Below are 56,127 nucleotides of genomic sequence, written 5' to 3'. Positions count from 1 at the left end.
GCCGGAGCAGGATGCGCGACTGGCTCTGGTGCGTGACCTGCTCGCGCTCCGCCGCAAGGAGATCATGCCGCGGCTGAAAGGCGCGCGCTTCGGCGACGCCGAGGCGGCCGATAGCGGCTTGCTCCGCGCGCATTGGCGCATGGGCGACGGCACGACGCTGCGCCTCGTCGCCAATCTCTCGGATCACGAGATCATTTCCACCGACAATGCGGGCACGCCGATCTGGGGCGGCGCGGCCGGCGATCGGCTTCCGCCCTGGTCGGTGGTCTGGCGCCTCGGAGGTTGACATGCCTCCGGCCATTCCTCTCGCGACCTACCGGCTTCAGCTCACCGCGGATTTCGACTTCGACAAGGCTGCCGCAGTGGTGCCTTATCTCAAGTCGCTCGGAATCACGCATCTGTATGCCTCGCCGGTGATGAAGGCGCGCAAGGGCTCGACGCACGGCTACGACACCGTCGATCACAGCCAGTTCAATCCGGAGCTCGGCGGCGAGGCCGGCTTTGCGCGGCTGAGCGAGGCACTTGGCAGGAACGACCTCGGCCTCATCATCGACTTCGTGCCGAACCATGTCGGCGTGCACTTTGCCGACAATCCCTGGTGGCTGGACGTGCTGGAATGGGGACCGACTTCGCCGCACGCGGCCGCCTTCGATATCGACTGGGATCTGCTGCCCCACCGCGCCCGCGGCGGCGTGCTGCTGCCGATCCTCGGTTCGTCTTATGGCGAGGCGCTGGAGCGCGGCGACATCGAGCTGCGCTACGATGCCGGCGAAGGCAGTCTTTCCGCCTGGTATTTCGAGCATCGCCTGCCGATCGCCCCGGAGCGCTATGGCGAAATGCTGCGGATGTTCGTGAAGGAAGCCGATGCCGCCGAGACGGAGGCCGGCAAGCGCCTGCTCGCGCTCGCGGCCCGCTACACTGGCCTTCGCCGTCCCAACCGCAAGGAAGCCCCTGGCTTCAAGACGGAGCTGAAGGAGATCGCGGGCGCGGCCGACATCATCGCGAGCGGCCTTTCCGCCTATCGTGCGGCCAAGGATCGTCCGGCGCAGACGCTGGCGCTGCATCATCTGCTGGAGCGCCAGCACTACAAGCTCGGTCATTGGCGGCTCGCCTCCAGCGACATCAACTACCGCCGCTTCTTCGACGTCAACGGGCTCGCCGGCCTGCGCGTCGAGGACCCCGGCACATTCGCTGCCACGCACCGGCTGGTGAAGCAGCTCGTGGCCGACGGCAGGCTGCACGGCATCCGTCTCGATCACATCGACGGCCTGCGCGATCCCGCCCAGTACTGCCAGCGGCTGCGCCGGCTGGTGCGCGACGCGCAAGGCAACACCAAGCCGTTCTACACCGTGATCGAAAAGATCCTGTGCGAGCACGAGCACCTGCCGCATTTCGCCGGCATCAAGGGCACCACCGGCTATGAGTGGATGAACGTCATCACGCAAGTGCTGGTCGACGCCAAGGGGCTGGAGGCGCTGGACGAGACCTGGCGGCAAGTCAGCAATCGCCCACCGCGGCTTGCGCCTTACGTCAAGGAGGCCAAGCGGCGGGTGCTGGAGACGCTGCTCACCAGCGAATTCATCGTGCTGACGCGCCTGCTCGCACGCATTGCCAACGGGCATTACTCGACCCGCGACTTCTCGGCCGACAGCCTGCGGCAGGCGCTCGAGCTCTACGTGCTGCATTTCCCGGTCTATCGCACCTATCTCACGTCCGGCGCGCCTGCCGCGCACGATCGCAAGCTGATCGACGATACCATCGCGCGCGCCCGGGCAGAGTGGTTCGCCGCGGACGAGGGCATTTTCGATTTCCTGCGCGATGCCCTCACCATGGACCTGCTCAAGCCCGGCCGGCCCCCGCACAGTGCCCCACGCGTGCGCCGCTTCGCGCTAAAGGTGCAGCAGTTCACCGGGCCGGTGATGGCGAAGTCGCTGGAGGACACCGCGTTCTACCAATTCCACCGGCTGCTCGCGCTGAACGAGGTCGGCGGCGATCCCGCGAGCACCGGCCTTGCCATTCCCGCCTTCCACGAGGCCATGCGCGCGCGCGCCAAGGAATGGCCGCAAGGGATGACGGCAACCGCCACCCACGACACCAAGCGCGGCGAGGACGCCCGCGCCCGGATCGCAGTGCTCAGCGAAATTCCCGGCGAATGGACCAGCGCAGTTTCGCGCTGGAAGGTGCTGAACGCGCCGCATCTCGCGCTCCATGGCCATCTGCGCGCGCCGTCGGCGACGTTCGAATACATGCTCTACCAGACCCTGCTCGGCGCCTGGCCGCTTCACGGCCCGGTGGATGCCGGCTTCGTCGAGCGCATCCAGGCCTATGCGCTGAAGGCCGCCCGCGAGGGCAAGGAAGAGACGAGCTGGCTCAACCCGCACGAGACCTACGAGACCGGACTACGAGACTTCGTCGCGAAGATCCTCGATCCCGCGCAGTCGCGCGAATTCCTGGAGGCGCTGCAAACCCTGGCGCGCCGCGTCGCGCTGCTCGGCGCGTTGAACTCGCTGAGCCAGCTCACCCTCAAGGCAACGCTGCCGGGCGTTCCTGACTTCTACCAGGGCACCGAATTCTGGGATCTGTCGCTGGTCGATCCCGACAACCGCCGTCCGGTGGATTTTTCCGCGCGGAATACGGCGCTTGGTTCGCTGTCCGGTCCGGATTGGAGCAGCCTTATCAAGACTTGGCCGGATGGCCAGCTCAAGCTGGCCTGGACGCGGCACCTCCTCAAGCTGCGCAACGAGCTCGCCGGCGTTTTTACGCAAGGCGACTACCAGTCGCTGGACGTCCATGGCGCGCACGCCGATCATGTCATCGCTTTCGCCCGTCGCCACGACCGCGCTGCGGCGATTGTCGTGGTCGGGCGATTGTTCGCGCCGTTTTCGCAAGGCGGCCGGGAATGGCCCGCGCTCGAAGGTTTTGACGCCACCATCGACATCACCGGCTACGCTGCGCCGGGACTTGCAGGCAACGAACTGCCGGTCGCGCAGGCTTTTCGTGATTTTCCCGCGGCCGTCATCGAGGCCCGTACAGCGGGCGCCATCAGGCCTGCGCGGCAGCGCGTGCGCGCCTGAAACTCACTTTCCCCCGTCCTTGGTCAGCAGCAACTGCCCGCGCTTGCGGATCGTCGCCTGCGCCATCTCGGCAAAGCGCTGCAACAGCCAGGGCAGCACGACTTGCACCTTGACCTGGTCGTCGGCGACGTCGACCTGGCCGGTGGCAATCTGCCCGAGTGCGCGGATGCGAAAGGTCATGCTGTCGCCGCTCCAGCGCTCCTCCTCCACCTGCATCACGGGAATGCTCGCCGCCGCGCGGCCAAGCCCGGACTTCAGCCGGCGCACCGCTTCCTCGCGGCCGAGACGATGGGGAATTGAAACGACAAGCGGTGCTGACATGGCCGTGCCCTACGCTGATTGAATCTCATTCATCATGCCGGCCCGAGCGGCAAAGGTTCCATGCAACTTGCACCTGTCGCCCCGTTTCAAAACCGGAACTTTAAAACCTGCGGCAAGTTGCCCCCGCACCAAAGGGACAGGTGCAAACGACCCTTTCAACAGAGGGCTGGAGGAGACTAGCATGTCTATCGGTACGATCATTCTGATCATTTTGGTCATCGCCCTGCTCGGCGGCTTCAGCGGCATCGGCGGCGGGCCGTTCTACGGCACCGGCTATTACGGCGGCGGCGGCCTCGGGCTCGTCATCGTCATCCTGCTGATCCTGCTGCTGCTCGGACGGATCTAGCCAAGTCGGTCATTCCGGGGCGCGCGCAAGCGCGAACCCGGAATCTCGCGCCGCAAACCTCTGGATTCCGGGTCTGCGCTTCGCGCAGCCCGGAATGACGTTTACAAGAGCGACTACTTTATCTTCCCCGCAAGCTTCTTCATCGCGGCCTTGATCGACGCGGCCGCATCGTCATAGCCCTCCCACGCCTTGGAACGCGCCAGCAGGCCCAGCACCGTCCGCACCGTATATCGCTTCGGATCGAGATCGCCCTTCACTTGCGCCCAGGTGACAGGCATCGATACGGTCGCGCCGTCGCGGGCGCGGGGCGATAGCGGCGCCACCGCCGTCGCCAGGCGATCGTTGCGCAGATAGTCCAGAAAGATCTTTCCGTTGCGCAGCTTCTTGGACATGTTGAGCAGATAGCGCTCGGGCTCGTCATCCGCCATCCATTGGCAGATTCCTTGCGCGAACGCCTTGGCCTCCTTCCAGCTCACCTTGTCGCGCGCGCCGTGGAGCAGCGGCACCACCACATGCAGGCCCTTGCCGCCGGTGGTCTTGCAGAAGCTCTCCATGCCAACGTCAGCGAGCCGCTGCCGCATCTGCTTGGCCGCCTCGACGACATCGGCGAAACCGACATCCGGCGCGGGGTCGAGATCGAACACCAGCCGGCCCGGCGTATCATAAGCATCAGGCGCGCAATTCCAGGGATGCAGCTCGAGGCCGCCGATCTGCGCGACCGCGGCGAGGCCCTCGACGCGATCGATCTGCAAATACGGCTTGCGATCGCCGGACACCTTGGCGAGCTCGAGCAGGTTCGAGGTGCCCTGCATGGCATGGCGCTGGAAGAATGTCTCGCCGCCGATGCCGTCGGGCGCGCGCAGGATCGAGCAAGGTCGCCCCTTCAGGTGCTCGATCATCCAGCCGCCGACCGCCTCGAAATAGCGCGCGAGATCGAGCTTGGTGACGCCCTCGCCGTCGCCGCCATCCGGCCACAGCTCCTTGTCCGGCTTCGAAATCACGACGCCCATGACCTCGGCAGCGCCGGCATCTTTCTTCTTTCCGGACTTCGCAGGAACGCGCTTTCCAGCAGACGGCCTGGCGAGCTCGGTATCGGCGGGCGTCTCCGCCTCGACCTCCTCGGCCGGCTTGTCCTGCCGCAGCCCCTTGAAGGCGGCCTGGCGAATGTTGCCGTCGGCGGTGAAGCCGGCGAATTCGATTTCGGCGACGAGCTCCGGCTTCAGCCAGTGCACGTCCCGCGTCTTCTTCGGCGCGTTCTTGCCGCTGAACGGGCTGTCCTTGGCCTCCATGGCTTTAAGGGACGGCATGATGCGCTTGACCGTGTCGGCGCCGAAGCCGGTACCGACCATGCCGACGAAGACGAGGTGATCGCCGCGATGCACACCGGCCATCAGCGAGCGGAATTTGCCGTTGGTGGTCTTCCAGCCGCCGATCACGACCTCATGGCCGGCGCGGCATTTGGCCTTGGTCCAGCTCTCCGTCCGTCCCGACCGGTACGGTGCGTCCAGCTTCTTCGACACCACGCCTTCAAGCTCGAGCTTGCAGGCCGATTGCAGCACGGCGTCGCCGCCGCTCTCGAAATGCTCGACATAGCGGATCTGGTTCGATTTCCGCTTTTGTGCCTCCAGCAGCTCCTTGAGCCGCGACTTACGCTCCCTGAGCGGAAGGCGGCGATAGTCGCGGCCTTCGGCGAACAGGAGATCGAAGGCAAAGAAGATGAGGTCCTCGGTCTTGCCATCCGACAGCGCGGCCTGGAGCGAGGAGAAGTTCGGCGCGCCGTTGTGGTCGAGCGCGACAATCTCGCCGTCGATCATGGCCTCCGGCAGCGAATTCGCCTCCTTCGCGATGGAGGCGAACTTGTCGGTCCAGTCGAGACCCTTGCGGGTCTTCAGCGTCGCCTTGCCATCCTCGATGCGAAGCTGCACGCGATAGCCGTCGAACTTGATCTCGTGGCACCAGCCGTCGCCGGCCGGCGGACGCTCGACCGGCGTGCAGAGCTGCGGCGCGACGAAATCCGGCATGTCCGTGACCGTCTTGGCGTTCGTAGCCGCCGTGGCACTCTTCTTTGCGGCCTTGTTTACGGTCTTGCCGGCCTTCAACGCGGCGCGTGGCGCCGGCGCGACGGTCCGCCCCTTCGTCTCCTCGACGCGGTTGGATTGCCACACAGCATCGGCCTTGCCCCTGGCACCCTTCGCCAGCATGAACGGCTTTGGTGCGCGGCCCTTGCCTTCGGCGATCTGCGCCATCGCGCGGCCGGAGGCGACCGACTTGTCCTCGGCAAGGATGTCCGCGCCCTCGCGGGCATATTCGTCGCGATGCTTGATCAGCAGCCAGTTGGTGCGCTTGCCGCCATCGCGATCGTTGCGCATGCGGACCAGCACCCAGCTTCCGTGCAGCTTTTCGCCGTGCAGCGTGAACTTCAGGTCGCCCTTCCTAAAACCACGCTCGGGATCATCGGCCTCCCAGGTGCCGCGGTCCCACAGCATAACCGTGCCGCCGCCATACTGCCCTTCCGGAATCGTTCCTTCGAAATCGCCATAGTCGAGCGGATGGTCCTCGACCTCGACCGCCAGCCGCTTGTCGTGCGGATCGAGCGAGGGCCCCTTCGTTACCGCCCAGGACTTGAAGACGCCGTCGAACTCGAGGCGGAAATCATAGTGCAGCCGGCTGGCGTCATGCTTCTGGATCACGAAGCGTCGCTGTTTCGAAGAGGCTACCGCGGCCTCGCCGGAGGGCTCAGGGGTCTTCTCGAAGTCCCGCTTCTGTCGATAGGTGGAGAGTTTTCGCAGCACGACCGGTCCCGCATCTCTTTCGGCTTCAAGCCTATCACGGCAAAAGTCCCATCCGGAACCAAAACCCGACGCGCCGGTTGGAGTTCCAAAACGCCTTGAAAACGCTGGAGAATGGAATGGCCCCCCGCGCCTATTGGAAGGGAACGTTGAAGCTGTCGCTGGTCAGCTGTCCGGTCGTGCTCTATCCCGCAACGACCGCCGCGGAGAAGACCCGGTTTCACATGATCAACCGCGAAACCGGCAATCGCCTCAAGCAGCAAATGGTCGATTCGGAAACCGGCGACGTCGTCGAGAGCGACCAGAAGGGACGCGGCTACGAGCTGCGCAAGGGCAAATATGTCGAGATCGAACCGGAGGAGCTCGAGGCGGTCCAGATCGAGAGCAACCACACCATCGACATTGAGAGCTTCGTGCCGAGCGACGAGATCGACCAGCGCTACCTGGACCATCCCTATTACATCGCACCAGACGGCAAGGCCGCAATCGACGCCTTTGCCGTGATCCGCGACGCCATGAAGGACCAGGAGCGCGTCGCGCTCGCAAAAATCGTGCTTACCAACCGCGAGCATGTCATGGCGATCGAGCCGCTCGGCAAGGGCCTGCTCGGCACCACGCTGCGCTATCCTTATGAGCTCCGCGACGAGGACCAGTTCTTCGACGACATCAAGAGTCCGAAGATCACCAAGGACATGGTCGAGCTCGCCGGTCACATCCTGCACACCAAGGCTGCGCATTTCGATCCGAGCAAGTTCAAGGACCAGCACGAGACCGCGCTGAAGGCGCTGGTGAAGCGGAAGGCGAGCGGCAAGACGATCAAGCTGCCGGAGCCGGAGGAGCGGCCGAGCAATGTCGTCAGCCTGATGGATGCGCTGAAGCAGAGCCTGAGGGGGCGCGGCGGGGGACGGCCGTCGGCCAAGTCGCATGGAAGACGGACGACAGGACGGGGACGAGCCGCGAAGAAGGTGCACCGGTCGACGGCGCGACAGAGGAAGGCGGGTTAGCTTGTCATTCCGGGGCGCCTCGAAGAGGCGAACTATGGTGCGCAATTGCGCACCTGAGAATCTCGAGGTTCCGGGTTCGATGCTTCGCATCGCCCCGGAACGACGGCTTAGTCAATCCCCCGCCTTCAGCCGGTACCCGATCCCCGTCTCCGTCAGCACATATTGCGGACGTTCCGGATCGGCTTCGATCTTCTGGCGGAGCTGGCGGACATAGACGCGGAGATATTGCGCATCCGTCAGCTCGTCCCAAAGCTCCTTGAGCAGGAATCTGTGGGTCAGCACCTTGCCGGCGTGCTGCACCAGCACGCGCAGGAGGTCGTACTCCTTCGGCGACAGCTTGACCTCGCGCTCGCCGACCTTGACGATGCGGCGGACGAGATCGACGGAGAGATCGCCGGTGCGGAATATCGGTCGCTCGCCCTGGACCTGGAGCTGGTGCCGCAGCGCGGCGCGCAGGCGCGCCAGCAGCTCGTCCATCCCGAACGGCTTGGTCAAATAGTCGTCGGCGCCGAGATCGAGCGCCTGCACCTTGCCGGCCTCGTCGCCCCGGCTCGACAGCACCACGATCGGCACCGCTTCGTTGCGGGCCCGGATGGTGCGGAGCAGCTCGTGGCCCTGGATGTCGGGCAGGCCGAGATCGAGGATGATCAGGGCAGGCTCCTCGGTGAGCTTCTCCAGCGCAATCTTGCCGTTTGACGCTTCCAGGATCTCATAGCCCTGCGTCGTCAGCCCCATCCGCAGCAATTTGCGGATCGGTGGCTCGTCGTCGATGACCAGAACCTTGATCGGGGCGGCACTCATGCGGCGGTATCCAATGCGTGGGTCTGTGCCGGAACGGGCAAACGGATGGTGAGGACCGCGCCGCTCCGGTCGCTGCGGTTGGCGGCCGAGATCGTGCCATGCATTGCCTCGACGAAGCCGCGGGAAATGGCGAGCCCGAGCCCGGTGCCGGGACGAACGTGATCGCCCTTCTGCACGCGATAGAACTTGTCGAACACGCTCTCGACCTCGTCCGGCGGAATACCGCTCCCCTCGTCGGTGATCTGGAGCACCACTTGATCTCGCTCGCGCTGGCTCTTGATGGAGATCGTCGTCTCTGCCGGCGAATACTTCGCGGCGTTGTCGAGCAGGTTGAACAGCACCTGCTCGAACAACACGGCATCCAGCTGGAGCATCGGCAGATCGGCGGCCAGCACCAGCTCCACCTTGTGCGCCGTGAGGATCTTGGCTGCCCGCCGGAGCGCGCTGCCGACGATCTCGCTGAGATCATGCAGCGCCGTGTTGGGCACGATGGCGCCGGATTCGAGTTTCGTCATGTCGAGCAGATTGGCGATGAAACGGTTGAGCCGCTCGGATTCGTCGATCACGGTGGCCAGCAGGTCGCGCTTCTCGGTGTCGGACAAGGCACCCGCCAGATCGCGCATGGTGGAGGCCGCCCCCAACACGGAGGCGAGCGGCGTCTTGAGGTCATGCGAAATCGACGTCAGCAGTGCCGAGCGCAGCCGCTCGGATTCGACGGTGCGCTTGACGCGGTCCATGTCCTCGACCAGCAGCACGCGTTCGATCGCGAGCGCGCCCTGGTCGACCAGCGCATCCAGCAGCCGGCGCTGGTCCGGCGTCAGCAGCGGGCCGGTACGGTCGTTGTCGATGCCGATCACCCCGATCGGGCCGCGGCCGGTGCGCATCGGCAGGAACAGCCGTTTCGCACCCGGCAGCGTGTCCGAGCCGCGACCGGCCGGGCGATCATTGCTCCAGGCCCAGTTGGCGGCGGCAAGGTCCGCCTGGTCGAGCTGGTCCTCCGGCGGATAGCCGGACTTCACCGTGAGCAGGCCATCCTCCGGCAGCAACAGCACCACGCGCACCTTCAGCATCAGCGCGATCTGATAGGCCGTCGCCCACAAAACGTCGTCGAGCGTGGCGGTGCCGGCGAGCTTGCGGCTGAAAGCATAGAGCTGCTCGGTGGTCCTGATGCGGCCAATCGCGGTGTCGGCCTGCGTGCGCACGCGCGCGGCGACATTGGAGACGATCATCGCCACCACCATGAACAGGACAAAGGCGGCGACGTTGGTCGGATCGGTGATCGTGAAGGTGTAGATCGGCGGCAGGAAGAAGAAATTATAGGACAGCGAGGCCGCGACGGTGGCGAGCAGCGACGGCCACAGGCCATAGCGGACCGCGACCGCCACCACGGCCGTGAGCAGCACGAGGTCCACGTTCTCGATGCCGAACCTCGGCTGAATCAGCTCGGCAGCGCCGAGGCCGATCAGCACGATGCCGAGCGCCTTCAGATAGGGCAGCGGATCGAACGGCTCCGTCCGCGCCGCGGTCTGCACCGCGGTCTTGGGCGCCGCCTCGCCCGGCACATCGTCGCCGGCGATGACATGAACCGTGATATTGCCGGCACGGCGCACCAGGTCATGCACGACCGAGCCGCGCGTGATCTCGAACCAGCGCGAGCGCGTCGACTTTCCGATCACGATCTGGGTGACGTTGTTGCCCTGTGCGAAATTGACGACGTCGTCGGCGATGCGGCGGCCGACCGCGGGAATCGTCAGTGCCTCGCCGCCCAAGGCTTCGGCGAGCCGCAGCGTGTCGGCGAGCCGGTCGCGCTCCTCATCGGAAAGCTGGAGGGAGCGCCGCGTCTCGATCGAAATCGCGGTAAACGGCGCATGCAGCCGGTCGGCCAGCCGCTTGGTGTAGCGCACGAGGCCGGCGGCGCGCGGATCCTCGCTGACGCAGACGAGAATACGCTCGCCCGCGGCCCAGGGGCCGGCGATGGCATTCGCCTGCATGTGGGTGAGGAGCTGCTCGTCGACCCGTTCGGCTGTCCGCCGCAAAGCGAGCTCGCGCAGCGCGGTCAGATTGCCCGGCGAGAAATAATGCTCCAGTGCCCGCTCGGCCTGCTTGGGGACGTAGACCTTGCCTTCCCTGAGCCGCTGGATCAGGTCATCGGGCGTGAGGTCGATCAGTTCGATCGCATCCGCGCGGTCGAACACCGAGTCCGGCACCGTCTCACGCACCCGGACATGGGTGATCTGGGCGACGACGTCGTTCAGGCTCTCGATGTGCTGGATGTTGACGGCGGTGTAGACGTCGATGCCGTGGGAGAGCAGCTCCTCGACGTCGAGATAGCGCTTGGGATGGCGGCTGCCGGCCGCGTTGGTGTGGGCGAGCTCGTCGACCAGCGCGATTTGCGGCCGGCGCGCGATCACCGCGTCGAGGTCCATCTCCTCGATCGTCTGGCCGCGGTAGTCGAGCCTCTTGCGCGGGACGACTTCGAGCCCCCGCACCAGCGCCTCGGTCTCGGCGCGGCCATGGGTCTCGACGAAGCCGACCACGACGTCGATGCCGGCCTTGCGCTTGGCATGGGCACTTTGCAGCATCTCGTAGGTCTTGCCGACGCCGGGAGCCGCGCCGACGAAAATCTTCAGCTTGCCGCTCGCGCTTTCCTCCCGGCGCGCGGCTTCCAGCAGTGCCTCGGGAGACGGACGTTGTTCGGAATCGCGGCGCTCTCGGACCATTTTGCCAATATAATCATCTGCGCACCGGGAGCCTAGACCGCTACTTGGCGGCGGCGCGATCGAGCGCGAGATTCAACGCCAATACGTTAACGCGCGGTTCGCCAAGCAGGCCGAGCAGACGGCCCTGGACGTTGGAAGCCACAAGCTGCTTCACCGCCTCTTCCGGCATATTCCGGGCCTTGGCAACGCGCGGCACCTGGAATTGCGCGGCTTCCGGCGAGATATCCGGATCGAGGCCGCTGGCAGACGTCGTCACTAGGTCGACCGGCACGGCGGCGTTCGGATTCTCCGCCTTCAGCTTGTCCACGTCTTCCTTCAGCCGGTCGGCCAGCGCCTTGCTGGTCGGGCCGAGATTGGAGCCGCCCGAGTTGGCGGCGTTGTAGGGCGCCGAGACGGTCTTGGTCGAATCATTCGGGTCCGGCGCCAGGGTCGCCGAGGGGCGGCCGTGGAAATATTTGTCGTCCTTGAACTCCTGCCCGATCAGGGCGGAGCCGATCACCTTGCCATCCCTCTCGATCAGGCTGCCTTGCGCCTGCGCGGGGAAGAGCATGCCGACGATGCCGGTCATCGCGAGCGGATAAGCAAGGCCCGTGATGGCGGTTAACACCAGCAGGAGGACGATGGCGGGGCGGATTTCTCTGAGCATATCAAATCTCCAGTTATTTCGTCATTGCGAGCGAAGCATCTCTGTCGTCGTTCCGGGGCGATGCAAGGCATCGAACCCGGAACCTCGAGATTCTCAGGTGCGCAATTGCGCACCGTAGTTCGCCTCTTCGAGGCGCCCCGGAATGACAGAGAGAATTTGCTCCTCGCATGACAACGATCAGGCCAGGTGCAAGGCGACGACGACAAGGTCGATCGCCTTGATCCCGATGAAGGGAATGACGATGCCGCCAAGCCCGTAGATCAGCAGGTTACGTCGCAACAGTGCGCCGGCCCCGACGGCGCGGTAGGCGACGCCCTTCAGCGCGAGCGGAATCAGCGCGATGATGACAAGCGCGTTGAAGATGATCGCCGACAGGATGGCGCTCTGCGGGCTCGACAGGTTCATGACGTTGAGCACGTTGAGCTGCGGGTAGAACGCCAAAAACATCGCCGGGATGATCGCAAAGTATTTTGCGACGTCGTTGGCAATCGAGAACGTGGTCAGCGCGCCGCGCGTCATCAGCAGTTGCTTGCCGATCTCGACCACCTCGATCAGCTTGGTCGGGTTGGAATCGAGATCGACCATGTTGCCGGCCTCGCGGGCCGCCTGCGTGCCGGTGTTCATTGCGACGCCGACATCGGCCTGGGCGAGCGCCGGCGCATCATTGGTGCCGTCGCCGCACATCGCCACCAGCTTGCCCTTGGCCTGCTCGTCGCGGATCAGCTTGAGCTTGTCCTCGGGCGTTGCCTGCGCCAGGAAATCGTCGACGCCGGCTTCCGCCGCGATCGCGGCGGCCGTCATCGGGTTGTCGCCGGTGATCATGATGGTGCGGATGCCCATGCGGCGCAGCTCGGCAAAGCGCTCGCGGATGCCGCCCTTGACGATATCCTTGAGCTGGATGACGCCGAGCAGCTTGCCGTCCTTCGCGACGGCCAGCGGCGTGCCGCCGGCTTTCGAGATCTCGTCGGCGATGATCTGGATCTCGCGGCCGACCTCCGAGAGCTCCGCAGGCTGGATCGCCCGTGCGGTGTTGCCGGAAGCCACCGCCAGCGGCGCGCCGCCTCCGACATAGTTCAGCATGGCATCGACCGCGCCCTTGCGCACCGACGCGCCGCCGGCATCGACGCCGCTCATGCGGGTCTGCGCCGTGAACGGGATGAAGGTCGCCCCGAGCTCGGCCATGTCGCGGCCGCGAATGCCGTACTTCTCCTTCGCCAGCACGACGATGGAGCGGCCTTCCGGCGTCTCGTCGGCGAGCGAGGCGAGCTGGGCTGCGTCGGCCAGCTCCTGCTCGGTCACGCCGCGAACGGGGCGGAACGCGGTCGCCTGACGATTGCCGAGCGTGATCGTTCCGGTCTTGTCGAGCAGCAGCGTGTCGACGTCGCCGGCCGCCTCGACGGCGCGGCCCGACATCGCCAGCACGTTGAAGCGCACCAGGCGGTCCATGCCGGCAATGCCGATCGCCGACAGCAGCGCACCGATCGTGGTCGGAATCAGCGTCACGAACAGCGCGACCAGCACGACCACCGAGATCGAGCCGCCGGCATAGGCCGCATAGCTCGGAATCGTGACGGTGGCGAACACGAAGATGATGGTGAGGCCGGCGAGCAGGATGTTGAGCGCGATCTCGTTCGGCGTCTTCTGACGCTCGGCGCCCTCGACCAGCTTGATCATGCGATCGATGAAGGTCGAGCCCTGCGCGGCGGTGATGCGGACGCGGATCCAGTCCGACAGCACCTGCGTGCCGCCCGTCACCGCCGAGCGGTCGCCACCTGACTCGCGGATGACGGGCGCGGATTCGCCGGTGATGGCGGCCTCGTTGACGGAGGCGACGCCCTCGATCACCTCGCCGTCGGAGGGAATGGTGTCCCCCGCTTCGACCAGCACGATGTCGCCGACCTTCAGGCTCGTACCCGGAACCAGCTTGAAGGCCTGGCCGGTGCCGGTGAGCAGCTTGGCCTGGCTCTCGGTGCGGGTCTTGCGCAGCGATTCAGCCTGCGCCTTGCCGCGGCCTTCGGCGACCGCCTCGGCGAAGTTCGCAAACAGCACGGTGAACCAGAGCCAGAGGATGATCTGGAACGTGAAGCCGAGATTCGCGCCGCCGGTGACGAGGTCGCGCAGGAAGATCACGGTGGTGAGCGCGGCCACGATCTCGACCACGAACATCACGGGATTCTTCACCATCAGTCGCGGGTCGAGCTTGGTGAAGGAGGCGCGGATCGCGGGCACTACGATCCTGGGATCGAGCATCGCCGATACGGCAGCACGTTTTTGCAGTTTCATCGTATCCATGGAGGTCACTCCAAACCAATCGGAAGATTGTCGATCAGAAGACTTGTCGATCAGAAGACTTGCGGTCAGAAGACTTGGCCGGCGTTCATCGCGAGGTGCTCGACGATGGGGCCGAGTGCGAGGGCCGGAAAGAACGTCAAGCCGCCGATGATCAGGATGACGCCGACAACAAGGCCGACGAACAGCCCGCCCGTGGTCGGGAAGGTGCCCGCCGACGGAGGGATCGATTTCTTGGCGGCGAGCGAGCCCGCGATCGCCATCGCCGGAACGATCATGAAGAAGCGGCCGACGAACATCGCGCTTGCCAGCGTGAGGTTGTAGAAGAGGGTGTTACCGGTCAGGCCCGCGAAGGCCGAGCCGTTGTTGCCGGTCGCCGACGTGAAGGCATAGAGCACCTCGGTGAAACCGTGCGGACCGGCGTTGGCCATGGAGGCGACCGCCGCCGGATAGACCACACCGACCGCGGTCCAGCCGAGATACATCAGCGGCAGCACCAGGATCGCGAGCATCGCCATCTTGACCTCGCGCGCCTCGATCTTCTTGCCGACATATTCCGGCGTGCGGCCGACCATCAGGCCGGCCACGAAGATCGCGAGCACGACGAACAACAGCATGCCGTAGAGGCCTGCGCCGACGCCGCCGACGATGATCTCGCCGAGCTGCATGTTGATCAGCGGGATCATGCCGCCGAGCGCGGTAAAGCTGTCATGCATGGCGTTGACCGCACCGCAGGAGGCGGCCGTCGTGATCACGGCGAACAGGGAGGACGCGACGAGGCCGAAGCGAACCTCCTTGCCTTCCATGTTGCCGCCGGTCAGGCCCAGCGCATGCATGGTCGAGGTGCCGTTGGCTTCCGCCCAGTAGGTGACCGCGACACCGGCGACGAACAGCACGCCCATCACGGCGAGGATCGCCCAGCCCTGGCGCTGGTTGCCGACCATGCGGCCAAACACGTTGGTGAGCGCAGCCCCGAGCGCGAAGATCGACAGCATCTGCACGAAGTTCGACAGCGCGGTCGGGTTCTCGAAGGGATGCGCGGCGTTGGCGTTGAAGAAGCCGCCGCCATTGGTGCCGAGCATCTTGATCGCGACCTGCGAGGCGACCGGGCCGACCGCGATGGTCTGCTTGGCGCCTTCGAGCGTGGTGGCCTCGACATAGTCGCCGAGCGTCTGCGGAATGCCCTGCCAGACCAGGAACAGCGTGTAGACGACGCAGATCGGCAGCAACACGTAGAGGGTACAGCGCGTCACGTCGACCCAGAAATTGCCGACCGTGCGCACCGGGGCGCGCGAGAAGCCGCGAATCAGGGCCATCGCCAGCGCGATGCCGGTGGCCGCCGACAGGAAGTTCTGGTGCGTCAGGCCGAGCATCTGCACGAGATAGGACAGCGTGCTCTCGCCGCCGTAGTTCTGCCAGTTGGTGTTGGTGATGAAGGAGATCGCGGTATTGAAGGAGAGATCCTGCGCCACCGCCGACTGCCCGGCCGGATTGAAGGGCAGCACGGCCTGGAGCCGCATCACGCCGTAGATGACCAGGAAGCCGCCGACATGGAACAGCAGCATGGCGACCGTGTAGGTCAGCCAATGCTGCTCGCGCCTCTCATCGACGCCGGAGATCCAGTAGATCCCGGCTTCGATCGGACGCAGCACCGGCGACAGGAAGGTCCGCTCGCCGTTGAACACGCGCGTCATGTACCAGCCGAGCGGCTTGGTCAGCGCGACGATAATGACGCAGAAAAGAATGATCTGGAGCCAACCGATCATGGTCATGGCATTAACCCTTCAGGCTTTGTGTCCGGCGCAAGAGCGGCAGGAGCAGCGCAAGCAGGCCCGCGACGAGTGCGACGTCCGCCAGCAGCAATTCGGCAAGCAGCAGCACGGTTCAGAACCGCTCGGGCCGCAGCAGTGCATAAGTGAGGTAGAACAGGAGGCCGAAGGAGACGGCACCGGCGAGCGCATAATCGAAGATCATGGTGTGCTCCATCACAGCCGTTCGCAGGCGTAGGTGTAGCCGATCGCGAGGGCAAAGAAGACGAAGCCCAGCGCCAGCATCAGAATGTCCATCATGGCGATACTCCTCAATGCGAGACGATCTCCGGCATTGCCCGCCGGCGGGCCGCTTGCTGCGAGCGAATGCAACACGTGTCTCTCCCGGCCGGGAAACGTCACCGCGCCGAAGTGCCACCGCGCACATAGGTTTTCGAGATGAGGCCTATGGCGACGTTATAGGAATCTCATAAAGGCCGGCCCGTCGTAGCCGCCGGCCGTGTGACACGGACGACGCATTCCAGGCGATCGTTCCAGGCAGGCCGCGCAGCGACGCGATCCACCAACGCTTTCGCCTCCCGTTGTTACGGCGGGCCGGCGCCGAGGTCTTTTCAAAAAGCCCTGCTTCTATAAGCCTCCACCTACGACCGAGACGGCAGGCGAGGATCTGTCGGTCTTACCCGGAAGAATCCGGGCACTTATGAAATCCCTATATCTCTCGCCCGATCCCCATCTCGTTTTCAAATGCCCTCCCGGCCATCTTGGCAATGCCGGCCGACTGACCGACACCAACTCCGGGAGGCCTGACATGACCGCCGCTCTCCGACGTCTCGACCCACCATCCCTCAGCCAGCGGCTTCACGCGGCGCCGGCGATGACGCGACCGCTGATGCACGACGTCATCGATTATGCTTGCCGGCGTATCCCCTCGCTCGGCCAGAACGAACGCACCACGCGCGTCATGCGCCTGATCGACGCCGAGGCCTGGGCCGATGCGGCGCTGGCGCTGATCGAGCTCGAGCTGCCGCTATGGCAGGTCCGCCGCATCGCCTATGACGAGGGCGAGTGGCACTGCGCGCTCTCGCGCGAGCGTGAGCTGCCGGACTGGCTCGACGCTGCGGTCGAGGCACGCCACGCCGACCTCGCACTGGCCTTGCTGTCGGCATTCGTCGAGGTCCGGGCATTGGCCGTGGACGTATCGCGGCCGAGCGTTCCCTCCGTTCGTCCTGTGCCGGATCCGCTCTACGAGCCGGTCGCCTGCGACAATTTCGGCTAGAGCAGCCTGACGGGTTCACACCTTGTCGCAAGCTCCGGACATGCCGCACAAGCTGAGCCCGGCGCGCGTGATCGCACGCTTCGCCGTCCGCATCGCGCTGCTCGCCGCCTTTGCCGCATTCGGTAGCGTCGGTTTCGGCCGAAGCCTTGCCGTTCTGCTCTGGATGTCGATCATCCTGTGCGCGCTCGCCGGCCTCGTCAGACGCGAAGCGCTGTTCGGCGCTGCCCTCAATCATTGGGACGAAGCTGCTGCATTCGGCGCGCTCTTCGCGCTGGTCCACATTGCCAATGATGTGACCTGAGCGGTCGGCTTTATGACCTTCCTATGAGATCACCGCGCACCCGCCCTCGAAATCATATTCGCGAGACGGGATATTGAGCGCGCAGGCAGGGACGTGCATCCCGCGCCGGCGTCGTTCAGAAGGAATACATCCGTGAAACTCGTCGACCCTCCCTCGTACACCTCCACCTCAACCATCGTCCTCATCGGCCGCAACCGCCGGGGACAATGGGTCGCGCAGGAGCAGAACGGCCTCTATGGCGGCTTGTTCGTCAGCCGCGCCCAGGCCGTCAAATATGCGCTGTTCGAGAACGGACAGCATCCGGAGACCATCGTCGAGCTGCCGCGCGAGATCGAGCTCGACATGGGCAAGAGCCCCAACGCCATCGTCTCGCAGCGCGCCGCCTGAGCCGGCGCCATCCGGCGGAAAAGCCATGTTCACTCCTCCTGCTGCCTGGTTCACAGGCTTCATTCCGGACCTGCCGACGCCGCTCGACGCGGCTGACGCAATCGATCTCAAGGCGTTCGCCGCGCTCTGCGAGCGCCAGGTCGCGGCTGGCGTCCCCGCGATCGTGGTCTGCGAGACGGCCGGCGAGGCGCCGACGCTCTCCCCGGCCGAGCAGGAGCTCGTCATTCGCGCCGCGGCGGACGTCGCCCGCAGCCGGGTGCGGATCATCGCCGGCGCGATGTCGAACGCGACCAGCCAGGCCATCGCGCTCGCGCGGCGTGCGGAGGCCGCCGGCGCCGATGCCGTGATGGCGGTGGTGCCGGCCTACAACAAGCCGATGCAGGAGGGGATGCTCGCGCATTTCCGGGCCATCGCCGGTGCAACCGGCCTGCCCGTGATCCTGCACGATATTCCCTCTCGCACGCTGCGCCCGCTCGCCGACGAGACGCTGGTGCGTCTCGTCGAATCCCGCCAGTTCGTCGGCCTGCGCGATGGAAGCTGCGACATCACCCGCCCGATGCGCCTCGCCCGGTTGCTCCCGGCCGGCTTTCGCGTGCTCTCCGGCGACGACGTCACCGCCTTCGGCTACATCGCAAGCGGCGGCGACGGCGCGATCTCGGAAGTCTCCAACATCGCCCCCGATCTGTGCCGCATGATCTTCTCGCAGGTCAGGCAAGGCCGCTTGCAATCGGCACGGTACCTGCACAGGCGCCTCGTCCCGCTCATCACATGCCTCTCCAAGGACAGCCCGGCGGCGCTCAAGAGCGCGCTGAGCGTGCTGGGCCTGATGTCGCCGGCGACGAGGCTGCCGATCGTGCCGCTGGACGCGGCCGCGCAGCGGGAGGTGGTACGCGCCTTCGCCGCGATCGCCGACGAGGAGTTGATCGACCGCGTCGGCGCCTGACGCCTCGCGCAGTCGTTCGGATCTCGCATGCCGCCATCAGTTGAAGATCATCGGAGGCTGCTCGGCGCCTGGCAGCTGGCGATCCTGCGCTTTGCCGTGACGCTGAGCGACTCCGACAGGCACAATGTCGCCGCACTCGCGGTTGAACTCGATCGTCTCGGCGGCCGGCGCAGCGGCGAGGACTCGCTGCACTTCTTCCGGCGCACCAGCTCCCGTCTCTGCGCGGCCATCGACGGCCGGCAGCAAGACGCGGAGGCGACCCTGGACTGCTTCTGCAAGCAGATCGAGGAGCCGCGGCTGCGGCTCGCCTTCGCCGCCGCCGTCGGGCTGGCGCGTTCGAAGCCTGCGCGATCCAAACCGCAACCGAAACGCGACCAAAACCTCTTCAGAGGACTGCTGGCGCGACCGCCGGCGCCTTTATGACTTTCCTATACGGCAACTGCGGCGGTCACCTCGCAATCATACGCAGCGGTGGCCATCATACGGGACAGATCGGAGCGGCCGTCTCGCCACTCCGGATAAGGACTGAAAAAATGTCGATCCTGACACATGGCCTTGACCGCCCCTTCGTGCCTGGGCGTTCGGCGCGCATCTCCGAGGCACGCAAGGCGCAGCTCAAAGGTTTCGCTCTCGGCACACTGACGCTGCTCTCGATGGGTAGCGTGCTCACCGCGCTGATCGCGCTGAGGACCGCAATCTATGTCTGGCACATGCACGGCTGACCCGCAGGGAGGCCCCTATGACCTTGCAGATGTGCGAGGAAGCCGCCATGGCCGCAATTGCGCTTCAGGCTTCCCGTCGCCGCCCCGACACCAGGCAGGCGGCGGCGCTCAAGCCACTCGATCCGGATGTCGTCAGCGCCGCCATTCCCGCGTTCTTCATTGGACGCAACAGCGCCGGCCTCTGGGTCGCGCGCGAAGCGAACGGACGTGTCGGCGGCCTGTTCCTGTTCAAGAGCTCGGCGGTGGATTTCGCCAACCGTCAGAGCGCGCCGGCGCGGTGCGCGCTGGTGTTTCCCGCCGAGACCTTCGAGCTCGACATCGAGAACCGCGGCAATCCGCTGATTGTGCTCGCGGAGGGAGCGAGGCAGCTTCTTGCACGCGTGACCGCGAGACGGCGGACATGATCGAGCTCAAGATCGCGATCCTGGTTGTGTTGATGGGAGCATTGCTGCTCGGCATGCGCATCGGCGCGGCGCCCGCCCCGGACAAGTAGCGTGCAGCTCCTCAAGGGAAATCTCGAGCACGCAGTCACCACGACGATCCTGACCATGACGCTGAGCCTGGTCTGGGGCGCGGTCCTGACGATCGTGATCACGCTCGTCGCGCGGGGGCTCGGGGTCTAGCCTTTACCTCTTCACGCGCCAGTTCCGCCGCCGTGACCTCGATCGGCCGGCCGCTGCGTTCGACGCGCGCCTGGATCAGCGCGCCCTGGAGCGCCGACGTGCAGAGCACGGCAAGCGCCTGCGCCAGCCGGCCATGGACGCCATGCGGACGGCGATCGAGCGTGAATTGACCATGGCTGCCTACGAGGCGAGCAGCCGTGCCCGCAAGGAGGTCGCGATGCCGGCTTGAGGCCACGTATCCCGCGGAAAATACCCGGCCGATCTGGCGCAATTTCACGGAACCGTGTAGAGCGGTTTCATGAGCACAAGCAGCGTCAACGTCGTCGCCCACCCTCTGGTCCAGCACAAGCTCTCGCTGATGCGGGAGAAGGACCGCTCGACCAAGAGCTTTCGCGAGATCCTGAACGAGATCGGGATGCTGCTCGGCTACGAGGTGACGCGCGACCTGCCGCTGGAGCTGGTCGAGATCGAGACGCCGATCGCATCGATGCGGGCGCCGAAGATCGCCGGCAAGAAGCTCACGCTGGCGCCGATCCTGCGCGCCGGCGTCGGCTTCCTCGACGGCATGCTGGCGCTGATGCCCTCGGCGCGCATTGCCCATATCGGGCTCTACCGCGACCCCGAAACATTGCAGGCCGTGGAATATTACTTCAAGGCGCCGCAGGACCTGTCCGACCGCACCGTGATCCTGATGGACCCGATGCTGGCGACCGGCAACTCGGCCTGCGCCGGCGCGTCCCTGCTCAAGAACCGCGGCGCCCGCGACATCCGCTTCGTGTGCCTTCTGGCCGCGCCGGAAGGCATCGCGCAGTTCCAGAGCGAACATCCCGACGTGCCGATCTGGACCGCCGCAATCGACGAGCGGCTCAACGACCACGGCTACATCGTGCCGGGCCTGGGCGATGCCGGCGACCGGATGTTCGGCACCAAGTAGACAGTTTTGCGCGATCGGGTTACTCCGGGCGCCATGAGCTCCAACGAATTTTCGCTGCAATCGCTGATCTGCACCGAGGCCTTCGCGGATCCCGCCTTCGTGTTCGACGGCACGCCGGTCTCGCGCGCGGAATTCTCGGCAAATATCGAAAAGACCGCGGCCTGGCTTGCTGCGCAGGGTGTCGGCAAGGGCGACGTCGTCGCGGTCTGGCTGGTCAACCGGATCGAATGGGTCGCGCTGCTGTTCGCCGCCGCCCGCCTCGGTGCGATCGTCTCCGCCGTCAATACCCGCTACCGCAGCGCGGAAGTCGCCCATCTGCTTCGCTTGTCCGGCGCCAGGCTGATGGTGGTCGAGGCCGCGTTCCGCTCGATCGACTTTGCCGCCATCCTCGCCGATATCGCCAAGGACGAGGTGCCCGCGCTGCGACAGCTTGCAGTGGTCGGCGCGGATACGATCCCGGCGCACTGGCCGTGTGTACGGTTCGATGCGTTCGACCAACCCTATCCGCCGGCCCCGCCCGCCCAGGATGACGTCGACCTCCCCGTGCTGCTCTACACCACGTCGGGCACGACCAAGGGACCGAAGCTCGTCGCGCATTCGCAGCGGACGCTGGCCGCGCACGCCGCCGCCGTCGCCAGGGCGCTAAGCCTCGCGCCGCAAAACCATTCGCTCCTCGCCATGCTGCCGTTCTGCGGCACCTTCGGCATGACGAGCCTGCTCGGCTTCATCGCGGCGGGCGCGACCATCCATGTGCTCGACGCCTTCGAAGCGGCGCCGGCGCTGAAGATCCTCGGCGAGCATGAGATCACCCACGCCTTCGGCTCCGACGAGATGTTTCGCCGCATCCTCGCCCTCACCGACGTGGCCCGTCCCTTCCCCCGTGCCGAGGTGTTCGGCTTCGCTGCGTTCCAGCCCGGCTGGCGTGAGCTTGCCGCGGAGGCCGAGGCGCGCGGCATGCCGCTTTACGGCCTCTACGGTTCGAGCGAGGTGCAGGCCCTGTTCTCGATCGGCCGCGCCAGCGACGCGTTCGCCGACCGGATCGAGGGCGGCGGCCGGCCGATGTCGCCGGAGGCCGGGGTCCGCGTCCGCGACACCGAGACCGGCGAACTCGCAGCTCCCGGCGTCTCCGGCGAGATCGAGATCAGCGCGCCGTCACGCTTCCTCGGCTACTTCAACAATCCCGACGCCACGCGCGACGCGATTACCGCGGACGGCTTCTTCCGCACCGGCGACATCGGCCGGCGGCGCGGCGACGGCTCCTTCGTCTACGAGACCCGCGCGGGCGATGCGATGCGGCTCGGCGGCTTCCTTGTCGCGCCCGGCGAGATCGAGGACGAGCTCAAGTCCTGCGCAGGTGTTGCCGACGCCCAGGTCGTCGCGGTCGACCTGAAGGGAAACGCACGCTGCGTCGCTTTTGTGATTCCAGCAGGGGAGCCGCCTCAACAGGAGATGCTGGTCGCGCACCTGCGCGAACGGCTCGCCGGGTACAAGGTGCCGGCACGAATCTATATCGTCGACGCTTTCCCCGTCACCGACAGCGCCAACGGTGTGAAAATCCAGCGCGCCCGGCTTCGCGCCATGGCGATGGAACGGATTGCCGCCGAATAGGCCGGCCACCTCCTCGACGACCTCGTCATGGACGCTCGCGATGATGAACTGAGCTAGCGCGCGGGCCCGCGAAGCCGCGCCGAAAGCGCGTCGCGGTGCTCAGGCGCCGCGATCGCGACCATGCGGCGCGCGCGCTCGGCAAGGCCGCAGCCACGCAGCTCCGCAACGCCCCATTCGGTGACGATGGCATCGACATCGGCGCGGGGGGTCGTCACCGTCTCGACATCAGCGACGATGCGGCTGCTCCCGTCTGACGCCGTCGCCGGCAGCGCGATGATCGCCCTTCCGCCGCAAGAGGCGTTGGCGCCGCGCACGAAATCGAGCTGCCCGCCGATGGCGCCGATCGCGACGCCATTCAGCGTCTCGGAATTGACGCTGCCGTCGAGGCCGACCTGAAGCGCCGAATTGATCGCGACCAGCCGGTTGATCCGCGCCAGCACGTTCTGGCCGTGCGTATAGGACGTCGGCCGCACCGCCACCGCCTTGTTCTCGTGCGCGAAGCGATAGAGCCGCCGGGTCCCGATCACCTGGTTGGTGACGGTGATATCGGCATCGATGCCCTTCTCCGCATTCGTCACCGCGCCGCGCTCGATCAGGTCGACGACGGCATCGTTGATCAGGCCGGAATGGATGCCGAGACGGCGCGCATGCGACAGCGAGGACAGGATCGCATCCGGAATTCGGCCGACGCCGAACTGGAGCGTGCTGCCGTCGGCGATCAGGCCTGCCGCATGCGCGGCGATGCGCCGCGAAACGTCATCGAGCGGCGTCGAGGCCAATTCAACCGGCGGCCTGCGGGCTGCCACGCGAACATGGATCGGCACGTCCTCCGGCCATTCGGCGCCGAACGTAAAGGGCGTATCCGGATTGATCTCGGCGATGACGAGGCGTGCGCCGCGCGCGGCATCGATGACGTAGTCGTTGGAGAGGCTGGCGCTGAACCGCCCTTCGAGCTCCGCAAGCTGCACCAGAACGACATCGGCCTTGTAGCGGCGCGCCGCGAAGTCGGCACAGAAGGCGCTGTAATTGCTCGGGATCACGTCGAGTCGCCCCGCTTTCGCGAGCCGCCGCGAATTGCCGATCACGCCATAGCTCTGGAACGAGACATTTCCCGCGCACGACGCCGAAAACGTCTCCGAGAACACTGGCCCGATCATCATGCGGAAGGGCGGAAGCTGTGCTGCCTGCGCCATCAGCGCTTCCGTCAGCGTGACAGGCTCCGCCGTCGCCTGCCCGCACACGACGAGATCATCCTTCCGGACCAGGCCGGCAAAATCGATCGGCGAGCTGTCCTCGGGCATCGGCAATCCTCCCGACCGATCCGCGGGCAACCTAGTACGACTTCGCCAGCCCCAGCACCTTTTCCGCGATGAAGCTGAGCGCGAGCTGCGGGCTGACCGGCGCGATGCGCGGGATCAGCACTTCACGCAGATAACGCTCGACGTGGAACTCCTTGGCATAGCCGAAGCCGCCATGGGTCATCACGGCCTGCTCGCAGGCATGGTAGCCGGCTTCGCCTGCGAAATATTTCGCGGCATTCGCGCCAGCGCCGCAGGGCAAGCCCTTGTCGTATTGCCAGGCCGCCTGCATCACCATCAGCCAGGCCGCCTCGAGCTCGACCCAGTTCACCGCGAGCGGATGCTGGATGCCCTGGTTCTTGCCGATCGGGCGGTTGAAGACGACGCGGGTCTTGGCGTATTCGGTCGCGCGCGACAGCGCGAGCTTGCCGAGGCCGACGGCTTCCGCCGCGATCAGGATGCGCTCGGGGTTCATGCCTTCGAGGATGTACTGGAAGCCCTTGCCCTCTTCGCCGATGCGGTCCTCCATCGGGATCTCGAAATCCTCGAAGAACAGCTCGTTGGAATCGACGACCTTGCGGCCCATCTTCTCGATCTCGTGGACCTTGATCTTCTTGCGGTCGAAGTCGGTGTAGAACAGGCTGAGGCCGTGGGTGGGCGAGCGCACCTCTTCCAGCGGCGTGGTGCGCGCCAGCAGCAGGATCCTTGTGCGCGACCTGCGCGGTCGAGATCCACACCTTCTGGCCGTTGACGATGTAGCGGTCGTTCTTGGCGACCGCACGGGTCTTGAGCTGGGTGGTGTTGAGGCCGGTATTGGGCTCGGTGACGGCGAAGCACGCCTTCTCGCGGCCCTCGACCATCGGCGGCAGCATGCGCTTGCGCTGCTCCTCGGTGCCGAACACGACGACAGGATTAAGCCCGAACACGTTGATGTGCACGGCCGAGGCGCCGGACATGCCGGCGCCGGATTCGGCGATGGTACGCATCATGATCGCGGCTTCAGTAATGCCGAGCCCCGAGCCGCCATAGGCCTCCGGCACGCAGATGCCGAGCCAGCCGGCGTCGGCCAGCGCCTTGTGGAAATCGTGCGGAAAGCCGCCGTCATGGTCCTTCTTCAACCAGTAGGCATCGGGAAAGCCTTCACAGATCTTGGCGATGGCATCGCGAATGGCTTCCTGCTGATCGGTGAGCGCGAAATCCATGTTCTTGATCTCCTTATTGGGAGCCGCCAGGGCTCCGATCCTAGCGCCCCATCTGCGAGGGCAGCCAGAGAATGATGCTCGGAAACGCCACCAGGATCGCGATCGCGATCAGATGGGCGATGAAATGCGGGAAAGTGCCGTGGAACACTTCCGCCACCGGCCGCTTGGCATAGCGGGCGACGATGAAGCAGTTCAGCCCGACCGGCGGCGTGATCATGCCGACCTCGGCGGTGACGATCTTGATGACGCCGAACCAGATCGGATCGAAGCCGAGCGTCTTGATCAGCGGCAGCACGATCGGCACGGTCAGCACCAGGATGGCGATCTGGTCCATGAAGGAGCCGAGCACGATGTAGCCGCACAGGATCAGCGTGATGATCACCCAGCGCGAAGTCGGCAGACTGCCGATCCAGGCGACGAGGTCCTGCGTGACGTGGGTTAGCGTGAAGAAGTAGCCGAAGATCGAGGCTCCGACGAGGATCATGATGATCATGCAGGTGCCGTGGCAGGCCCGCAGCAGCGTCCGGTAAAGCGATGACGGCGTGATCTTGCCCTTGACGATCGCGAGCAGGAAGGCGCCGAACGCGCCGAAGGCGGAAGCCTCCGTCGGCGTGGCGACGCCGAGATAGATCGTGCCGGTCACGATCGAGAACAGCACCACCATCGGCGAGACTTGCCACAACAGCGCGAATTTTTCGCGCCACGGTACCGATTTCGCGGCGGGCGCGCGCGAAGGATCCTGCCAGACCAGGAAGTAGATCGTGGCCATGATGGTGATGGTGACGAGGATCGCGGGGATGATGCCGCTGATCAGGAGCTTGCCGATGTTCACCTCGGCGAGCAGGCCGAAGATGACGAGCGCGACGCTGGTCGGCAGCAGCATCGACAGCGTGCCTGATATCGCGACCACGCCGGCGGCCATCTTGGGCTCATAGCCCTGGCGGATCATCGCGGGAAGGCTGGTCGAGGACAGCGTCGCGGCGGACGCCGTCGAGGTGCCGCAGATCGCGCCAAAACCTGCGCCGGCAAGTGCCGTCGCCATGCCGAGCCCGCCGGGAATGCGCCCGACCCAGGCCGACGCCGTCTTGAACAGGTCGTCCGCGACACCCGACAGCAGCACGAGGTCCGCCATCAGCAGGAACATCGGGATGGTGATCAGCTCGTAGGACGAGACAGTCGACAGCGGCGCGGTTTGCAGGATGCCGAACAATGTACCCCATCCGCCGACCATCACGAGGCCGACCGAACCGGAGAAGGCCATGGCGAAGCCGACGGGCGTGCCGAGTGCCAGCAGGCCGAACAGCAGGGCGAGAACGATGAAAGGTGTCATGGATGCCTGCCGTTACTCAAAGCTTCGCGTTTCGCCGACGCCGGTCACCGGCGGCAGCGGATAGAGGTCGCGCCCGCTGACGAGGCTCAGCACATTGCCGACGAGCTGGAGCGCCAGCCGCAGCACCAGCACGCCGCAGCCGAACGGCACCAGCGCCGCCGATATCCAGGTCGGCCAGGCGATCGCACCGGCCAGCACGTCGTGCTGCTCGTAATTCTCCAGCGCACGCTCGAACCCGACCTTGCAGATCAGGACGAACACGAACAGGCCGGCAAGCGCGGTGATGATCTCGGACAGTCGCCGTCCCGCCGGCGAGAAGCGCGACAGGAGGATATCGACGCCGACATGCGCATGCTCGCGCAACCCGTCCGACAGCGTGAAGAAGAACACGCCGGCCAGAAGATAGAGGCCGATCAGATCATAGGTGAAGGCAAACGGACGGTTCAGCGCGTAGCGCATGAACACGTCGGTCACGACAAGCAGCATGATCACGAACAGGAACACCACCGCGATCACCGTCAGCGCGCGCTCCAGCGCGCCGAGCACATCTCCCGCCCGCTTGATCACCTCCAGCGCCTCCCTTTGCCGTATTTCATGGACGGTTACTTGGCGCCACCGGCGGCGAGCAGATCTTCAAACTCCTTCAGCGCGGCGGACGCCTGCTTGCCGCGGCTGTCGAGCCCGCTCGCCCACTCCTTGCCGACGCCCTTCAGCTTGTCCTTCATCTCGGCACGCGTCGCCTCCGGCAGCGGCTCGAAGCTGACGCCCTGGTCCTGAAGGTGCTTCCTGGTGCACTCCGTCTCCTTGTCGACCTGCGCACAGGCGGTCGGCTCGATCGCCTCGGACGCCTCGTTCATCGCCTTCTTCACGTCGTCGGGCAGCTTGTCCCAGACCGACTGGTTGATGGAATAGGCCACGATGAAGCTGCCGAAGCTGACGCCTTCGGTGGCGTGCTTGACCAGCTTGTCCAGACCATAGGCCACGACGCTCTCCATCGGGAACAGCAGGCCGTCCATGGTACCGCGCGACAGTGATTCATACGCATCGGGCGCCGCCATGCGCACCGGCACGGCGCCGAGCGCACGCAATGTCAGATCCTGCGCGCCGCCGGTGGTGCGCAGCTTCAGGCCCTGCATGTCCTTGGTCGTGTCGACCTTGGTTTTTGCGGTCCACACCTGATAGGGCGGCAGCACCACCTCGAACAGCAGCTTGATCTTGTTCGGCGCGTATTCCTGCTTGGCCAAAACGCCTTCGCGCGCGGTCTTCCAATAGGCGAGCGTGCCCTGGCAGCTCGTCTCAAAGGCCCCCGGCAACTGCGCGACTTCCGACAGCGGCATCTTGTCGGAGACGTAGGACGGCCCGATGTAGCCGATGTCGACCACACCGGACTGCGTCAACCGCAACATGTCGGCGGCCTTGCCGATCTGCTGGTTCGGATAATAGGTGAAGGTTACCGCGCCATTGGTGCGCTTGGTGACGTCGTCCATCCAGGGCTTGAGCAGCAGGCGAACCAGATAGTGGCCGGCGGGGAAGCTATCGGCGACCTTCAGCTCCAGCGCCTGCGCCTGAAACGTCGAGACCGGCAGCGCGAGCGCGAACACTGCTGCGGCCCAGACCTTGTTCTTCTTCATTTCGTTCTCCCTGACGCGTCCCATGCCGAAGGCGGCAGCCTTCGGCTGCCATCCGTCCGGCCCTCACTCCACTTCTTGCTTGAGGAAAATGTACATATACGTGAATTTATAAGTCAAGTATATGAACTATGCATAGGCCCATGCACGGAACATCGGGACGGTCGAATTGACACCTCAGATTTATGAATTCTAACTCCACGAATATGAATGCACCCAACGAGGCCCCATGGGACCGCTCGCCGGCTTCACCGTTCTCGACCTGACCTCCGTCCTGATGGGCCCGTACGGCACCCAGGTGCTGGCGGACATGGGCGCCGACGTCATCAAGGTCGAAAGCCCCGAGGGCGACATCGTCCGCCAGATCGGTCCCGGCCGCACGCCCGGCATGGGCGGGATGTTTCACAACGCCAATCGCGGCAAGCGCAGCATCGTCCTCGACCTCAAGAAGACGGAAGGCCGCGACACGCTGCTGCGGCTGGCGAGGCGCGCCAACGCGCTCGTCTATAATGTGCGCCCGCAGGCGATGGCGCGGCTCGGCCTCGACTACGAGACGCTGGCCGCGGTCAATCCCGCCCTCGTCTATGTCGGCGCCTTCGGCTACGGCCAATCCGGCCCCTACGCCGCAAAGCCCGCCTACGACGATCTGATCCAGGGCGCAGCGACCATTCCGACGCTGCTCGCAGCCGCCGGTGACGGCACGCCGCGCTACGTCCCTGTGACCATCGCCGACCGCGTCGTCGGTCTGATGATGGTCAACGCCATCATGGGCGGGCTGATGCACCAGCAGCGCACCGGCCAGGGCCAGCGCATCGACGTGCCAATGTTCGAATCGATGACCGAGTTCGTGCTGGTCGATCATCTCGGCGGCCTCACCTACGATCCGCCGCTCGACCATGGCGGCTATGTCCGCCTGCTCTCGCGCTACCGAAAGCCCTACAAGACCAGCGACGGCTATCTCTGCGTCCTGATCTACAACGACAAGCACTGGCGCAGCTTCTTCGAGGCGATCGGGCAGCCGGAATTCCTGCAGCAGCCGCGCTTCGCCAACCACGCGTCACGCACGAAACATATCGACGAGATCTATGAGGAGATCGGCCACATCTTCCTCACCCGCACCACCGCGGAGTGGCGCGAGCTGCTGGAGCACGCCGACATTCCGGTGATCCCGATGCACACCCTGGAGACGATTTTGGACGATCCGCATCTCAACGCGGTCGGCTTCTTCAGGACGGTCGATCACCCCGTGGAAGGCCGCATCCGCCAGATGCGGGTGCCTTCGACCTGGAGCGTGACCCAGCCGGAGCCGGCCGGCCCGGCGCCGACGCTCGGCCAGCATGGCCGCGACATCCTGCACGAGGCCGGCTTCTCGGCAGACGAGATCGAAACGCTCGCGCAGCAGGAAGCAGTTCATCTGGCGGCGCCGCCTTAACGGCAGCGCCAGCCAAACCGCACGATACAGGGAGGAAATCGCGATGGCCGGACTTTATTTCGAGGACTTTTCCGTGGGCCAGGAGTTCAGGCATCCGCTGACCCGGACCGTCACGGAGATGGACAACACCATGTTCAGCCTGCTGACGCTCAACCCGCAGCCGCTGCATATCGACGCGCATTTCGCCGAAAAGACCGAGTTCGGCCAGCGCATTTTCAACAGCCTTTACACTCTCGGCATCATGATCGGCATGACGGTCTATGATACGACCATGGGCACCACCGTCGCCAATCTCGGCATGACCGACGTCACCTTTCCGAAACCGGTCTTCCATGGCGACACCTTGCGGGCAACGACGAAGGTGCTTTCGTTGCGGGAATCCAAATCGCGCCCCAAGGCGGGCATCGTCGAGTTCGAGCACCACGCCCTGAACCAGAACGACGAGATCGTCGGAAAATGCCGCCGCATGGCGATGATGCACAAGAGGCCGGTCTGATGCGTTCGATGCTGTTCGTGCCGGGGGATTCCCCGCGCAAATTCGAGAAGGCGAGCGAAGGCAAGGCCGACGCGCTGATCATCGATCTCGAGGATTCCGTCGTCACCGAGAAGAAGGGCGGAGGCGCGTGGGCTGACGCTGGCGATGCTGAAGAGCCGTCCCGGCCCACACCAGCTCTATGTCCGCGTCAACGCGCTCGACACCGGCATGACGCTGGCCGATCTCGCCGCGGTGATGCCGGGCAGGCCCGACGGCATCGTGCTGCCGAAATCGCAAGGCGGCGACGATGTGCGACAGGTCGCGACCTGGCTCGAAGCACTCGAGGCGGCGGCCGGTATCGTGGTCGGCGCAACCCGCATCGTCTGCGTCGCGACGGAGACCGCCGGCTCGATCTTCGGGCTCGGCAGCTACAAGGGCTGCTCCCCTCGCCTCGCCGGCCTGATGTGGGGCGCGGAGGATCTCTCCGCCTCTTTGGGTGCCACAGAGAAGTCCTCGGGCGGCGTGTTCCACAGTCCCTATCGCCTCGCGCGCGATCTCTGCCTGATGGCAGCCGCCGCGGCCGAGGTCGCGCCGATCGACACTGTCTATACCGACATAGACAATCTGGCCGGCCTCGAGCAGGAAACCCGGGCGGCGCGGCGCGACGGGTTTTCGGCGAAGGCGCTGATCCATCCCAAGCATGTCGATGTCGTCAACGCGGCATTCAAGCCGACGGAAGCCGAGCGCAGCTGGGCGGAGAAGGTGATCGCGGCGTTCGCGAGCAATCCCAATTCCGGCACGCTGCGGCTCGACGGCCAGATGATCGACAAGCCGCATCTTCGCGCCGCGAAGAAGATCCTCGGCCAGTCCTAGATCAAGGGCATCGCGCTGCGACAGACGGGACCGGATCATGATCGTTCGCCAAGCCGCAAACGTCCTGGAGATCATGGAATTCTTCGCCCAGACGAGGAAGCCGGCGACGCTTGCGGAGATCGCCGATCATTTCGGCTGGCCGCGCTCGTCGACCTTCAACCTGCTCGCGACGCTCTCGGAGAAGGGCTATCTGTACGAGCCGCGGCCGCGCGCCGGCTTCTATCCGACACCGCGCTGGCTCGCCATGGCGCGGATGATCTCGGAGGTCGAGCCGCTGCCGCCATGGACGCATACGCTGGTTGCCGATCTCTCGGCCGAGACCGGCGAGACGGCGTCGATCGTGGCGCCCGCGGGCGTGATGGCGGTGTTCATCGACGTCGTCGAGTCCAAGGCGGCGATCCGCTATTTCGCGACCATCGGCCACCGCGTGCCGATCCACGCGACCGCGAGCGGCCGCGCGCTGCTGCTGCAATATTCGCAGGAGGAGCGCGACTCCGTCTATCGCAAGATCGAGTTCAAGCAGTACGGTCCGTCAACGCCGATCAGCATCGAGGCGGTGGAAGCCGAACTGCGCAACTCGATCGAGCGCGGCTATTGCCAGAGCTTTGGCGACTACAGCCGCGACCTCGCGGGCGCTGCGATTCCACTGCCGATCGGCGACCGCAGGCTCTCCGTCGTCGTCGCGGGGCCGGAGTTCCGGATTGGACCGAAGGTGGCCGAGGTGGCGGCGCTGATCGCGCGCACGGTCGACCGGCTGCGGCCGAAGACCACCGCGGCCTAGCGCCGAAGTTTCATTCGAATCCCTGAATCGGCGGCGTCGAAGTCTCCGCCGGCGCAGCCTGCGCCGGTGCAGCTTCAACAGGCTGCTCCGCAGGCGCGGCTTGGGCCGGCGGATTGCCGGCAGCCCTGATTTGGCCGTTGGCATTCATCGCCTCGCGTGCGCGCGGCGGAGCGACGGTTGCGGCTGCGCGATACGTCTCGCGGCGCGGCGGCTGCCGATGTCTCGCCGAACGTGAATCTCTCGCGCCCCAGGACCGGGCGATTGCAGGTCCGGCGGTATAGCCCACCACCGCGCCCGCGACGGCACCGATCGGCCCCAGCACCACAGCGCCTGATACGGCTCCGATTGCTGCAGCACCGGCGCGCTCTTGCGCGGCGGTGCTTGCAGGCACGCCCGCCAGCAGCACGACGGCAGTGATCAAAGCTTTGTTCATCGGAGCGCCTCCCTCACGGGAGATCACTTCTTACTGAAATATGGCTGCAGAACGTTTGTTCGTTGCCAAACACGGGGCAATCGCCGATGGAACTCCGGCAATTCAGAGGCCTCGCCTTCAAACCGCGGTTCCAGCGGAGGTCGCGCGGCGCAACTACGGCGCGACCTTGTCGCTGGTAAACCCGTTGGCGTCGAGCGCGCGACGCGGATTGCATCTGACGGTGCAATCCGGCCTCTCCCCGCACGCGGGGAGAGGCGAAGACAATCAGACGATCTTGATCGACATGTCCGGCAGTCCCTCGAGCTTGCACAGCAGCACGTCGCCCTTCACCACCGGGCCGACATTCTCCGGCGTGCCGGAATAGATGATGTCGCCGGCCTTCAGCTCGAACGCTTCCGAGAGCTTTGCGATCTGCTCGGCGACGCTCCAGATCATCTTGCTGAGATCCGAGCTCTGCTTCACGGTGCCGTTGATTGCGAGCGAGATCGCGCCCTTCTCGAAATGGCCGGTCTTGCTCGCGGGGTGGATCGGACCGAGCACCGCGGCGTGGTCAAAGCTCTTGCCGATTTCCCACGGCTTCTTCTCCGCGGCCATGCCGTTCTGGAGATCGCGCCTGGTCATGTCGAGACCGAGCGCGTACCCATAGACGTGGTCGAGCGCCTTCTCGGCCGGGATATTGGTGCCGCCGGATTTCAGCGCGGCAACCAGTTCGACCTCGTGATGATAATTCTTGGTCAGCGACGGATAGGGATGGTCGGCGACCTCGCCGACCGCGACGTTCTGGATCGCGTCCGTCGGCTTCTGGAAGAAGAACGGCGGCTCGCGGTTCGGATCCGAGCCGCGCTCGATCGCATGCGCCGCATAGTTGCGCCCGATGCAATAGATGCGGCGGACCTGGAACACCTGGGTCTCGCCGACGATCGGGATCGCGACCATCGGCACCGGGAAGATCGGCTTCGGTCCGGCCTGCGCTGCGGCGGGCGCAACCTCCGCGATGGAAGCTGCGGTGGCTGCGGCGGCTGTTGCGAGCAGATCCCGGCGCGTGGTCTTTTTCATCTTTTGTGCTCCCTTTTTGCTTCGCAGGTCGGCGTTCATGCGCGCCGATCCGTCTGCTTAGACGATATTCAATATGCCAGCAACGCTGGACGGGCGCGACGAGACATCGTCTTATTGATGAGCCAACTTCAACCGCATCCAACCCGTCATGCGGCAGGACGGACATTGTCAGCGCCTGCGTTGACCTCCACTTTTGGGCCATTCCATAAGTAGGCCCTAGTCCGGCAGCGGCCCGGTATGCTTTGATGCGTGGGGGAGGAACCGAGACGCAAGGGTGGCCTGATGTACATACTCATTCGAAAATACACCAAGGTTCGTTCGGTCGCGGATGCTGCCCGCCGCGCCAAAAGCGGCGTCGGTCAGATCCTGAGGGAGTCGCGCGGCTTCAAGTCTTACTATGTGCTGGATGGGGGCGAAGGCGTTGGTGTCGCCGTGATGATATTTGAGGACCGCGAATGCGCCAATGCGGCGAACGATAAGGTGATGGAGTTCGTTCAAGCAAGCATGCATGACCTTGATCTCGGGGATCCCGAAATCATCGCCGGAGAAGTCCTGGTGAATATAGAATCTGCCGCGTAGATGCTCGCATGGCTACTCACGCCTTGACATGCGCCAGGCTCTGCTCGCGCAACGCCAGCTATGGCCAGAACTTTGCCCAGGGCTGCGCCGCTTCGAACGCGGCGGGGCTAATGGTTCGGGCGGCTGCATTTGCTTTTGGCAGCACGCATAAGAAGGCGTCAGGACGTGCATACAAGACGGCGAATGCCACGCGGCGGACTTCTTGACGCAGCACGGGCGACAGGGCTTGCGCTGCTCGCGGCCGGGACATCGTGCGCAGCGCACGCCGCCGCCGTGTCGATCGCACCTGCGGGGCTGCAAGCGATCGGTACCATCGATCCCCGCTTTCAGTCCTACAACATCGAGACGGTGGAGGTGACCGGCGGACGGTTCTGGAAGCCTTATCCGCAGACGATGCGCGCGTGGGCTGACAAGGATCGCTACAGTTACAGACCTCCAATCGAGCTCGGCAACACGCGTCTGCGCAAGCTCGCGGCGGCGTTGTCGCCGGCTTATCTGCGCGTGAGCGGCACCTGGGCCAATGCGACGTTCTTCGCCGACACCGAGAGTGCGCCAGCCGCGCCGCCACCGGGGTTCAACGCGGTGCTAAGCCGCGCGCAGTGGCGCGGCGTCGTCGACTTTGCGCGCGCGGTCGATGCAGAGATCGTCACCTCCTTTGCCATCAGCCCGGGCAGCCGCGACGCGGATGGCCTTTGGAGGCCGGATCAGGCGCAACGCCTGATCGACTATACGCGCTCGCTGGGCGGCCACATCGCCGCCGCCGAATTCATGAACGAGCCGACGCTCGCGGCGACCAACGGTGCGCCGCCTGGATACGATGCGAAGGCTTATGTCCGCGATGTCGGGATCTTTCGCGAGTGGATGCTGCGCGCCGCGCCGCAGACGCTGATCGTCGGACCAGGCTCGGTCGGCGACTCAGCTTCCACCGGCGCGTCCGGCCTCCGCACGCGCGACCTGCTCGCCGCCTCGGGCGCCGGTGTCGATCGCTTCTCCTATCATCACTACAACACGATCTCGCCGCGCTGCGGCGGCCGCGACGAGCCGGCACACGCGCTGTCCGAAGCGTGGCTCGCCCGCACCGATGCCGCGCTATCGACCTACAAGTCGCTGCGCGACGAATTCGCGCCGGACAAGCCGATCTGGCTGACCGAAACCGCGGACGCCGCCTGCGGCGGTAACCGCTGGGACAAGACTTTCCTCGATACGTTCCGCTATCTCGACCAACTCGGACGCCTGGCCAGGGCCGGCGTTCAAGTGGTGATGCACAACACGCTGGCCGCGAGCGACTACGGATTGCTGGACGAGAAGACGTTCCGCCCGCGGCCGAATTATTGGGGCGCGCTGCTCTGGCGTCGGTTGATGGGTACGACGGTACTCGACGCAGGCGCCGCGATGGCGTCCGGCCTCCATGTCTACGCGCACTGTCATCCGTCGAAGCGCGGCGCCGTGACCGTGCTCGCGATCAATATCTCGCGCAGCACAGCGCGCACGATCATGATGCCGCTACCCGCCGAGCGCTACACCTTGCAGGCCGCAGGGCTGAAGGGCGCAACCGTGCAACTGAACGGCAAGACGCTGGCGCTGACCGACGGAGATGGGCTGCCGCACCTCGCCGGGCGCACGACCGCGGCCGGCCCGGTGCACCTTGCACCCGAAACCATCACTTTCCTCGCCATTCCGGGCGCCGCGAATTCCGCCTGCCGATGACGGCGCTCACTATTTGAGCGCGTCGCGCGCCGTCTCCGGCGCCATCAGCGTCGCGACGATCGTGATGATCGACAGCGCGATGATGTAGACCGACACCGCCCAATAGGAGCCGGCCCATGCGAGCAGCGCGGTTGCGATCAACGGCGAGAAGCCGCCGCTGAGCGCGGCCGCGACGTTGGCACCAAGCGATGCGCCGCTGTAGCGCACCTGGGTGCGGAACAGTTCCGGCATGAACGCGGCCTTCGGCCCGAACAGCAGCGCATGCGTCAGCGTCATCGTGACGACGAGCGCGAGCGTGATCAGCGCCGGGTCCCTGGTATCGAGGAACCAGAACAGCGGAAACGCCAGCGCCACCGAGAACACGCCGCCGGCGAGATACAGCGCCTTGCGGCCGAAGATATCGGACAACCAGCCTGCAAGCGGCAATGTGGCGAATTCGACGATCGCCGCATAGACCACCGCATCCAGGATAACCTGGCGCGGCAGGCCGAGCTTTGTCGTGGCGTAGACCACGGTGAAGACGGTGAGGAGGTAGGCGAGCCCGACTTCCGAGACCGTGATGCCGATCGCCAGCAGGAAGCTGCGCCAGTCGCGGCGCAGCACTTCCCAGACCGGCTGCGCCAGCACCTCCTTGCGCTCGACCACCTCCTTGAAGTGCGGTGTCTCCGCAAGCTTCAGCCGCACGATGAAGCCGACACCGACGAGCACAATGCTGATCAGGAACGGCACGCGCCAGCCCCAGCTCAGGAAGTCGGCCTCAGGCAGCTTCGTCATCAGGGCGAAGATGCCGGTGGATGCGGCAACGCCGACAGGAAAGCCGATCTGCACCAGGCTGCCGTAGAAGCCGCGGCGATTGCCGGCATGCTCGATCACCATGACGACCGCGCCGCTCCATTCGCCGCCGAGCCCGATGCCCTGGACGAAGCGCAGGACGATGAGCAGGATCGGCGCCCACACGCCGATCTGGCTGTAGGTCGGCAGGCAGCCGATCAGGAAGGTGCCGAGCCCCATTGCGATCATGGTCGCGACCAGCATTGTCTTGCGGCCGAGCCGATCGCCATAATGCCCGATGATCGCGCCGCCGATCGGCCGCGCCACGAAGCCGACCGCATAGGTCGAGAATGCCACCAGCGTGCCGACAAAGGGATCGAAGCTCGGAAAGAACAGCTTGTTCAGCACCAGCGCCGCCGCCGTGCCGTAGATCAGGAAGTCGTACCACTCGATCGCGGTGCCGAGCGCGCTCGCCCACACCACATGCGCCGTCGTCGATCGCTCCGTCGCGCCGGAGACCCCCGTTGCTGCCGTCATTCCATGCCCCAAAGATTCCCGGCGGCATCATGGCCAATCGCGGTGGCGGTTGCAACCTGCGGGGGTGTTGCTGCTGGCGATGACCACAGCGGGAATGGTGGCGCACAACTGCATCAACGCCGTCATTGCGAGGAGCTCGCGACAAAATTGCGTGGCAATTTTGCGCTGATGCGACGAAGCAATCCAGACTGCCTCCACGGAAAGAGTCTGGATTGCTTCGCTGCGCTCGCAATGACGGGTGTTGAAGCAGTTGCGCTTCCCGTCGTCCGCCAGCACGGAGGAACCTTCCGGGCTTTAATTCGCCATTGACAAATTCATTCGCTAATATCTAACTTGTCGCCATGATAATCGGCCGCGCCAAGCGGCCCACAAAAAGAGAGGGAACGACGATGAGAGGGTTTTTGGCCTGCGCCATGCTCGCGGCCATGACTTCGGCTGCCATGACGTCAACCGCGACCGCGCAGGTCTCCGACGACGCCGTGCGGATCGGCGTGCTGACGGACCTGTCAAGCTGGGGCCGCGACAACAGCGGGCCGGGGTCGGTCGAAGCCGCGAAAATGGCGGTCGAGGAATTCGGCCCCACCGTGCTCGGCAAGCCGATCGAGATCATCAGCGCCGACCATCAGATGAAGACCGACGTCGGCGTCCAGATCGTGCGCGGCTGGTTCGACAACGGCAAGGTCGACGCCGTCGTCGACATCCCCAATTCCGGCATCGCGATCGCCGTGCACAACATGGTGCGCGAGCGCAACAAGATCGCCCTGCTCTCCGGCCCCGGCGCGAGCTCGCTGACCGACGAGCTGTGCAGCCCGAACACCGTGCATTTCACCTACGACACCTACGCCCTGTCGAAGGTGACCGCCTCCGCCGTGATCAAGGAGGGCGGAAAATCCTGGTACTTCATCACCGCGGACTATGCCTTCGGCCAGCAGCTCGAGAAGGACGCCACGCGCTTCATCAACGAGATGGGCGGCAAGGTGCTTGGTGGCGTGAAGCACCCGACCAACACCGCGGACTTCTCCTCCTTCGCCCTCCAGGCACAGAGCTCGAAATCCGACGTCGTCGCCTTCGCCAACGCCGGCCAGGACACCGACAACGCCATCAAGCAGTCCGGCGAGTTCGGCCTGGTCCAGGGCGGCCAGAAGCTCGTCGGCCTCTTGATGTTCGACACCGACGTGCATGCGATCGGCCTCAAGGCCGCGCAGGGCACCTACATGACCACGGCCGCGTACTGGAACATGGACGAGGCCACCCGCGCCTGGTCGAAGAAGTTCTACGAGCGCACCAAGGTGATGCCGACCATGATCCACACCGGCGTCTACGGCTCGGTGTTGCATTACCTGAAAGGCATCAAGGCGGCCGGCACCGACGATCCCGCCAAGGTGATGGCCAAGATGCGCGAGCTGCCGATCGAGGATATCTTCGTCCATGGCGGCAAGTTGCGCGAGGACGGCCGCGTCATCCGCGACATGTATCTGGCCAAGGTGAAGTCGCCCGAGCAGTCCAAGGAGCCCTGGGATTACCTCGAGATCGTCAAGACGGTGAAGGGCGAGGACGCCTTCCGTCCGGTCTCCGAGTCCAAATGTCCGCTGCTGAAGAAATGAGGCACGCATGACCGGCAACGAGCATAGCGCAACTGAGACTTACGAGTGCGATGTGCTCGTGGCCGGATCGGGCGCCTCCGGCATGTCGGCCGCGATCACCGCGCGCTATCGCGGCCTCGACGTGCTGATCGTCGAGAAGGAGCCGCGTTTCGGTGGCACCACTGCCCGCTCCGGAGGCTGGCTCTGGATCCCCGGCACCTCGCTGGCGAAGGCCTATGGCATCGAGGAGACGCCGGAGCAGGCCCGCACATACCTGCGGCACGAGGCCGGCAACAATTTCGACGCCGCGCGCGTCGATGCGTTCCTGAGCGCCGGTCCCGAGGCGGTGGATTTCTTCACCACCAGGACAGCCCTGCGCTTCGACATGCCGCTGGTGTTCCCGGACTATCACGCCGAAGCACCGGGCGGCGCGCAAGGCGGCCGCTCCATGGTGACGCGCCCATTCGACGGCCGCGAGCTCGGCGAGCAGATCAGGACACTCGGCATGCCGCTGCCGGAGCTGACCGTATTCGGCATGATGCTCGGCTCCGGCAAGGAGATCATCCATTTCATGCGGGTGACGAAATCGCTGACCTCGGCGGTCTATGTCGCAAAGCGCCTGTCGCGGCATCTGATGGACGTGCTGCGCTACGGCCGCGGCATGACGCTGACCAACGGCAATGCGCTGGCGGGACGGCTGGCGAAATCCGCGCTCGATCTCAAGATTCCGATGTGGCTGTCTTCTCCGGTGCGCGAGCTGACGGTCGAGAACGGAGCTGTCACCGGCGCGATCGTGTCGCGCGAGGGACGCGAGGTGCGTGTTCGCGCAAGGCAGGGCGTCGTGCTCGCCTGCGGCGGCTTCCCGCATGACGTCGAACGCCGCAAGAAGATGTTTCCGCATGCGCCGACCGGCAACGAGCATTTTTCGCCGGGTCCCACCGGCAACACCGGCGACGGCTTGCGCCTTGCGGAAAGCGCCGGCGGACATGTCGAGGACCGTCTGCCGAATGCCGCGGCCTGGGTGCCGGTGTCGCTCACCACGCGCAAGGACGGCTCGAAGGGCGTGATGCCGCATTTCATCGACCGCGCCAAGCCCGGCGTGATCGCGGTGATGCGCGACGGCAGGCGGTTTGCCAATGAAGGCAATTCCTACCACGACTTCGTCCAGGCCATGGTCAAGGCGGCCAAGCCCGGCGAGGAGATCGCGGCGTACCTCGTCTGCGATCACAAGACGTTGCGGAAATACGGCCTCGGCTGCGTGCCGCCCTTCCCGATGCCGCTGGGTCATCACCTCAGTACCGGCTATCTCATGCGCGGCGACACGCTCGAGGCGCTTGCGGCGAAAGCTGGCATCGACGCCACGGCCTTCGCCGAGACAATCAAGCAGTTCAATGCGACCGCGCCGCTGGGACACGATGCCGCCTTCGGCAAGGGCTCGAAGGCCTATAACCGCTACCAGGGCGATGCGCTGCACGGCCCGAACCCCTGCGTCGCGCCGATCGAGAACGGCCCGTTCTACGCCATCAAGATGGTGATCGGCGACCTCGGCACATATGCCGGCATCGTCACCGATGAGAACGCGCGGGCGCTGGACGCCGAAGGCCGGGTCATCCCCGGCCTCTATGCCGCCGGCAACGACATGGCGAGCATCATGGGCGGCAATTATCCCGGCGCCGGCATCACGCTTGGGCCGGCGCTGACCTTCGGCTACATTGCCGGCCGTCATCTTGCCGACAGCGCCGCCAAGCGCAACGCGGCGTAAGCGGAACGCCAGGAGGCGCATGAAGAGAGAAAGCCGCGGCATCCAGTCGATCGAGGTCGGCGGAGAACTGCTCCGCGCCCTCGCCCGCAGCGGCGAGCCGATGATGCTGCGCGATCTCGCACGCGAGGCCGGCATGACGCCGGCCAAGGCGCATCCCTATCTCGCCAGTTTCTCGCGCATCGGGCTAATCGAGCAGGACGAGACCACCGGCCGCTACGAGATCGGCGCGCTGGCGCTGGAGCTCGGCCTCATCAGCCTGCGCCGCCTCTCCGGCGTGCGGATCGCCGGACCAAAGATCGCGGCGCTTGCGAGCCAGATCGGCCATGCGGTCTCGCTGGCCGTCTGGGGCACGCATGGTCCGACCGTGGTGCAGCTCGAAGAGCCGGGTCAGCCCGTGCACATCGTGATGCGGGCCGGCTCGGTGATGGCGCTGCTGGAGACCGCAACCGGCCGCGCCTTTGCGGCCTTCCTGCCGGAGAAGACCGTCAATGCCGCGCTCGAAAGCGGCCTCGACCGTCACGGCGTCGGTTACAATCCGAAGCGGGCGGTGAAAGGCGCGAAGGTCGCCGACATGCTCACTGAGGTCCGCAAGCACGGCCTCGCCCGCGCGCTGGGCGATCCCCTGCCCGGCGTCAATGCGTTCTCGGCACCAGTGTTCGATCACGCCGGCCATGTCGCGCTGGTCATCACCGCGATGGGGCCGGAAGGCACGTTCGATGCCCGCTGGGACAGCCCGATCGCGCATGCCTTGCGCGACTGCGCCGGCGGGATTTCGAAGCGGCTCGGCCACGGGATGACGGTTGCGGCGGAGTGAGCGATAGTTCTCCGAGTCGTCCTGGCGAAAGCCAGGACCCATACCGCATGATTTATCGAGCGCGGTTGGTCGTCGTACCGAACGTCGAGTTTTCGCCAAATATCTTTCTGGGGTAATGGGTCCTGGCTTTCGCCAGGACGACATCGAAGACATCGCCGACTGCTTCGTCCTCCGCTCGCGATACCGCGCGCCCCCCTACTTCTCCTTCACCGGCACCGTGTAGTTCAGGATCAACCGGCCGCCATCGGGATAGATCGTCTGCCCCGTGATGTAGGACGCATCGTCGCTCGCCAGGAACGCGACGACGGAGGCCACTTCGCTCGGCTCGCCGCCGCGGCCGATCGGTGTACGCGACAGCACGGTCTTGCGCGCATCGTCGGACGTGTAGATCGCGGATGCCACCATGTCGGTCAGGATCGTGCCCGGCCCGACCGCGACGACACGAATGTTGTGCGGGGCGAGCGCGACGGCCGCGACCGAGGTCAGCTGCTTCATGCCGCCCTTCGACATCGCGTAGGTCGCAAGCGCAGGGATCGCCAGCAGCGCGTTCACCGAGGACATGTTGATGATGACCCCGCCGCCGCCCTGCGCGATCATCTGCCTTGCGGCCGCTTGCACGCCGAAGAAGGCGCCTTTCAGATTGATGCCGATGATTTCGTCGAATTCCTCTTCGGAGATCTCGAGGATGTCCCGGTTGCGGGCGACGCCGGCATTGTTGACCATGATGTCGAGCCGGCCGAACTCCTTCACGGCGGTCGCGACGAGCTGGTCCACGTCAGTGCGCTTGGCGACGTTGCCGACGACGGCGCGCAAGGCATCCGGCCGTCCCAATTCAACCGCCGTCGCGGCAAGTCCCTCGGCATCGACGTCCGAGATGACGACCTTGACGCCGTCGTCGAGGAATCTCTTCGCGCAGGCCTTGCCGATGCCGCGTGCCGCGCCGGTGATGGCGGCGACCTTGCCGGATAGTTTCATGGTCTCACTCCAGGATAGCTGCTTAGGCAGCGAGCTATCCCGGAGAGGACCCCGGTTCAAGCCGCCGCAAATCCGAGATGAGCACGGAACCGGTTCTTGATAAAGACGGCATCGCGCGAGGGCAGCGAGCGCGGCGGATTTTCCGCCAGAACCTTGATGACGAAGAGTCGCGGCCCCTCGCCCGGGGAGGCAATCTGCGCCGCGAGACGTTCCACCTCGGCGATCGTCCGCGCGGTTCCGGTCGCGGCAAAGCCGCAGGCCATGGCAATCGCGGTGAGATCGACGCCGCGCCCGGTGTGGCTCGCCTGCATCCCGGTCTCGCCGAAATGCTGGTTGTCGATCACAACGATGTCGAGATTGCGCGGGCGCGCGACGCCGATGGTGGCGAGTCCGCCGAGGCCCATCAATTGCTCGCCGTCGCCGGTCAAAGCGAGAACGCGCTTTCCGGGCTGTGCCTGCGCCAGTCCAAGCCCGATCAGCGCGGCGCCGCCCATCGCGCCCCAGAGATAAAAATTGCCATCGTGGTCGCCGACGGAATGAAGATCATAGGTCGGGGAGCCGAGACCGGCGACGACCAGCGAGTCCTTGCGGTTCCTGAGAAGCGCAGCGACGGCGGCACGGCGATCGAGTTGAGCTTGCATTGACATCACCACTTCTTCTTGCCGATCAGGCGCTGTCCGATCAGCACTGCGATTTGCTGATCGGCATCGTAGGCGAGCGATGCCGCCGATTCGACCGTCTCGACCAGATCCTCCGGCGTCTCCGCGCGCATCACCTTCAGCCCGATCGCCTCCAGCGAGGGCTGCGTGGCCCGGCTCATCGGCACCTGCCAGGGATTGAACTCGGCCCATTCGCCGCGCATCGTCACCAGCATCAGCAGCGGAAAGCGGCCGATCGCCGAGAGCGACAGCATGTTGATGCAATTGCCGACCCCGCTCGACTGCATCAGCAGCACGCTACGCTGGCCGCCGAGCCAGGCGCCGGCGGCAATCGCGACGCCCTCCTCTTCCGTCGTCAGCACGTTGGTGGTGACGTCGCGGTCGGCCGAGAACATGCGGATGAGCTGGCTGTGGCCGGCATCCGGGACGTATGACATCTGCCTGACGTCGGCGGCCTTCAGGACGCGATAGAGCTCGGACGGCCAATCATCGCTGCTGCGCGTTTCAGGATTCGGTTGAGGGCTGTGCACCGCTTGTCTCCGTGAAATTCGAGCGGCAAGCTAGCGAGGTTCGCGCGCGAAAGCTCTGACCGTCTGGTACGATCTGGTATCGACGGATTGTATAGCTGCCGAGCCGCGAGCCACCGACAGTTTCCCCGGCGTCATGGCCGGGCTCGTCCCGGCCATCCACGCCTTGCCACGCGGCACAAAGAACGTGGATGCCCGGGACAAGCCCGGGCATGACGACCTCTGTTGAATGTTCATGGACGATTGCGATCGCGCAAGCGGGGCGAGGTGAAGCGCCTCAATTCGCCGCCGACCTCGCGGCCGGCATATAAATCTGCGCGTAGCCTTCCTTGATCGCGGATGTGATGCGGTCGAGGCGGCGGTCGATGTGCTTTTCCAGCACGGAGACGCAAGCCTCCTCATTACGTGCCTTCAACCCTTCGACGACGGCGCGGTGCTCGGCCTGGGTGTTGGAGCGGTTGATGCGGTCCATGTCGATCCAGCGCACGAAGCGGATGCGGGCGTTGACGTTGCGCAGCACGCGCAGCATCTCGGCGTTGTTCGACATCGCCATCAGCCGTTCGTGAAAGGTCTCGTCGAGCTCGACCAGTTCCACTGATGTGCGCTCGCCGGGATCGGGACCGGTCGCTTCGAGGAATTTCAGGAGCGCGTCGATGTCCTCGTCCTTGGCGCGCTTGATGGCGAGACGAACCGAGGCGACCTCGATCGACTTGCGCAGCTCGTAGAGATCGAAGATCTCGTGCGCGTCGAGCTCGCGGCAGAAGAAGCCCTTGCCCGGCGTGAAGCGCAGGAAGCCTTCGGTGTTGAGACGGTTGAGCGCCTCGCGCAGCGGCGTCCGGCTGACGCCGAGACGTTTGGCCAACTCGCCTTCGTTGAGCCGTTCGCCCGGCTTGAACTCGTAGCTCACGGCCATCGCCTTGAGCTGTTCATAGACGCGATCGACGATGCTATCGGAAGCCAGTTCCACGTTGCTCTTCATAAGCTGCATTCATGCCCGAACACAGCCCAATATACCGGGGCTGTGAAGTCGATTGCAATGCAAAGGACAGCTTAGCAGCGTTTGTTCAGAGCTTTGCGACACCCCGGAATCAGGCAAAGACGCGCGGGCGCAGTCCAGCATGAAACCAGGTGATCATGGAATAGATATCATAGACCGGGAGCCCGACCTCGGCCTGCAACGCCGCCGCATAAGGCGGCATGTTGGTGCACTCGAGCACGATGGCGCCGACGTCGGGGTTCTTTGCGACAAGCTGCTTGCCGGCCTCGACCACGTCGCGCTCGGCCAAGCCGACGTCCATGTCGTCCTTCTCGGCCTTGATCAGGACGCGGAAAAACTCCTTGCCGTTCTCGGTGCCGACCAAAGGCGTGTCGAGTGGCACGCCGGCACCTTCGAGATGCGCCGGCGTCAACGTCGAGCCCGACACCGTGACAAGGCCGACGCGCTTGCCGGGCGGCAAGGTCGCCTGCACCCACGGCACCTGCATCAGCGACGAGGTCGCAACCGGCACGCCGACGGCCGCCGCGATCTCCCTCTGGAACAGCGAGAGGAAGCCGCAATTGGTGGTGATGGCCTCCGCACCAAGCCGCACCAGGTCCTTGGCCGCGTCGATGAAGTCAGGCAGCAGGCCGGCCGCGCCCTTCAGCACCACCTTCTCCGGCGAGGCGCCGCTCACCACGCGATAGAGCACGGGGAACGGCCAGGTCGTGCCGTTGCCCATGTCGCCGGGAATGCGCGGAAAGCGCGCTTCCAGCATCAGGATACCGAGCGGCGCGCCATAGATGGCCTTGCCGCCACGGGCGATGCGGGAGGATGAGTTGGCAGGAGTGGTCATGGTGCGACCTCAGAGGAAGCGAGTGGGCGAAAACGGCGCGAGCGGAATCTCGGGCTGCTTGCCGCTCAGAAGCTGGGCGACGAGACGCCCGGTGCGGGCCGAGCCGACCAGGCCGACATGGCCATGGCCGAAGGCATAGACGATGTCACGCGAGGCGCGCGCGTGGCCGATGCAGGGCAGTCCGTCCGGCATGCTCGGACGATGACCGAACCAAGTCTTGATGCGCGAGGCCGGAATGTCCCTCGGAAGTTTCGGGAACATGCTGAAGAGATGGTCGCGCAAGATCTCGGCGCGCTTCCAGTTCGGCGCGGCCTCGAGGCCGGCGATCTCGACGGTGCCGGCGGCGCGCAGGCCCTTGTTGGTCCAGTTCACGACCATTTTCGCGTCGGACGCCATCATCGAGCTGCGCGGACCGGATTCCGGGTTCTCGATCATGACGTGATAGCCGCGCTCGGTCTCGAGCGGCAATGAATCGCCCACGGACGCGGTGAGCTGCTTCGATCTGGCGCCGGCGGCGACCACCGCAGCATCGCAAGCAATCTCACCAGTCTCGGTGACGACAGCGACGAGCTTGTTGCCGGAAAGCTTCAGCCCCGTCGCCTTGGCGCGCACGAGCTTGGCGCCGCTTGCCAACGCGTGATTGGCCAGTGCTGCAACGTAAGCGCCGGGATCGCGGCAGCGGCCGGCTTCTTCCACCACCACGCCAAAGCTGTAGCGCGGATGCAGGTCCGGCTCGCGCTGACGCATCTCGTCGGCATTGAGCTCCAGCCACTCGACCCCGACACGCTTGCGCAGCCGCCAGCCGAGATCGTGGTCAAAGTTGCCGCGCGACGGGAAGACATGCATCACGCCGTTGCGCTCGACCAATTCGGGGACACCGGCTTCTTCCGCGAGCTTCCGGTGCAGCAGCGGCGCGTCCTTCAGGAGATCGCGGAGCGCGAAGGCGGTCTTTTCCACGCGCGCCTCGGTCCAGCCCGAGAGCAGGTACTTGATCAGCCAGGGCAGCGCCTTCGGCAAATACGACCAGCGGATCGCGAGCGGGCCGAGCGGGTCCATCAGATAGAACGGCACCTTCTTCCAGATGCCAGGTTCGGCCGGCGGAATCACCGAATGCGAGGAGAGCCAGCCGGCGTTGCCGTAGCTCGCCGCCTGTTCGCCACCGGGCTCGCCGGGATCGATCAGCGTGACGCGATGGCCCTCGCGCAGCGCCTCGATGGCGCTGATCACACCGACCGCGCCGGCTCCGATGATGGCGACGTGGCGGCCTTCGGACATCGCTTACGCCTTCACCGACGGCACAAAATCCTTGCCGACCGAGATCGCGCGCGGATCGATGATGCAGTGGAGGATCGACGGCTTGCCCGAAGCCAGCGCGCGCTCGAACGCCGGCGCGAACTCCTCGGTGCGCTCGACGCGCTCGCCGTGACCGCCGAACGCCTTGGCGTACATCGCAAAGTCCGGGTTCTTGAGCTGAGTGCCGACGACGCGGCCGGGATAGTCGCGCTCCTGGTGCATGCGGATGGTGCCGTATTGCGAATTGTCGACGACGATGACGACCAGCGGCGCGTCGTACTGCACGGCGGTCGCAAACTCCTGCCCGTTCATCAGGAAGCAGCCGTCGCCGGCAAAGGCGACGACAGTGCGATCCGGATATTGCCGTTTCGCCAGCACCGCCGCCGGCACGCCGTACCCCATCGAGCCCGAGGTCGGGGCGAGCTGGGAGGCAAAACTGTGGAAGCGGTGATGGCGATGGATCCAGCCGGCATAGTTGCCGGCGCCGTTGCAGACGATCGCGTCCTTCGGCAGCCGGTCGCGCAGCCAGGTCATGACCTGGCCGTACTGGAACGTGCCCGGCAGCTCGCGCGCCTTCTCGGTCCAGGCGAGGTAATCGGCATGCGCCTTGGCCGCCTCGCCCTTCCAGGCAACCGCCCCGGAGGGCTTCAGCGTCTCGACGGCCGCGGCGAACGCGGCGGGCGTCGCCTGGATCGCGAGCGCCGGCTGATAGACGCGGCCAAGCTCCTCGGAGCCCGGATGAACGTGGATCAGCTTCTGCTGCGGGGTCGGAATGTCGAGCAGCGTGTAGGACGAGGACGGCATCTCCGACATGCGGCCGCCGATGAGCAGAACGACATCGGCGCCGTCGATGCGCGCCTTCAGGCCCGGGCTCGGCCCGATGCCGAGATCGCCGGCATAATGCGAATGGTCGGCGTCGATCAGCGAGGCCCGGCGGAACGAGGTTGCCACCGGCAGGTCGAACCGCTCGGCAAAGCGCGCGATGCTCCTGGTCGCCTCATCGGTCCAGCGCGAGCCGCCAAGAATGACGAGCGGCGCCTTGGCGCTCGCGAGCATGGCGCTGACACGCTCAATGTCCGCGGGCGCGGGCCAGCTCACCGCCGGCTCGATACGCATGGCATCTGCGACAGCGGCGGTCTCGGTCAGCATGTTCTCCGGCAGCGAGATCACCACGGGCCCCGGACGGCCCTGCATCGCGACCCGGAAGGCGCGCGCGACCAGTTCCGGAATGCGGTCGGGACGATCGATCTCGACCGCCCATTTCGCCATGGTGCCGAACACCGCCTTGTAGTCGAGCTCCTGGAATGCCTCGCGTTCGCGCATGCCGGTATCGACCTGGCCGACGAACAGGATCATCGGCGTCGAATCCTGCATCGCGATGTGGACGCCGTGGCTGGCATTGGTCGCGCCGGGGCCGCGGGTGACGAAGCAGACGCCCGGACGCCCCGTGAGCTTGCCATAGGCCTCCGCCATCATCGCAGCGCCGCCCTCGGCGCGGCAGATCATCACGTCGATCGGGCTGTCATGCAGCGCGTCCAGCGCCGCCAGATAGCTCTCGCCCGGCACGCAGGTGACGCGCTCGACGCCTTGGGCGACGAGCTGATCGATCAGGATCTGGCCCCCGGTGCGGGTGTTACGAATGGTCATGACAGCTCCCTGCAGGCTTTGGCGACGCGCTCGGGCGCCTCGCGAAAATGTCGTTCGCGGGTGGCGTAGGACAGGCCAACAGGAGGCGCAAGATCGAAAGGCTTCCCGCTCCCTGCGCAGGCGTCATGCCCGCCCCTGCTGTTTGCACTACCGCCCATTCGCGATGATGCGGCGGCAATGATCCAGCGCCGCGCCGATCAGGTTATCGCTCGCCTCCGGCGTGCGGAACGCCGAATGCGCCGAGAGCGTCACGTTCGGCAGTTTGGTCAGCGGATGGCCCGGGGGCAGCGGCTCGACGGTGAAGACGTCGAGGCCGGCATGGGCGATGTGGCCCGAACGCAGCGCATCGCACATCGCCTCCTCGTCGACCACGGCGCCGCGCGCGGTGTTGATCAGGATGCTGCCCGGGCGCATCATCCTGATGCGCTCGCGCGACAGGAAACCCTTGGTCTCGTCGTTGAGGAGCAGATGCAGCGAGACGACGTGGCTGTCCGCGAGGAGCTTCTCCAGCGGGACGAATTCGACGCCCGGATGCGTCTTCGGCGATCTGTTCCAGGCGATCACCTTCATGCCGCAGCCAAGCGCCATGCGCGCGGCTTCCGCCGCGATGCCGCCGAAGCCGATCAGGCCGAGCGTCTTGCCGGTGAGCTGCAGCGCATCGCGACGCAGCCAATTGCCCTCGCGCATGCCGCGATCCATCTCTCCGAAGCTCTTTGCAGAGGCCCACATCAGGGCGATCGCGCATTCGGCGACGGCGGTGTCGCCATAGCCCTTGATGGTGTGAACCGAGATGCCGCGCTGGCCCAGCTCCTCCGGATTCATGTAGCTGCGCGCGCCGGTGCCGAGGAAGACGACGTGCTTCAAGGCAGGACATTTCGCGGCAATCGCCGTCGGCACCGCGGTATGGTCGACGATCATGATCTCCACACCGTCAAGAAGGCGTGGCAGGTCGTCGGGAGTGATCGCGGGGTTGCGGTTGATGCCGACCGGAAGGCTGTCCCCGCGCAGCAGTTTCTCGGTCACCGCGGCAAGGGTGTCATTGGCATCGACGAAGAGAGCGCGCACGGGCCTGTCTTTCCTGTCCAGTTTAAAATACCGTATTGCATTTTAATCTGAATACAGAAATAGTCCAGACGCCGGGTTCGAATGTCCAGAAGCGACTGCCCAGGAGACTGCCATGAATCGCAGGGATGCACTCACCACTGTCGCCCTCGCCGGAGCCGCGATCGCCGCAACCGGTTCGGCCAAGGCCGACACCGCGCCGGGCTCGACGCTCGAACGGATCAAGAAGAGCGGCGTGCTGCGGATCGCCGTCATCGCCGGCCAGGATCCTTACTTCCACAAGGACCTCACCACCAATCAATGGTCGGGCGCCTGCATCGACATGGCGAACGACATCGCCGGCAAGCTCGGTGCCAAGGTCGAGACGCTGGAATCGACCTGGGGCAACCAGATCCTGGATCTCCAGGCCGAGAAGATCGACCTTGCCTTCGCCGTGAACCCGACACCGGAGCGCTCGCTGGTCATCGACTTTTCCACGCCCATCCTGGTGCACTCCTTCACCGCCATCACCAAAAAGGGTTTTGCCAAGCCGCAAACCTGGGCCGAGCTGAACAAGCCCGAGGTCAAGATCGCCGTCGACATCGGCTCGACCCACGAGACGATCGCGCGCCGCTATTGCCCGAAGGCGACGATCCTCGGCTTCAAGGAGCGCAACGAGGCGATCCTCGCCGTCGCAACCGGACGCGCGGACTGCAACATTTCGCTGGCGGTGCTTTCGGTCGCGACCTTGAAGAAGAACCCGACGCTCGGTGAGCTCGCGGTGCCACGTCCGCTGCTCACGCTGCCGACCAACATGGGCATCCGCGCCGAAAGCGACCGGCGCTACAAGGACTTCCTCAGCGCCTGGGCCGACTACAACCGCTCGCTGGGCCAGACCCGCGAATGGATGTTGAAGGGTTTTGAAGCCGTAGGTCTCGGCGCGGACGACATTCCCGGCGAAGTGCAGTTCTGAGCGCCAATCCGCGATGTATGTCTGGGGATTCGCGGTGCTCAAGCCGTACCGGAGCCCGCGTCGGCTTCATGAATGATGGCGTCATGGCCGGGATCGGTACGCCAGAGGAGATGATCCGCCAGCCGCGCAGCGAACGGCGGAAGTCCCTCCTCAGCCGGTTTCACGAAACGCATTAGACTGCCGGCCACGACCATCCCGAATCGGTGGGACGAACCATGAAACTCCGCGGCGGCTTCACGAATTACGGCGAGACGATCGGCATTCTGATGCTCGATACCCGCTTCCCGCGCCCGCGCGGCGACATCGGCAACGCGCTCTCCTACGACTTCCCGGTGCGCTACAAGATCGTGCGCGGCGCGCACGCCACAAGGATCATGGGCGACCAGCCCGATCCGACCCTGCTCGAGCCGTTCATCGCCGCGGCCCGCGAATTGGAAGCCGACGGCGTCAAAGCGATAACGACGAGTTGCGGCTTCCTCGCGCCGTTCCAGAAGCAGCTCGCGGCTGCCGTGAACATCCCGGTCTTCACCTCGAGCCTGATCCAGGCGCCGCTGATCCACGCCATGCTGCCGCCCGGCAAGGTCATCGGCATCTTCACCGAACGCGGCCACCACATGAACGAAGGGCACTTCCGCGGCGTCGGCTGGTCGCCGGACGACATTCTCGTTCAAATCCAGGGCATGAAGCCCGATGCGCAGTTTCCCGCAACCTACATTCTCGGCCGCGAAGAGCTGGACACTGACGTGCTGCGCGCCGAGATGATCGAGATGACGGAAGCCTTCATGGCGTCCTGCAAAAATCCCGGCGCGATCCTGTTCGAGTGCACCAACATGTGCCCATTCTCGCGGGACGTCGCCGAGGTGTCGGGTCTGCCGGTGTTCGACATCAACACCCTGATCAACTTCTTCCATCGCGCGGCCCATCCCGTGCCGTTCCTGCGCTGAACCAGCCGGGACAGGCGGCGAGGCGCGCGATGAACGCGCACGAGCCTAAAATAAGGCGGCGTTGACAGCCTGTCCGTAGATCATTGCAGCAACGAGTGAGAGCAGCAGGCCCGCTCCCGAGAAGATGACGACGACTTTCAGAGTCTCGACATCGACATTGGTTCCCGTCGCGCGGGATATTGCTCTTGCCAGTGCAGCAATCATCGCCAGCTCCGAAGCGGGCCGCGCGGAAGCGAGGCCTCACTTCATCTAGCGTTACTCGGCGCATTCGCGTGTGAAGCAGATTACAGGTGATCCCGCTGCACCCAGCCCGTTGCAATCGCGCTCGCCCAGGTGAGCATTCCCCTGGCCCGCGCCAATGCTGCCATGGCCGTGGTGTCGTAGGCCACGTAGCGGAGCGTCGCGGACCAGCCTCTGTTGGCATGCTCCAGAATTGCGTAACACGCATGAGGGGTGCCGACCTCGACCACGTAGGGAACGGGCATCTTCCCGTCGTAACCGGGCAATCCAACGCTGCCGGGATTGACGACCAGCCGGCCATCCTTCAGACGCACCACGCGCGGAATGTGCGTGTGTGCGCACAGGATGATCTCGGCGTCGATCCCCTCGGCGCCGGCCTCAATAGAATCAATCCGGCTCGGACGCGGGCAGCCGTCGCCCGCGATGTGGTCGAGCCAGAACGCAGCATCATTCCCTGGCGATCCATGGCACAGGAACGCCCGCCCCCTATACATGAGCGTGGACGGCATGCTTGCCATCCACTCGAAATGCTTGCGTTCGAGCTCTCGGAAATCGCTGCGCGCCGATGTGCCGGCCTGCCACAGCTCCACGAGAATGCGGTCCTGATCGCCCTTGATGGACGGAAAGCCTCGCTCCATCAGCAGGTCAGCCGTTCGGGCCGCTTCGAGCGGACCGCTAACATGGTCGCCCAGGTTCACGACCTCGTTGATGCCGAGCGCAGCAATGTCCGCAAGGACGGCTTCGAGCGCCGGACGATTTCCGTGCACATCCGCGATGGCAGCAAATTTCACTTGGCCTCTCCATTCGAGATGGCCGACGATTCACCCAATGCGGGACGATGCAGGATAGCGGGTCTCTTTAGCTGCATTTTTAGAAGCGCCCGCAAGCTGAGGATCAAATCGGCGCTGGACGAACGCTTACATGACCAAGGTGCTGCGATCAACCGATCTTCGCTCGCGCGGCCGGAGCCTGCGGCGCGCCGCGTTGGGCCGACAGCTCCGCCCACAGGCGGGAGCGCACGCCTTCATTGAGAGGCACAATGTGGAACGGCTGGCCGAAGATTGCGAGCGGCTCCTTGGCCGGCTCGAACCGCGGCCAGGCTTCCGCGATGTCGGGCGCGCCGGATGTGACGAAGCGCAGCACGCTTGCCTGAAACCGCGCGGCGACCTCGATATCCTCGGGCGTCATCGGCCCGCCCTTGCGCTTCAGGATCGGGCGGTCGATGAAATCCGGCGGGTGCGCCCAGAGGCAGGCATTGTCGGCACCGTGGGTCGGCCCCTGCGACAGGAACGGCTCCAGCGCCGGGCGATGGTCGAACCGGCTCAGCCACACCGCGCCGCCAGCCGCGGCATGAAGCCGCGCAAGATCTGCCATGGGGCGATGCCAGAACGCGTCGGACAGCAGCGCCTCGTACGGATCCTCGTCGACGCGCGCTGTGGCGCGGTAATACGCCAGCAGACGTTGCCAGCCGGCATCGCCGACTGCGGCGCGCACTTGTCGTTCGGTGGTGCGGATCATCGCGGCCGGCGGCGTGCTCTTCAGGAACATCACCATCTCGTCGCGGCAGGAGCCGAGCCAGAGCGGAATGTCGCGCAAGGTTCCTTCGGCGAAGACGTCCCGCGGCTCGCGCGGAATCACGATTCCGTCGAGCACCGGGCCGAACACGGTGCCTTGTTCGGTCTCGTCCGCAAGCCCGCGACTGACGCGCTCCACCGCCGCGAAGAGCTTTGGCAGTGGCAAAGAGGCAATCGCGGTTGGGTCGTACGCTAATTCGAGCTCGGCAAGCACGCGGCGTGCAACGTCGTCGGCATGATCGGCGCTCATGATGTTCCGCCCGGGCGCGCTGAGCGCGAGGGCGCGAATGAACTTGCCTCTGGCCTGCGGCAGGGTTGCGAGCGCGATCACCATCGAGGCGCCGGCCGACTGGCCGGACAGCGTGATCGCGTCAGGATCGCCGCCGAAATCCGCGATATTGGCGCGCACCCAGTCGAGGGCGGCGAGCGAATCCGAGATCGCGAGGTTGTTGGCCTCGCCGAGCCCAAGGCGATGCAATTGCAGGAATCCGAGCGGGCCGAGCCGGTAGTTGATGGTGACGATCACCGCCGGACCGTGCGCGGCGAGGAATGCGCCGTCATAGTCGGCGCCGCCGCCGGTGACGAAGGCGCCGCCATGGATGAAGACCAGCACCGGCAGCGGCCGATCGGCCTCTGCCGGCGTCCAGATGTTCAGGCTGAGACAGGCAGCCTCGTCCGCATGATCGAGATGGCCCGGCTGCGGCGCGTAAGCGCCGTAGCCCGTGCAGCGGAGCGGCTCCGTCCACGCTTTCGGCGGCATTGCCTTGGCAAAGCGCGGCGCGGTTGCGAACGGCACGCCCTTGAAGGCACGCATACCGGCCTGCGTGGTGCCGACGACGGGGCCACTCGTGGTCTGAACTGCGCTGGTCAGCATGCGTGCCTCGTCTTCACTCAAGCGCGCCGCTTGCCGAGATCGGCGATGTCGACGGTGTGGGTTTCGCGCGCCGTCGCCGCAGCGGCTGCCGAGATCACGCAGCAGCAGGCGACGAAGATCGCGACGGGGACCCAGCCGTTCGGCCCCTCCCCGACCAGGCTCGCGCTCACCAGCGGCGTGAAGCCGGCGACGAGAAAGCCGAGCTGCGTGCCGATCGCGGTGCCGGAATAGCGCACGCGCGCCTCGAACATCTCGGCGTAGAACGACGGCCAGATCGCGTTCGGCGCGGCGTAGACGATGCCGGACAGGATCATCGCGGCGGCGAAGATCGCGATCGTGTTGCCTGACGTCACCAGCATGAAGTACGGGAACAGCAGCACCGCGCAGCCGAGCACGCCGCCGATGAACACCGGCTTGCGGCCGATCTTGTCGGCGAGCAGGGCCCAGAGCGGCTGGGTGAGCAGCGCCGTGACGTTGCCGAGCACGCCGGCCCACAGCATGGTCGGGCGCGCCACGCCGAACTTGCTGGTGGCATAGCCGAGCGCGAACACGGCGGTCATCGTGCTCACGGTCGCGATCAGCGCGCAGACGATGACGCGCAGCACGTCGGGCCAGTAGTCGCGCAGTAGGGCGACGACGGGGAAGCGCGCAACCTGCGCCTTGTCCTTGATGTCTTCGAACACGGGCGTTTCCGGCATGGTCCGCCGCACCAGGTAGGCGACCAGCAGCACCAGAGCGGAAAGCAGGAACGGAACGCGCCAGCCCCAGTTCAGAAGCTGGTCCTCCGGCAGGCTCGATACCGGAATGAATACCAGCGTCGCCAGGATCGCACCGGCCTGGGTGCCGCTCAGGGTCCAGCTCGTGAAGAAGGCGCGGTTGGAGTTGGCCGAATGCTCCAGCGTCAGCGAGTTCGCCCCGCTCTGCTCGCCGGCGGCCGAGAGGCCCTGTAACAGGCGAAGCAGCGTCAGGATGACGGGCGCGGCATTGCCGATCGCGTTGGCATCCGGCAACAGGCCGATCGCAAGCGTCGAGCCACCCATCAGTACCAGTGTGAACAGCAGCACCGTCTTGCGACCAATGCGGTCGCCGAAATGGCCAAGGATGACGGCGCCGACCGGCCGCGCGATGTAGCCGATGCCGAAGCTGAGGAGCGCGAGCAGTGTCCCGGTCGAGGGATCGACATTGGCGAAGAACACTTTTGGAAAGATCAGCGCGGCCGCGGTGCCGTAGATGAAGAAGTCGTAGTATTCGAGCATGCTGCCGACGAAGCTGACCAGCGCGGCGCGCTTCGGCAGCTTGCCCGGTGTTGCCTCCGCTGCGGATGACGCGTGCAGCGATGCGGTTGACGTCAACGTCATTGCAAGTCCTCCCCATGTGTCCGGTGCGGCTCGCGTCAGGCGGTCCGCCGCGCGCGCGTTTTGTGGTTCTGGTTGCCGCAACCGTGGTTTGGAGGGATAATGTACGAACTAGTACGTTTATGCAATACGCGTTGGATCAAGGCACGGACGGGTGAAATTTGCCTTCACCTTCAAGGTGATCCGTGGAAACTGGCGGGAGAAACAGTGATGCTCGAGCGCATGCCGCCCCCATCGAAGCGCACCAACGACCCCGAGCGCACCAAGCGCGACATCCTCGAAGTGGCGATGGCCGAATTCGCCTCGGAGGGCTATTCCGGCGCCCGCGTCGATGCGATCGCGGCCCGCACGCGCACGTCGAAGCGGATGATCTACTATTATTTCGGCGGCAAGGAGCAGCTCTACCTCGCGGTGCTGGAGGAGGCCTATCGCAGCATCCGCGCGCTGGAGGATCAGCTCGACATCGAAAGCTGCGATGCGCGCGAGGGATTGCGCCGGCTGATCGAGGCGACCTTCGACCACGACGAGCGCAACCCGAACTTCATCCGCCTCGTCTCAATCGAGAACATCCATCACGGCAAGCACCTGAAGCAGAACCTGCAACTGCGCCAGCTCAACGCCAGCGTGATCGCGACGCTCGACGGCATCCTCGAGCGCGGCCGCACTGAGGGCGTCTTCCGCGACGACGTCGACGCCATCGACCTGCACCTGGCCATCAGTTCCTACTGCTTCTTCCGCGTCGCCAACCGCCACACCTTCGGCGCCCTGTTCGACCGCGACCTGAGCGAACCCAGGATGCTGGCGAGGAGTCGGACGCAGATCGTGGAGATGATTTTGGCGTGGCTGGGGGCGAAGGGGTAAAGCGGCGAGAATAGCGCCAAATATTCCGTGTCGTCCTGGCGAAGGCCAGGACCCATAACCACCGAACGCAGTTTGGCGAAAACTCGGGGTTACCAGCTCGTGCGGCAACATCTCCCTGGGATAATGGGTCCTGGCTTTCGCCAGGACGACGAACAAGAATCACCCGCTCCGCTTCCCCCGCGTGCTCGCCAGCAGCACCAGCATGAACGAGGCCGCCGTCATCAGCGTCGAGATCGCGGCGATGGTCGGGTCGATCTCGTCGCGGAGCGCGGTGAACATGCGCTTGGTCAGCGGCTGGTACTGCCCGCCGGAAATGAACAGCGCAACGATGGTCTCGTCCATCGCCGAGATGAAGGCGAAGATGCCGCCGGCCACCACGCTGGACTTGATCTGCGGCAGCGTCACCGCGAAGAAGCTGCGCAGGCGGTTCATGCCGAGGCTGCGCGCCACCATCTCCTGCGCCGGATCGAAGCTCTGCAAGCCCGCGAGCACCGAAATGATGACGTATGGCAGGCCCA

At 65.4% G+C, this 56,127-nt stretch carries 56 protein-coding genes, 2 pseudogenes and 1 riboswitch (2 of these 59 only partly in view); of the genes and pseudogenes, 26 read left to right on the top strand and 32 right to left on the bottom strand.

The window, feature by feature from the left end; translation table 11 throughout:
• A protein-coding gene (gene treZ / locus ACVWW6_RS17510; protein ID WP_456681127.1) for a malto-oligosyltrehalose trehalohydrolase crosses the window boundary here: on the top strand, positions 1-286 show its end. 1,466 nt of this gene lie to the left of the window's left edge; the window shows 286 of its 1,752 coding nt (coding positions 1,467-1,752); the start codon falls outside the window, past its left edge; it ends in the stop codon at positions 284-286.
• Position 287: 1 nt separating this feature from the next.
• Positions 288-3,074, top strand: a complete 2,787-nt coding sequence (gene treY / locus ACVWW6_RS17505) for a malto-oligosyltrehalose synthase (protein ID WP_456681126.1) — start codon at positions 288-290, stop codon at positions 3,072-3,074.
• Between the two features lie 3 nt (positions 3,075-3,077).
• On the opposite strand, the gene ACVWW6_RS17500 is transcribed toward treY, so the two are convergent.
• Positions 3,078-3,395 (bottom strand): polyhydroxyalkanoic acid system family protein, encoded by a 318-nt coding sequence (locus ACVWW6_RS17500; protein ID WP_038965696.1) that lies wholly within the window; start codon positions 3,393-3,395, stop codon positions 3,078-3,080.
• Between the two features lie 181 nt (positions 3,396-3,576).
• On the opposite strand from ACVWW6_RS17500, the gene ACVWW6_RS17495 reads away from it, so the two are divergent.
• A complete protein-coding gene (locus ACVWW6_RS17495) occupies positions 3,577-3,741 on the top strand; it encodes a DUF3309 family protein (protein WP_007595743.1) in 165 nt (54 codons plus the stop codon).
• A 113-nt stretch (positions 3,742-3,854) separates the two neighbouring features.
• Here ACVWW6_RS17495 and ligD read toward each other — a convergent pair whose 3' ends face one another.
• Positions 3,855-6,533 (bottom strand): DNA ligase D, encoded by a 2,679-nt coding sequence (gene ligD, locus ACVWW6_RS17490; protein WP_456681125.1) that lies wholly within the window; start codon positions 6,531-6,533, stop codon positions 3,855-3,857.
• A gap of 116 nt (positions 6,534-6,649) precedes the next feature.
• On the opposite strand from ligD, the gene ku reads away from it, so the two are divergent.
• Positions 6,650-7,534, top strand: coding sequence for a non-homologous end joining protein Ku (ku, locus tag ACVWW6_RS17485; RefSeq protein ID WP_456681124.1), 885 nt, complete (start codon positions 6,650-6,652; stop codon positions 7,532-7,534).
• Positions 7,535-7,645: 111 nt separating this feature from the next.
• Here the strand turns inward: ku and ACVWW6_RS17480 are convergent, their stop codons facing one another.
• From ACVWW6_RS17480 to ACVWW6_RS17450, 7 genes are all read right to left on the bottom strand, one after another.
• Positions 7,646-8,335 (bottom strand): response regulator, encoded by a 690-nt coding sequence (locus ACVWW6_RS17480; RefSeq protein ID WP_011089514.1) that lies wholly within the window; start codon positions 8,333-8,335, stop codon positions 7,646-7,648.
• Positions 8,332-11,055 carry a DUF4118 domain-containing protein gene (locus ACVWW6_RS17475; RefSeq protein ID WP_456681123.1) on the bottom strand — a complete coding sequence of 908 codons (2,724 nt, stop codon included), beginning with the start codon at positions 11,053-11,055 and terminating at the stop codon, positions 8,332-8,334. The genes ACVWW6_RS17480 and ACVWW6_RS17475 overlap by 4 nt, the downstream gene beginning before the upstream one ends.
• Positions 11,056-11,095: 40 nt before the next feature.
• Positions 11,096-11,701: a K(+)-transporting ATPase subunit C gene (locus ACVWW6_RS17470; RefSeq protein ID WP_060908709.1), complete on the bottom strand. Its 606-nt coding sequence runs from the start codon at positions 11,699-11,701 to the stop codon at positions 11,096-11,098.
• 177 nt (positions 11,702-11,878) lie between these two features.
• Positions 11,879-13,993 (bottom strand): potassium-transporting ATPase subunit KdpB, encoded by a 2,115-nt coding sequence (kdpB, locus tag ACVWW6_RS17465; RefSeq protein ID WP_271551411.1) that lies wholly within the window; start codon positions 13,991-13,993, stop codon positions 11,879-11,881.
• Between the two features lie 65 nt (positions 13,994-14,058).
• Positions 14,059-15,762: a potassium-transporting ATPase subunit KdpA gene (gene kdpA, locus ACVWW6_RS17460; RefSeq protein WP_456681122.1), complete on the bottom strand. Its 1,704-nt coding sequence runs from the start codon at positions 15,760-15,762 to the stop codon at positions 14,059-14,061.
• Between the two features lie 112 nt (positions 15,763-15,874).
• Complete coding sequence (locus ACVWW6_RS17455; RefSeq protein WP_038965694.1) at positions 15,875-15,964, bottom strand: K(+)-transporting ATPase subunit F; 90 nt, start codon at positions 15,962-15,964, stop codon at positions 15,875-15,877.
• An 11-nt stretch (positions 15,965-15,975) separates the two neighbouring features.
• A complete protein-coding gene (locus ACVWW6_RS17450) occupies positions 15,976-16,134 on the bottom strand; it encodes a hypothetical protein (protein WP_162494044.1) in 159 nt (52 codons plus the stop codon).
• Between the two features lie 433 nt (positions 16,135-16,567).
• Between ACVWW6_RS17450 and ACVWW6_RS17445 the strand changes: the two genes are divergently transcribed.
• From ACVWW6_RS17445 to ACVWW6_RS17410, 8 genes are all read left to right on the top strand, one after another.
• The gene (locus ACVWW6_RS17445) at positions 16,568-17,035 is read left to right on the top strand and encodes a hypothetical protein (protein WP_060912682.1); all 468 of its coding nucleotides are present in this window, start codon (positions 16,568-16,570) and stop codon (positions 17,033-17,035) included.
• A 40-nt stretch (positions 17,036-17,075) separates the two neighbouring features.
• Entirely contained in the window at positions 17,076-17,336 is a 261-nt protein-coding gene (locus tag ACVWW6_RS17440) for a hypothetical protein (protein WP_404521219.1), read from the top strand.
• A 132-nt stretch (positions 17,337-17,468) separates the two neighbouring features.
• Positions 17,469-17,723, top strand: coding sequence for a hypothetical protein (locus tag ACVWW6_RS17435; protein ID WP_456681121.1), 255 nt, complete (start codon positions 17,469-17,471; stop codon positions 17,721-17,723).
• A 25-nt stretch (positions 17,724-17,748) separates the two neighbouring features.
• Positions 17,749-18,666, top strand: coding sequence for a 4-hydroxy-tetrahydrodipicolinate synthase (gene dapA / locus ACVWW6_RS17430; protein WP_456681120.1), 918 nt, complete (start codon positions 17,749-17,751; stop codon positions 18,664-18,666).
• Between the two features lie 27 nt (positions 18,667-18,693).
• Positions 18,694-19,089 (top strand): hypothetical protein, encoded by a 396-nt coding sequence (locus tag ACVWW6_RS17425; protein ID WP_028174528.1) that lies wholly within the window; start codon positions 18,694-18,696, stop codon positions 19,087-19,089.
• Positions 19,090-19,199: 110 nt separating this feature from the next.
• Complete coding sequence (locus tag ACVWW6_RS17420; protein ID WP_028174527.1) at positions 19,200-19,388, top strand: hypothetical protein; 189 nt, start codon at positions 19,200-19,202, stop codon at positions 19,386-19,388.
• A 17-nt stretch (positions 19,389-19,405) separates the two neighbouring features.
• The gene (locus tag ACVWW6_RS17415) at positions 19,406-19,792 is read left to right on the top strand and encodes a hypothetical protein (RefSeq protein ID WP_028174526.1); all 387 of its coding nucleotides are present in this window, start codon (positions 19,406-19,408) and stop codon (positions 19,790-19,792) included.
• Between the two features lie 90 nt (positions 19,793-19,882).
• Entirely contained in the window at positions 19,883-20,011 is a 129-nt protein-coding gene (locus ACVWW6_RS17410; RefSeq protein WP_018641127.1) for a hypothetical protein, read from the top strand.
• Here ACVWW6_RS17410 and ACVWW6_RS17405 read toward each other — a convergent pair.
• Positions 19,980-20,246 carry a hypothetical protein gene (locus tag ACVWW6_RS17405; RefSeq protein ID WP_210192173.1) on the bottom strand — a complete coding sequence of 89 codons (267 nt, stop codon included), beginning with the start codon at positions 20,244-20,246 and terminating at the stop codon, positions 19,980-19,982. The genes ACVWW6_RS17410 and ACVWW6_RS17405 overlap by 32 nt on opposite strands.
• A 63-nt stretch (positions 20,247-20,309) precedes the next feature.
• Here ACVWW6_RS17405 and upp point away from each other — a divergent pair, with 63 nt between their 5' ends.
• Complete coding sequence (gene upp, locus ACVWW6_RS17400) at positions 20,310-20,945, top strand: uracil phosphoribosyltransferase (RefSeq protein ID WP_028174525.1); 636 nt, start codon at positions 20,310-20,312, stop codon at positions 20,943-20,945.
• Between the two features lie 33 nt (positions 20,946-20,978).
• Positions 20,979-22,553, top strand: a complete 1,575-nt coding sequence (locus ACVWW6_RS17395) for an AMP-binding protein (RefSeq protein ID WP_456681119.1) — start codon at positions 20,979-20,981, stop codon at positions 22,551-22,553.
• Between the two features lie 53 nt (positions 22,554-22,606).
• On the opposite strand, the gene ACVWW6_RS17390 is transcribed toward ACVWW6_RS17395, so the two are convergent.
• The 5 genes and pseudogenes from ACVWW6_RS17390 to ACVWW6_RS17370 all read right to left on the bottom strand — a co-directional run bounded on the left by ACVWW6_RS17390 (position 22,607) and on the right by ACVWW6_RS17370 (position 28,014).
• Positions 22,607-23,854, bottom strand: a complete 1,248-nt coding sequence (locus ACVWW6_RS17390; protein ID WP_456681118.1) for an acetyl-CoA hydrolase/transferase family protein — start codon at positions 23,852-23,854, stop codon at positions 22,607-22,609.
• A gap of 31 nt (positions 23,855-23,885) precedes the next feature.
• Positions 23,886-25,053 (bottom strand): annotated as a pseudogene (locus ACVWW6_RS17385) (acyl-CoA dehydrogenase family protein).
• A gap of 40 nt (positions 25,054-25,093) precedes the next feature.
• Positions 25,094-26,383, bottom strand: coding sequence for a TRAP transporter large permease (locus ACVWW6_RS17380; protein WP_011089531.1), 1,290 nt, complete (start codon positions 26,381-26,383; stop codon positions 25,094-25,096).
• 12 nt (positions 26,384-26,395) lie between these two features.
• Positions 26,396-26,950: a TRAP transporter small permease gene (locus tag ACVWW6_RS17375; protein WP_011089532.1), complete on the bottom strand. Its 555-nt coding sequence runs from the start codon at positions 26,948-26,950 to the stop codon at positions 26,396-26,398.
• 35 nt (positions 26,951-26,985) lie between these two features.
• On the bottom strand, positions 26,986-28,014 hold the full coding sequence (locus ACVWW6_RS17370) for a TRAP transporter substrate-binding protein (RefSeq protein WP_456681117.1): 1,029 nt from the start codon (positions 28,012-28,014) through the stop codon (positions 26,986-26,988).
• Between the two features lie 226 nt (positions 28,015-28,240).
• Here ACVWW6_RS17370 and ACVWW6_RS17365 point away from each other — a divergent pair, with 226 nt between their 5' ends.
• The 4 genes and pseudogenes from ACVWW6_RS17365 to ACVWW6_RS17350 all read left to right on the top strand — a co-directional run bounded on the left by ACVWW6_RS17365 (position 28,241) and on the right by ACVWW6_RS17350 (position 31,572).
• On the top strand, positions 28,241-29,443 hold the full coding sequence (locus ACVWW6_RS17365; RefSeq protein ID WP_456681116.1) for a CaiB/BaiF CoA transferase family protein: 1,203 nt from the start codon (positions 28,241-28,243) through the stop codon (positions 29,441-29,443).
• On the top strand, positions 29,424-29,939 hold the full coding sequence (locus ACVWW6_RS17360) for a MaoC family dehydratase (protein ID WP_323922755.1): 516 nt from the start codon (positions 29,424-29,426) through the stop codon (positions 29,937-29,939). Before ACVWW6_RS17365 ends, ACVWW6_RS17360 begins: the two co-directional genes overlap by 20 nt.
• A pseudogene (locus tag ACVWW6_RS17355) lies at positions 29,939-30,791 on the top strand (HpcH/HpaI aldolase/citrate lyase family protein). Before ACVWW6_RS17360 ends, ACVWW6_RS17355 begins: the two are co-directional and overlap by 1 nt.
• A gap of 37 nt (positions 30,792-30,828) precedes the next feature.
• Positions 30,829-31,572, top strand: coding sequence for an IclR family transcriptional regulator (locus tag ACVWW6_RS17350; protein WP_028174518.1), 744 nt, complete (start codon positions 30,829-30,831; stop codon positions 31,570-31,572).
• 10 nt (positions 31,573-31,582) lie between these two features.
• Here ACVWW6_RS17350 and ACVWW6_RS17345 read toward each other — a convergent pair whose 3' ends face one another.
• Together ACVWW6_RS17345 and ACVWW6_RS17340 are read right to left on the bottom strand one after the other, a co-directional pair.
• Positions 31,583-32,005 (bottom strand): hypothetical protein, encoded by a 423-nt coding sequence (locus ACVWW6_RS17345; protein ID WP_456681115.1) that lies wholly within the window; start codon positions 32,003-32,005, stop codon positions 31,583-31,585.
• Positions 32,006-32,269: 264 nt separating this feature from the next.
• Entirely contained in the window at positions 32,270-33,061 is a 792-nt protein-coding gene (locus ACVWW6_RS17340) for a fumarylacetoacetate hydrolase family protein (RefSeq protein ID WP_028174516.1), read from the bottom strand.
• 282 nt (positions 33,062-33,343) lie between these two features.
• Here ACVWW6_RS17340 and ACVWW6_RS17335 point away from each other — a divergent pair, with 282 nt between their 5' ends.
• Both ACVWW6_RS17335 and ACVWW6_RS17330 read left to right on the top strand, forming a co-directional pair.
• Complete coding sequence (locus tag ACVWW6_RS17335; protein ID WP_038965684.1) at positions 33,344-33,640, top strand: hypothetical protein; 297 nt, start codon at positions 33,344-33,346, stop codon at positions 33,638-33,640.
• Positions 33,641-33,913: 273 nt separating this feature from the next.
• Complete coding sequence (locus tag ACVWW6_RS17330) at positions 33,914-35,347, top strand: hypothetical protein (RefSeq protein ID WP_456681114.1); 1,434 nt, start codon at positions 33,914-33,916, stop codon at positions 35,345-35,347.
• A 9-nt stretch (positions 35,348-35,356) separates the two neighbouring features.
• On the opposite strand, the gene ACVWW6_RS17325 is transcribed toward ACVWW6_RS17330, so the two are convergent.
• Positions 35,357-36,655: an MFS transporter gene (locus ACVWW6_RS17325; RefSeq protein ID WP_304567341.1), complete on the bottom strand. Its 1,299-nt coding sequence runs from the start codon at positions 36,653-36,655 to the stop codon at positions 35,357-35,359.
• A 27-nt stretch (positions 36,656-36,682) separates the two neighbouring features.
• Complete coding sequence (locus ACVWW6_RS17320; protein WP_039185869.1) at positions 36,683-36,931, bottom strand: hypothetical protein; 249 nt, start codon at positions 36,929-36,931, stop codon at positions 36,683-36,685.
• Between the two features lie 113 nt (positions 36,932-37,044).
• Here ACVWW6_RS17320 and ACVWW6_RS17315 point away from each other — a divergent pair, with 113 nt between their 5' ends.
• From ACVWW6_RS17315 to ACVWW6_RS17305, 3 genes are read left to right on the top strand one after another with little or no spacing between them, the layout of a single operon-like run.
• Positions 37,045-38,259, top strand: a complete 1,215-nt coding sequence (locus tag ACVWW6_RS17315) for an ABC transporter substrate-binding protein (protein ID WP_456681113.1) — start codon at positions 37,045-37,047, stop codon at positions 38,257-38,259.
• A 7-nt stretch (positions 38,260-38,266) separates the two neighbouring features.
• Positions 38,267-40,000, top strand: coding sequence for an FAD-dependent oxidoreductase (locus ACVWW6_RS17310; RefSeq protein WP_456681112.1), 1,734 nt, complete (start codon positions 38,267-38,269; stop codon positions 39,998-40,000).
• A gap of 19 nt (positions 40,001-40,019) precedes the next feature.
• Entirely contained in the window at positions 40,020-40,814 is a 795-nt protein-coding gene (locus ACVWW6_RS17305) for an IclR family transcriptional regulator (protein WP_011089545.1), read from the top strand.
• Positions 40,815-41,009: 195 nt separating this feature from the next.
• Here ACVWW6_RS17305 and ACVWW6_RS17300 read toward each other — a convergent pair whose 3' ends face one another.
• The 8 genes from ACVWW6_RS17300 to ACVWW6_RS17265 all read right to left on the bottom strand — a co-directional run bounded on the left by ACVWW6_RS17300 (position 41,010) and on the right by ACVWW6_RS17265 (position 48,812).
• A complete protein-coding gene (locus ACVWW6_RS17300) occupies positions 41,010-41,789 on the bottom strand; it encodes an SDR family NAD(P)-dependent oxidoreductase (RefSeq protein WP_456681111.1) in 780 nt (259 codons plus the stop codon).
• 56 nt (positions 41,790-41,845) lie between these two features.
• Complete coding sequence (locus tag ACVWW6_RS17295; RefSeq protein WP_456681110.1) at positions 41,846-42,436, bottom strand: thiamine pyrophosphate-dependent enzyme; 591 nt, start codon at positions 42,434-42,436, stop codon at positions 41,846-41,848.
• Positions 42,436-42,978 carry a thiamine pyrophosphate-binding protein gene (locus tag ACVWW6_RS17290; RefSeq protein WP_271551428.1) on the bottom strand — a complete coding sequence of 181 codons (543 nt, stop codon included), beginning with the start codon at positions 42,976-42,978 and terminating at the stop codon, positions 42,436-42,438. Before ACVWW6_RS17290 ends, ACVWW6_RS17295 begins: the two co-directional genes overlap by 1 nt.
• Before the next feature lie 274 nt (positions 42,979-43,252).
• On the bottom strand, positions 43,253-43,954 hold the full coding sequence (locus tag ACVWW6_RS17285; protein WP_456681109.1) for a GntR family transcriptional regulator: 702 nt from the start codon (positions 43,952-43,954) through the stop codon (positions 43,253-43,255).
• Between the two features lie 109 nt (positions 43,955-44,063).
• Positions 44,064-44,807: an aspartate/glutamate racemase family protein gene (locus tag ACVWW6_RS17280; RefSeq protein WP_110117210.1), complete on the bottom strand. Its 744-nt coding sequence runs from the start codon at positions 44,805-44,807 to the stop codon at positions 44,064-44,066.
• 9 nt (positions 44,808-44,816) lie between these two features.
• Positions 44,817-46,082 carry an NAD(P)/FAD-dependent oxidoreductase gene (locus ACVWW6_RS17275; RefSeq protein ID WP_110117211.1) on the bottom strand — a complete coding sequence of 422 codons (1,266 nt, stop codon included), beginning with the start codon at positions 46,080-46,082 and terminating at the stop codon, positions 44,817-44,819.
• Positions 46,083-46,085: 3 nt separating this feature from the next.
• Entirely contained in the window at positions 46,086-47,747 is a 1,662-nt protein-coding gene (locus ACVWW6_RS17270) for a thiamine pyrophosphate-binding protein (RefSeq protein WP_028174504.1), read from the bottom strand.
• A gap of 147 nt (positions 47,748-47,894) precedes the next feature.
• Positions 47,895-48,812 (bottom strand): NAD(P)-dependent oxidoreductase, encoded by a 918-nt coding sequence (locus ACVWW6_RS17265; protein WP_456681108.1) that lies wholly within the window; start codon positions 48,810-48,812, stop codon positions 47,895-47,897.
• Positions 48,813-48,924: 112 nt separating this feature from the next.
• Between ACVWW6_RS17265 and ACVWW6_RS17260 the strand changes: the two genes are divergently transcribed.
• On the top strand, positions 48,925-49,761 hold the full coding sequence (locus tag ACVWW6_RS17260) for a transporter substrate-binding domain-containing protein (RefSeq protein WP_060908733.1): 837 nt from the start codon (positions 48,925-48,927) through the stop codon (positions 49,759-49,761).
• A 215-nt stretch (positions 49,762-49,976) separates the two neighbouring features.
• Positions 49,977-50,705 carry an aspartate/glutamate racemase family protein gene (locus ACVWW6_RS17255; protein ID WP_038965675.1) on the top strand — a complete coding sequence of 243 codons (729 nt, stop codon included), beginning with the start codon at positions 49,977-49,979 and terminating at the stop codon, positions 50,703-50,705.
• A 45-nt stretch (positions 50,706-50,750) separates the two neighbouring features.
• Here the strand turns inward: ACVWW6_RS17255 and ACVWW6_RS17250 are convergent, their stop codons facing one another.
• The 4 genes from ACVWW6_RS17250 to ACVWW6_RS17235 all read right to left on the bottom strand — a co-directional run bounded on the left by ACVWW6_RS17250 (position 50,751) and on the right by ACVWW6_RS17235 (position 54,751).
• Positions 50,751-50,909 (bottom strand): hypothetical protein, encoded by a 159-nt coding sequence (locus tag ACVWW6_RS17250; protein WP_165448172.1) that lies wholly within the window; start codon positions 50,907-50,909, stop codon positions 50,751-50,753.
• Positions 50,910-50,989: 80 nt separating this feature from the next.
• On the bottom strand, positions 50,990-51,736 hold the full coding sequence (locus ACVWW6_RS17245) for a metallophosphoesterase family protein (RefSeq protein WP_011089558.1): 747 nt from the start codon (positions 51,734-51,736) through the stop codon (positions 50,990-50,992).
• 46 nt (positions 51,737-51,782) lie between these two features.
• A riboswitch (SAM riboswitch) is annotated at positions 51,783-51,861 on the bottom strand.
• Between the two features lie 23 nt (positions 51,862-51,884).
• Positions 51,885-53,393: a carboxylesterase/lipase family protein gene (locus ACVWW6_RS17240; RefSeq protein ID WP_060908734.1), complete on the bottom strand. Its 1,509-nt coding sequence runs from the start codon at positions 53,391-53,393 to the stop codon at positions 51,885-51,887.
• Between the two features lie 17 nt (positions 53,394-53,410).
• Positions 53,411-54,751, bottom strand: coding sequence for an MFS transporter (locus ACVWW6_RS17235; RefSeq protein WP_060908735.1), 1,341 nt, complete (start codon positions 54,749-54,751; stop codon positions 53,411-53,413).
• 207 nt (positions 54,752-54,958) lie between these two features.
• On the opposite strand from ACVWW6_RS17235, the gene ACVWW6_RS17230 reads away from it, so the two are divergent.
• Positions 54,959-55,609 (top strand): TetR/AcrR family transcriptional regulator, encoded by a 651-nt coding sequence (locus ACVWW6_RS17230; protein ID WP_028174499.1) that lies wholly within the window; start codon positions 54,959-54,961, stop codon positions 55,607-55,609.
• Positions 55,610-55,768: 159 nt separating this feature from the next.
• On the opposite strand, the gene ACVWW6_RS17225 is transcribed toward ACVWW6_RS17230, so the two are convergent.
• Positions 55,769-56,127, bottom strand: partial view of an ABC transporter permease gene (locus tag ACVWW6_RS17225; protein ID WP_028174498.1) — the 3' portion only. It continues 427 nt past the right edge of the window; only the last 359 of its 786 coding nucleotides appear in the window; its start codon lies off the right edge, out of view; its stop codon occupies positions 55,769-55,771.

Source organism: Bradyrhizobium sp. USDA 3311 (assembly GCF_054062495.1).
This window is presented reverse-complemented; position numbering and strand designations above follow the sequence as displayed.

Coding starts and splice junctions, on each gene's coding strand:
- treY (WP_456681126.1), top strand. CDS start 288: ATGCCTCCGGCCATTCCTCTCGCGACCTACCGGCTTCAGCTCACCGCG.
- ACVWW6_RS17500 (WP_038965696.1), bottom strand. CDS start 3,395: ATGTCAGCACCGCTTGTCGTTTCAATTCCCCATCGTCTCGGCCGCGAG.
- ACVWW6_RS17495 (WP_007595743.1), top strand. CDS start 3,577: ATGTCTATCGGTACGATCATTCTGATCATTTTGGTCATCGCCCTGCTC.
- ku (WP_456681124.1), top strand. CDS start 6,650: ATGGCCCCCCGCGCCTATTGGAAGGGAACGTTGAAGCTGTCGCTGGTC.
- ACVWW6_RS17480 (WP_011089514.1), bottom strand. CDS start 8,335: ATGAGTGCCGCCCCGATCAAGGTTCTGGTCATCGACGACGAGCCACCG.
- ACVWW6_RS17475 (WP_456681123.1), bottom strand. CDS start 11,055: ATGGTCCGAGAGCGCCGCGATTCCGAACAACGTCCGTCTCCCGAGGCA.
- ACVWW6_RS17470 (WP_060908709.1), bottom strand. CDS start 11,701: ATGCTCAGAGAAATCCGCCCCGCCATCGTCCTCCTGCTGGTGTTAACC.
- kdpB (WP_271551411.1), bottom strand. CDS start 13,993: ATGGATACGATGAAACTGCAAAAACGTGCTGCCGTATCGGCGATGCTC.
- kdpA (WP_456681122.1), bottom strand. CDS start 15,762: ATGACCATGATCGGTTGGCTCCAGATCATTCTTTTCTGCGTCATTATC.
- ACVWW6_RS17455 (WP_038965694.1), bottom strand. CDS start 15,964: ATGATCTTCGATTATGCGCTCGCCGGTGCCGTCTCCTTCGGCCTCCTG.
- ACVWW6_RS17445 (WP_060912682.1), top strand. CDS start 16,568: ATGACCGCCGCTCTCCGACGTCTCGACCCACCATCCCTCAGCCAGCGG.
- ACVWW6_RS17440 (WP_404521219.1), top strand. CDS start 17,076: ATGCCGCACAAGCTGAGCCCGGCGCGCGTGATCGCACGCTTCGCCGTC.
- dapA (WP_456681120.1), top strand. CDS start 17,749: ATGTTCACTCCTCCTGCTGCCTGGTTCACAGGCTTCATTCCGGACCTG.
- ACVWW6_RS17425 (WP_028174528.1), top strand. CDS start 18,694: ATGCCGCCATCAGTTGAAGATCATCGGAGGCTGCTCGGCGCCTGGCAG.
- ACVWW6_RS17420 (WP_028174527.1), top strand. CDS start 19,200: ATGTCGATCCTGACACATGGCCTTGACCGCCCCTTCGTGCCTGGGCGT.
- ACVWW6_RS17415 (WP_028174526.1), top strand. CDS start 19,406: ATGACCTTGCAGATGTGCGAGGAAGCCGCCATGGCCGCAATTGCGCTT.
- upp (WP_028174525.1), top strand. CDS start 20,310: ATGAGCACAAGCAGCGTCAACGTCGTCGCCCACCCTCTGGTCCAGCAC.
- ACVWW6_RS17395 (WP_456681119.1), top strand. CDS start 20,979: ATGAGCTCCAACGAATTTTCGCTGCAATCGCTGATCTGCACCGAGGCC.
- ACVWW6_RS17390 (WP_456681118.1), bottom strand. CDS start 23,854: ATGCCCGAGGACAGCTCGCCGATCGATTTTGCCGGCCTGGTCCGGAAG.
- ACVWW6_RS17380 (WP_011089531.1), bottom strand. CDS start 26,383: ATGACACCTTTCATCGTTCTCGCCCTGCTGTTCGGCCTGCTGGCACTC.
- ACVWW6_RS17370 (WP_456681117.1), bottom strand. CDS start 28,014: ATGAAGAAGAACAAGGTCTGGGCCGCAGCAGTGTTCGCGCTCGCGCTG.
- ACVWW6_RS17365 (WP_456681116.1), top strand. CDS start 28,241: ATGGGACCGCTCGCCGGCTTCACCGTTCTCGACCTGACCTCCGTCCTG.
- ACVWW6_RS17350 (WP_028174518.1), top strand. CDS start 30,829: ATGATCGTTCGCCAAGCCGCAAACGTCCTGGAGATCATGGAATTCTTC.
- ACVWW6_RS17345 (WP_456681115.1), bottom strand. CDS start 32,005: ATGAACAAAGCTTTGATCACTGCCGTCGTGCTGCTGGCGGGCGTGCCT.
- ACVWW6_RS17340 (WP_028174516.1), bottom strand. CDS start 33,061: ATGAAAAAGACCACGCGCCGGGATCTGCTCGCAACAGCCGCCGCAGCC.
- ACVWW6_RS17335 (WP_038965684.1), top strand. CDS start 33,344: ATGTACATACTCATTCGAAAATACACCAAGGTTCGTTCGGTCGCGGAT.
- ACVWW6_RS17325 (WP_304567341.1), bottom strand. CDS start 36,655: ATGACGGCAGCAACGGGGGTCTCCGGCGCGACGGAGCGATCGACGACG.
- ACVWW6_RS17315 (WP_456681113.1), top strand. CDS start 37,045: ATGAGAGGGTTTTTGGCCTGCGCCATGCTCGCGGCCATGACTTCGGCT.
- ACVWW6_RS17310 (WP_456681112.1), top strand. CDS start 38,267: ATGACCGGCAACGAGCATAGCGCAACTGAGACTTACGAGTGCGATGTG.
- ACVWW6_RS17305 (WP_011089545.1), top strand. CDS start 40,020: ATGAAGAGAGAAAGCCGCGGCATCCAGTCGATCGAGGTCGGCGGAGAA.
- ACVWW6_RS17300 (WP_456681111.1), bottom strand. CDS start 41,789: ATGAAACTATCCGGCAAGGTCGCCGCCATCACCGGCGCGGCACGCGGC.
- ACVWW6_RS17295 (WP_456681110.1), bottom strand. CDS start 42,436: ATGTCAATGCAAGCTCAACTCGATCGCCGTGCCGCCGTCGCTGCGCTT.
- ACVWW6_RS17285 (WP_456681109.1), bottom strand. CDS start 43,954: ATGAAGAGCAACGTGGAACTGGCTTCCGATAGCATCGTCGATCGCGTC.
- ACVWW6_RS17280 (WP_110117210.1), bottom strand. CDS start 44,807: ATGACCACTCCTGCCAACTCATCCTCCCGCATCGCCCGTGGCGGCAAG.
- ACVWW6_RS17275 (WP_110117211.1), bottom strand. CDS start 46,082: ATGTCCGAAGGCCGCCACGTCGCCATCATCGGAGCCGGCGCGGTCGGT.
- ACVWW6_RS17270 (WP_028174504.1), bottom strand. CDS start 47,747: ATGACCATTCGTAACACCCGCACCGGGGGCCAGATCCTGATCGATCAG.
- ACVWW6_RS17260 (WP_060908733.1), top strand. CDS start 48,925: ATGAATCGCAGGGATGCACTCACCACTGTCGCCCTCGCCGGAGCCGCG.
- ACVWW6_RS17255 (WP_038965675.1), top strand. CDS start 49,977: ATGAAACTCCGCGGCGGCTTCACGAATTACGGCGAGACGATCGGCATT.
- ACVWW6_RS17250 (WP_165448172.1), bottom strand. CDS start 50,909: ATGATTGCTGCACTGGCAAGAGCAATATCCCGCGCGACGGGAACCAAT.
- ACVWW6_RS17240 (WP_060908734.1), bottom strand. CDS start 53,393: ATGCTGACCAGCGCAGTTCAGACCACGAGTGGCCCCGTCGTCGGCACC.
- ACVWW6_RS17235 (WP_060908735.1), bottom strand. CDS start 54,751: ATGACGTTGACGTCAACCGCATCGCTGCACGCGTCATCCGCAGCGGAG.
- ACVWW6_RS17230 (WP_028174499.1), top strand. CDS start 54,959: ATGCTCGAGCGCATGCCGCCCCCATCGAAGCGCACCAACGACCCCGAG.